General features: G+C 38.7%; 46 protein-coding genes, 10 tRNA genes and 2 rRNA genes (1 of these 58 running past the window's edge). 46 read left to right on the forward strand and 12 right to left on the reverse strand.

All coding sequences use genetic code 11. The features are described 5' to 3' along the window. From QL995_RS16695 to ihfA, 7 genes are all read left to right on the forward strand, one after another. Positions 1–105, forward strand: a 23S ribosomal RNA gene (locus tag QL995_RS16695); the annotation flags it as partial. 206 nt (positions 106–311) lie between these two features. Further along, positions 312–426 (forward strand): 5S ribosomal RNA (gene rrf, locus QL995_RS16700). 587 nt (positions 427–1,013) lie between these two features. After that, on the forward strand, positions 1,014–2,069 hold the full coding sequence (locus tag QL995_RS16705) for a DUF2066 domain-containing protein (RefSeq protein WP_010554011.1): 1,056 nt from the start codon (positions 1,014–1,016) through the stop codon (positions 2,067–2,069). Then, a complete protein-coding gene (gene hda, locus QL995_RS16710; RefSeq protein WP_007580342.1) occupies positions 2,069–2,779 on the forward strand; it encodes a DnaA regulatory inactivator Hda in 711 nt (236 codons plus the stop codon). The genes QL995_RS16705 and hda overlap by 1 nt, the downstream gene beginning before the upstream one ends. A gap of 345 nt (positions 2,780–3,124) precedes the next feature. Then, entirely contained in the window at positions 3,125–4,105 is a 981-nt protein-coding gene (gene pheS, locus QL995_RS16715; RefSeq protein WP_002960692.1) for a phenylalanine--tRNA ligase subunit alpha, read from the forward strand. A 15-nt stretch (positions 4,106–4,120) separates the two neighbouring features. Continuing rightward, positions 4,121–6,508 carry a phenylalanine--tRNA ligase subunit beta gene (gene pheT / locus QL995_RS16720; protein WP_290294649.1) on the forward strand — a complete coding sequence of 796 codons (2,388 nt, stop codon included), beginning with the start codon at positions 4,121–4,123 and terminating at the stop codon, positions 6,506–6,508. A 2-nt stretch (positions 6,509–6,510) separates the two neighbouring features. Then, complete coding sequence (ihfA, locus tag QL995_RS16725; RefSeq protein ID WP_002960690.1) at positions 6,511–6,810, forward strand: integration host factor subunit alpha; 300 nt, start codon at positions 6,511–6,513, stop codon at positions 6,808–6,810. Between the two features lie 239 nt (positions 6,811–7,049). Here the strand turns inward: ihfA and QL995_RS16730 are convergent, their stop codons facing one another. Then, positions 7,050–7,850: a DUF2989 domain-containing protein gene (locus QL995_RS16730; RefSeq protein WP_197173364.1), complete on the reverse strand. Its 801-nt coding sequence runs from the start codon at positions 7,848–7,850 to the stop codon at positions 7,050–7,052. A 174-nt stretch (positions 7,851–8,024) separates the two neighbouring features. Here QL995_RS16730 and QL995_RS16735 point away from each other — a divergent pair, with 174 nt between their 5' ends. The 10 genes from QL995_RS16735 (at position 8,025) to ccoG (ending at position 21,412) form a co-directional block, all read left to right on the forward strand. After that, positions 8,025–9,467: a glyceraldehyde-3-phosphate dehydrogenase gene (locus QL995_RS16735; RefSeq protein WP_010554014.1), complete on the forward strand. Its 1,443-nt coding sequence runs from the start codon at positions 8,025–8,027 to the stop codon at positions 9,465–9,467. Between the two features lie 183 nt (positions 9,468–9,650). Continuing rightward, a complete protein-coding gene (locus tag QL995_RS16740) occupies positions 9,651–10,778 on the forward strand; it encodes a M14-type cytosolic carboxypeptidase (RefSeq protein WP_010554015.1) in 1,128 nt (375 codons plus the stop codon). Positions 10,779–11,154: 376 nt separating this feature from the next. Continuing rightward, positions 11,155–12,657 carry an alanine/glycine:cation symporter family protein gene (locus QL995_RS16745; protein ID WP_010554016.1) on the forward strand — a complete coding sequence of 501 codons (1,503 nt, stop codon included), beginning with the start codon at positions 11,155–11,157 and terminating at the stop codon, positions 12,655–12,657. 139 nt (positions 12,658–12,796) lie between these two features. Further along, the gene (locus tag QL995_RS16750) at positions 12,797–13,123 is read left to right on the forward strand and encodes a hypothetical protein (RefSeq protein ID WP_007580349.1); all 327 of its coding nucleotides are present in this window, start codon (positions 12,797–12,799) and stop codon (positions 13,121–13,123) included. Between the two features lies 1 nt (position 13,124). After that, entirely contained in the window at positions 13,125–13,406 is a 282-nt protein-coding gene (locus QL995_RS16755) for a DUF1315 family protein (RefSeq protein WP_007378333.1), read from the forward strand. Continuing rightward, on the forward strand, positions 13,396–16,077 hold the full coding sequence (locus QL995_RS16760) for a DUF349 domain-containing protein (protein WP_290294650.1): 2,682 nt from the start codon (positions 13,396–13,398) through the stop codon (positions 16,075–16,077). Before QL995_RS16755 ends, QL995_RS16760 begins: the two co-directional genes overlap by 11 nt. A 366-nt stretch (positions 16,078–16,443) precedes the next feature. After that, a complete protein-coding gene (locus QL995_RS16765) occupies positions 16,444–16,998 on the forward strand; it encodes a DUF1439 domain-containing protein (protein ID WP_002960677.1) in 555 nt (184 codons plus the stop codon). 68 nt (positions 16,999–17,066) lie between these two features. Continuing rightward, positions 17,067–18,371: an AarF/ABC1/UbiB kinase family protein gene (locus tag QL995_RS16770; RefSeq protein ID WP_169060055.1), complete on the forward strand. Its 1,305-nt coding sequence runs from the start codon at positions 17,067–17,069 to the stop codon at positions 18,369–18,371. A gap of 94 nt (positions 18,372–18,465) precedes the next feature. Beyond that, entirely contained in the window at positions 18,466–19,884 is a 1,419-nt protein-coding gene (locus QL995_RS16775) for a sigma 54-interacting transcriptional regulator (RefSeq protein ID WP_290294651.1), read from the forward strand. Between the two features lie 145 nt (positions 19,885–20,029). After that, on the forward strand, positions 20,030–21,412 hold the full coding sequence (gene ccoG, locus QL995_RS16780; RefSeq protein ID WP_290294652.1) for a cytochrome c oxidase accessory protein CcoG: 1,383 nt from the start codon (positions 20,030–20,032) through the stop codon (positions 21,410–21,412). 42 nt (positions 21,413–21,454) lie between these two features. Here the strand turns inward: ccoG and QL995_RS16785 are convergent, their stop codons facing one another. The 3 genes from QL995_RS16785 to QL995_RS16795 form a co-directional block, all read right to left on the reverse strand. Further along, complete coding sequence (locus QL995_RS16785) at positions 21,455–21,865, reverse strand: hypothetical protein (protein WP_149592659.1); 411 nt, start codon at positions 21,863–21,865, stop codon at positions 21,455–21,457. A 74-nt stretch (positions 21,866–21,939) separates the two neighbouring features. After that, positions 21,940–22,854, reverse strand: coding sequence for a M14 family metallocarboxypeptidase (locus QL995_RS16790; RefSeq protein WP_290294653.1), 915 nt, complete (start codon positions 22,852–22,854; stop codon positions 21,940–21,942). A gap of 114 nt (positions 22,855–22,968) precedes the next feature. Next, entirely contained in the window at positions 22,969–23,706 is a 738-nt protein-coding gene (locus tag QL995_RS16795) for a hypothetical protein (protein ID WP_290294654.1), read from the reverse strand. Between the two features lie 282 nt (positions 23,707–23,988). Between QL995_RS16795 and QL995_RS16800 the strand changes: the two genes are divergently transcribed. Both QL995_RS16800 and QL995_RS16805 read left to right on the forward strand, forming a co-directional pair. Next, entirely contained in the window at positions 23,989–26,838 is a 2,850-nt protein-coding gene (locus QL995_RS16800; protein ID WP_290294655.1) for a UvrD-helicase domain-containing protein, read from the forward strand. Positions 26,839–26,964: 126 nt separating this feature from the next. Beyond that, complete coding sequence (locus tag QL995_RS16805) at positions 26,965–29,235, forward strand: EAL domain-containing protein (protein ID WP_010554025.1); 2,271 nt, start codon at positions 26,965–26,967, stop codon at positions 29,233–29,235. A gap of 77 nt (positions 29,236–29,312) precedes the next feature. Here QL995_RS16805 and QL995_RS16810 read toward each other — a convergent pair whose 3' ends face one another. From QL995_RS16810 to QL995_RS16820, 3 genes are all read right to left on the reverse strand, one after another. Beyond that, positions 29,313–29,711 (reverse strand): hypothetical protein, encoded by a 399-nt coding sequence (locus QL995_RS16810; RefSeq protein ID WP_024590534.1) that lies wholly within the window; start codon positions 29,709–29,711, stop codon positions 29,313–29,315. Between the two features lies 1 nt (position 29,712). After that, a complete protein-coding gene (locus QL995_RS16815; protein WP_290294656.1) occupies positions 29,713–30,627 on the reverse strand; it encodes a zinc dependent phospholipase C family protein in 915 nt (304 codons plus the stop codon). Between the two features lie 96 nt (positions 30,628–30,723). Then, a complete protein-coding gene (locus QL995_RS16820) occupies positions 30,724–31,311 on the reverse strand; it encodes a hypothetical protein (RefSeq protein WP_290294657.1) in 588 nt (195 codons plus the stop codon). Positions 31,312–31,573: 262 nt separating this feature from the next. On the opposite strand from QL995_RS16820, the gene QL995_RS16825 reads away from it, so the two are divergent. Both QL995_RS16825 and QL995_RS16830 read left to right on the forward strand, forming a co-directional pair. Continuing rightward, positions 31,574–33,211 (forward strand): cyanophycinase, encoded by a 1,638-nt coding sequence (locus QL995_RS16825; RefSeq protein WP_290294658.1) that lies wholly within the window; start codon positions 31,574–31,576, stop codon positions 33,209–33,211. A gap of 103 nt (positions 33,212–33,314) precedes the next feature. Beyond that, the gene (locus tag QL995_RS16830) at positions 33,315–33,563 is read left to right on the forward strand and encodes a hypothetical protein (protein WP_007580368.1); all 249 of its coding nucleotides are present in this window, start codon (positions 33,315–33,317) and stop codon (positions 33,561–33,563) included. Positions 33,564–33,636: 73 nt separating this feature from the next. On the opposite strand, the gene QL995_RS16835 is transcribed toward QL995_RS16830, so the two are convergent. The 5 genes from QL995_RS16835 to QL995_RS16855 all read right to left on the reverse strand — a co-directional run bounded on the left by QL995_RS16835 (position 33,637) and on the right by QL995_RS16855 (position 39,390). Beyond that, on the reverse strand, positions 33,637–34,392 hold the full coding sequence (locus QL995_RS16835) for a DUF1266 domain-containing protein (protein WP_290294659.1): 756 nt from the start codon (positions 34,390–34,392) through the stop codon (positions 33,637–33,639). Further along, positions 34,376–36,487, reverse strand: a complete 2,112-nt coding sequence (locus QL995_RS16840) for a CDC27 family protein (protein WP_290294660.1) — start codon at positions 36,485–36,487, stop codon at positions 34,376–34,378. Before QL995_RS16840 ends, QL995_RS16835 begins: the two co-directional genes overlap by 17 nt. A gap of 75 nt (positions 36,488–36,562) precedes the next feature. After that, entirely contained in the window at positions 36,563–38,221 is a 1,659-nt protein-coding gene (locus QL995_RS16845; protein ID WP_290294661.1) for an Hsp70 family protein, read from the reverse strand. A 358-nt stretch (positions 38,222–38,579) separates the two neighbouring features. Further along, positions 38,580–38,656, reverse strand: a tRNA-Pro gene (locus tag QL995_RS16850). A gap of 110 nt (positions 38,657–38,766) precedes the next feature. Beyond that, positions 38,767–39,390: an arylesterase gene (locus tag QL995_RS16855; RefSeq protein WP_290294662.1), complete on the reverse strand. Its 624-nt coding sequence runs from the start codon at positions 39,388–39,390 to the stop codon at positions 38,767–38,769. Between QL995_RS16855 and QL995_RS16860 the strand changes: the two genes are divergently transcribed. The 25 genes from QL995_RS16860 to QL995_RS16980 all read left to right on the forward strand — a co-directional run. Next, complete coding sequence (locus tag QL995_RS16860; protein ID WP_008137049.1) at positions 39,391–40,104, forward strand: ABC transporter ATP-binding protein; 714 nt, start codon at positions 39,391–39,393, stop codon at positions 40,102–40,104. It abuts the gene before it with no gap. Continuing rightward, on the forward strand, positions 40,094–42,595 hold the full coding sequence (locus QL995_RS16865; RefSeq protein WP_290294663.1) for an FtsX-like permease family protein: 2,502 nt from the start codon (positions 40,094–40,096) through the stop codon (positions 42,593–42,595). Before QL995_RS16860 ends, QL995_RS16865 begins: the two co-directional genes overlap by 11 nt. Positions 42,596–42,725: 130 nt before the next feature. Next, positions 42,726–43,250 carry a crossover junction endodeoxyribonuclease RuvC gene (gene ruvC, locus QL995_RS16870; RefSeq protein ID WP_002960649.1) on the forward strand — a complete coding sequence of 175 codons (525 nt, stop codon included), beginning with the start codon at positions 42,726–42,728 and terminating at the stop codon, positions 43,248–43,250. A gap of 2 nt (positions 43,251–43,252) precedes the next feature. Beyond that, positions 43,253–43,870 carry a Holliday junction branch migration protein RuvA gene (gene ruvA / locus QL995_RS16875; protein ID WP_290294664.1) on the forward strand — a complete coding sequence of 206 codons (618 nt, stop codon included), beginning with the start codon at positions 43,253–43,255 and terminating at the stop codon, positions 43,868–43,870. Between the two features lie 7 nt (positions 43,871–43,877). Then, positions 43,878–44,885, forward strand: coding sequence for a Holliday junction branch migration DNA helicase RuvB (gene ruvB / locus QL995_RS16880; protein WP_007580382.1), 1,008 nt, complete (start codon positions 43,878–43,880; stop codon positions 44,883–44,885). Positions 44,886–45,865: 980 nt separating this feature from the next. Further along, positions 45,866–46,570: a protein TolQ gene (gene tolQ / locus QL995_RS16885; RefSeq protein ID WP_007580384.1), complete on the forward strand. Its 705-nt coding sequence runs from the start codon at positions 45,866–45,868 to the stop codon at positions 46,568–46,570. Beyond that, positions 46,557–46,985 carry a protein TolR gene (gene tolR / locus QL995_RS16890; RefSeq protein WP_007580386.1) on the forward strand — a complete coding sequence of 143 codons (429 nt, stop codon included), beginning with the start codon at positions 46,557–46,559 and terminating at the stop codon, positions 46,983–46,985. Before tolQ ends, tolR begins: the two co-directional genes overlap by 14 nt. A 4-nt stretch (positions 46,986–46,989) precedes the next feature. Then, on the forward strand, positions 46,990–47,916 hold the full coding sequence (tolA, locus tag QL995_RS16895) for a cell envelope integrity protein TolA (RefSeq protein WP_290294665.1): 927 nt from the start codon (positions 46,990–46,992) through the stop codon (positions 47,914–47,916). Positions 47,917–47,925: 9 nt separating this feature from the next. Next, on the forward strand, positions 47,926–49,284 hold the full coding sequence (gene tolB / locus QL995_RS16900) for a Tol-Pal system beta propeller repeat protein TolB (protein ID WP_165728849.1): 1,359 nt from the start codon (positions 47,926–47,928) through the stop codon (positions 49,282–49,284). A 34-nt stretch (positions 49,285–49,318) separates the two neighbouring features. Continuing rightward, on the forward strand, positions 49,319–49,861 hold the full coding sequence (pal, locus tag QL995_RS16905) for a peptidoglycan-associated lipoprotein Pal (RefSeq protein WP_290294666.1): 543 nt from the start codon (positions 49,319–49,321) through the stop codon (positions 49,859–49,861). A 13-nt stretch (positions 49,862–49,874) separates the two neighbouring features. Further along, complete coding sequence (ybgF, locus tag QL995_RS16910; protein WP_024590479.1) at positions 49,875–50,624, forward strand: tol-pal system protein YbgF; 750 nt, start codon at positions 49,875–49,877, stop codon at positions 50,622–50,624. A gap of 226 nt (positions 50,625–50,850) precedes the next feature. After that, a tRNA-Lys gene (locus QL995_RS16915) sits at positions 50,851–50,926 on the forward strand. Positions 50,927–50,996: 70 nt separating this feature from the next. Then, positions 50,997–51,072 (forward strand) — tRNA-Lys (locus QL995_RS16920). Between the two features lie 84 nt (positions 51,073–51,156). Continuing rightward, positions 51,157–51,232: transfer RNA gene (locus tag QL995_RS16925), tRNA-Lys, on the forward strand. A gap of 85 nt (positions 51,233–51,317) precedes the next feature. Then, a tRNA-Lys gene (locus tag QL995_RS16930) sits at positions 51,318–51,393 on the forward strand. A gap of 83 nt (positions 51,394–51,476) precedes the next feature. Further along, positions 51,477–51,552 (forward strand) — tRNA-Lys (locus QL995_RS16935). Between the two features lie 24 nt (positions 51,553–51,576). After that, positions 51,577–51,652: transfer RNA gene (locus QL995_RS16940), tRNA-Lys, on the forward strand. An 82-nt stretch (positions 51,653–51,734) separates the two neighbouring features. Beyond that, positions 51,735–51,810 (forward strand) — tRNA-Lys (locus tag QL995_RS16945). Positions 51,811–51,873: 63 nt separating this feature from the next. Beyond that, a tRNA-Lys gene (locus tag QL995_RS16950) sits at positions 51,874–51,949 on the forward strand. A gap of 141 nt (positions 51,950–52,090) precedes the next feature. Continuing rightward, entirely contained in the window at positions 52,091–53,131 is a 1,041-nt protein-coding gene (gene nadA / locus QL995_RS16955; protein ID WP_290294667.1) for a quinolinate synthase NadA, read from the forward strand. Positions 53,132–53,306: 175 nt separating this feature from the next. Next, positions 53,307–53,396 (forward strand) — tRNA-Ser (locus QL995_RS16960). Between the two features lie 186 nt (positions 53,397–53,582). Next, positions 53,583–54,824, forward strand: coding sequence for an integrase domain-containing protein (locus QL995_RS16965; protein ID WP_290294668.1), 1,242 nt, complete (start codon positions 53,583–53,585; stop codon positions 54,822–54,824). 21 nt (positions 54,825–54,845) lie between these two features. Beyond that, on the forward strand, positions 54,846–55,511 hold the full coding sequence (locus QL995_RS16970; RefSeq protein ID WP_290294669.1) for a hypothetical protein: 666 nt from the start codon (positions 54,846–54,848) through the stop codon (positions 55,509–55,511). Between the two features lie 77 nt (positions 55,512–55,588). Beyond that, positions 55,589–55,840, forward strand: coding sequence for a hypothetical protein (locus QL995_RS16975; protein WP_121954309.1), 252 nt, complete (start codon positions 55,589–55,591; stop codon positions 55,838–55,840). Between the two features lie 373 nt (positions 55,841–56,213). Then, positions 56,214–57,671, forward strand: the 5' portion of a protein-coding gene (locus tag QL995_RS16980) for a glutathione synthase (RefSeq protein WP_121955029.1). The gene runs 522 nt beyond the window's last position; only the first 1,458 of its 1,980 coding nucleotides appear in the window; it begins with the start codon at positions 56,214–56,216; its stop codon lies beyond the right edge, outside the window.

Genomic DNA, 57,671 nt, shown 5'->3' on the forward strand with positions numbered 1-57,671 from the left:
AAGTCTCTGAAGGGCCGTTGAAGACTACAACGTTGATAGGCAAGATGTGGAAGTGGTGTGAGCCATTAAGCTAACTTGTACTAATTACCCGTGAGGCTTAACCATACAACGCCAAACGCGTTTTATGCGACAGTTTAGACAGAAGTTAATATAACTAAAGTAGATATTACTTAGAAAGACTTAAAAAATATTATCAGATATTTTCCAAATTCAAGAGGTGACTCTTAGCGCGTAGCGTTAACATTGAGGCACCTTGCGCAAAGAAAATGGTAGCACTACGTGCTTGTCATTGATTCTTTGCACCTAATTTGCTTGGTGACAATAGCGTTTTGGACCCACCTGATCCCATGCCGAACTCAGTAGTGAAACGAAACAGCGCCGATGATAGTGTAGCATTTGCTATGTGAAAGTAGGACATTACCAGGCTTCAAATTGTAGAAAGCCCGAATCTAACGATTCGGGCTTTTTTACGTCTGCAGAAAAGTGAAATGTGCGCAATTAACACACTCACATCAATACCTAGCACGTAAGTCGGGCGAGCGCAGCGACTCCCGACGCTAGAATCACAACAAAAATCCTCAATACCCCAGTCGGCCAATACAGCAGCATTTGCTACGTGACTTTCTACTGCTGTGGGCACTACGACATTCTACTGCGTAGCGCACCGACTTCACATTGTAGAGAGCCCGAATCTAACAATTTGGTTTTTTACGTCTGCAGAAAGTAAAATGTGAGCCAATAACGAAAAATCTAAACCATAACATCATCAAGTACTTACATTAAATACCTTCATCATCTAACTAAACCCGAAAGGTTCGCGTTTTGAAAAGTGTAGTAAAGTTAAATGTAGGTGAATAGCGTACAACTCACTCAACTATCTTATTCATATTTAATCTTTTTTACTTTCTATAAAAGCTAATTACTTTCATTTCCTTAGATAACAAATTTAATTTTGCTTTGTTACTGTCTTTGATTTAGGATCAAATCAGTTTAAAACCAAGAACTAACAGCCTGTGTATAGATTATTAATTAGCGCCATATCCATTTTATTTTGTTTTTCTGCGTCGGCAGTTGAAGTAACTGATCTATATCAAGATATTTTAAAAGTGGATGACAAAACACGAGACACTCGATTAGCTGCGAGTCGTAAAGCTTTGCTCAATGTTTTAGTGAAAGTAAGCGGTGATGAAACTGCGGATCAAAATAAATTAGCACAGCAACGCACTAAAGATATTTCTGATTATATGCTTAAGTTTGAATATGACGAGAGAGCAAATGGACAATTGAAACTTGTTGTAAAATTTGAAGCTCGAAAGATCAATGCGTTAATCAAAGAGTTAAACTTACCTTTATGGGGAGTACAACGCCCGTTAGTCGCAATATGGTTAGGTATTGAAGACAATTGGCGCAGAGAATTAGTAACACAAGAAAGTTACCCGCAATTAGAGCAGTTAATTTATGACAAAGCAGGACGCCGTGGTCTGCCTGTCGTTGTGCCATTACTTGATTTGCAAGATCGACGTCTAGTAGGTATTCCTGAGGTATGGGGTAACTTTTCAGAACCAGTAGAAGAGGCCTCTAGACGCTACAGTGCTGAGCGAAGTATTACAGCAAGAATGTATAAAGAAGCGGATAGCGAAAATTGGATTTTAGATTGGCGTTTTACTAATGATGATCAATTTGATTCAAATAGATTAACGGGCGATAAGCAGCAAATAGTGAGTCAAATGATTGATACCTTAGCTCGAGGCCTTGCAAGTGAGTACGCTATTGATCCAAATGCTTATTATGAACAAGCCGCGGCCACGCTAACATTAAAAGGCACGCAAAGTTTTGTTGATGTTGAATTAGCAAAACAAAGATTATTGAACTTAAGCGTTGTTACGCAAGTTAAAATTGTTCGTAAAACACCAGAATTTGTAGAATTTAAACTAAACCACACTGGTAATCTAAGTGATCTTAAAAAAGGGCTAGGGTTAGACTCCTCATTTAAAGATTATGAGGATCCACGCGCTTTTTATCATGTTGTTGATAAAAATAGCTTAGAGTATCAATGGATAACGCCATAATGCTAACTTCTGAGCCGATGCAAATGGCATTACCGGTTACCTTGCCGGATGACGAAACATTTGCATCGTACTTTGGTGGGGAAGATTCGTTAGAGGTTAACCATTTAAAAGATAGCTTTTCGAAGTTAGCTAAAAAGTTTCAGTATACTTATTTATGTGGGTTAGGTGATTCGGGTAAGTCTCACCTTTTGTATGCAACCTGCATTAAAGCACAAGAGCGTGGCCTATCTAATATGCTGCTGTCTATGCGCGAAGTAATTGACTTTGGACCTATGGTATTAGACGGTTTAGAAGCACTTGATGTTCTATGTATTGATGACGTGCATTTAGTTGCAGGCAATGATGCATGGGAAAAAGCACTATTCAACTTTTTTAACCGGTTTAACGAACCCGGAAAAATGTTAGTAGTAACTGCCGATTTACTTCCTAGCATGCTTAATATCTCGCTGCCTGACTTAGAGTCTCGCTTAACGTGGGGAACAACCTTTCAAATTCGTTCTATGAGTGACGACGATAAAGCACAAGCACTTGTTAAGCGCGCTCATATGCGCGGCCTTGAATTAAGTGATGAGTGTGCACGCTTTTTACTAACCCGTTTAAGCCGTGATATGCGTGCTTTATTAGATGTACTCGACAAATTAGATCATGCATCTATGGCAGCACAGCGAAAATTAACTATTCCTTTTATAAAATCAACGTTAAAGCTGTAGTAGGTCTAGAATCTAGACCCTTCTTTCAGTTATCATAAGCTATTATCAGAGCGTGTTTACCTTTCCTGATTGGAATTTGTTTAACTTAAGAGTGCTTTAATCGCGTCGTGAGGGCTTTAGCGTAGTATTTATATGCGAAACCCGAACAACAAAGAACGTAGCCTCCGAGATAAACACTTCAAACTGCATGTGTTTGGTCTTTATTTAGCGTTATTGCATCACTTATGTAGGAAACTACAGTCCAATGCTTAACCTTATTTAATAACCAACCACACTGTTGTAAAGCAATCTTGAAAGGCCAACACGCTCTTAAGCAATCACCTTCTGTGAAAGATCAGGTATCGAATGAACTTAGAAAACATATTAGCGCAAGCACTTGAGGCGGTAGCCAGTGCCAGTGAAATAGCGCAGTTAGAAGATATCAGGGTTAATTACCTTGGTAAAAAAGGCGAAATCACTAGCTTACTTAAAACGTTAGGTAAAATAGCACCTGAAGAACGTAAAGAAGCAGGCCAAGTTATAAACCAAGCTAAACAAGATGTACAAGCTGCTATCAACGAAAAGCGTGAGTTGCTAGCAAGTAAAGCACTTGAAGAAAAACTAGCTGCTGAAACTATAGATGTAACTCTACCAGGGCGTGTTATGCCTACTGGCGGTTTACACCCAGTTACGCGCACTATTGAGCGCATAGAAAGCTTTTTCGGTGAGTTAGGTTTTGAAGTTAAATCTGGTCCAGAAATCGAAGACGATTTTCATAACTTTGATGCGCTAAATATTCCAGAGCACCATCCAGCACGTGCTGATCATGATACCTTTTATTTCAATCCTAAATTAGTACTACGTACACAAACAAGTGGCGTGCAAATTCGTACTATGGAAACTGAGCAGCCGCCACTGCGCATTATTTCACCTGGACGCGTATACCGTAACGATTACGACCAAACACATACACCTATGTTCCATCAGGTTGAAGGTTTAATGGTTGATACCGATGTTAGCTTTACTGAGCTAAAAGGTATTTTGCATGATTTTTTACGTAACTTTTTTGAAGAAGATATGGAAATTCGTTTCCGTCCTTCATTCTTCCCATTTACAGAACCTTCGGCTGAAGTGGATGTTATGGGTAAAGACGGTAAGTGGTTAGAAGTACTAGGCTGCGGCATGGTACATCCAAATGTACTTAAGTCTGTGGGCATTGACCCAGAAAAATACACCGGCTTTGCTTTTGGTATGGGTGTAGAGCGTTTAACTATGTTGCGCTATGGCGTAAACGATTTGCGTGCATTTTTCGAAAATGACTTAAAATTCCTGAACCAGTTCCGTTAAGAGTGAAACAATAAAATGAAATTTAGTGAAAAGTGGTTAAGAGAGTGGGTTAATCCTGCTATTGATACGCAAGCTCTTTCGGAACAGCTTTCAATGGCTGGTCTAGAAGTTGATGGCGTTGAGCCTGCTGCTGCCAAATTTAATGGCGTAGTTGTAGGTGAAGTTGTTGAATGTGGACAACACCCAGATGCAGATAAACTGCGTGTTACCAAAATTAACGTAGGTGGCGATGAGCTACTTGATATCGTGTGTGGTGCACCAAATTGTCGTTTAGGTATTAAAGTTGCTGTTGCAACTGTGGGCGCTGTACTGCCTGGTGACTTTAAAATTAAAAAAGCCAAACTACGCGGCCAACCTTCAAACGGAATGCTATGTGCTTTTGTTGAGCTAGGTATTAGCGAAGAAGGCGACGGCATTATGGAATTGCCAAGCGATGCACCAGTAGGCACTGATTTACGTGATTACCTAGGTCTTGATGATAATATTATAGATGTTGATTTAACACCAAACCGTGGTGACTGCTTAGGTATAAAAGGTCTAGCACGCGAAGTAGGCGTTTTAAATAGTATTGACGTAAACGTATTAGATATTCCAGCTGTTACTCCAACAATTGATGACAAAGTATCAATTGAGCTAGTTAATGAAGATGCATGTCCTCGTTACCTTGGTCGTGTGATAAAGGGCATTAACCTTGATGCAGAAACACCGCTTTGGATGGTTGAAAAGCTACGTCGCAGTGGCGTACGTTCAATCGACCCAGTAGTTGATGTTACTAACTATGTATTACTTGAACTTGGTCACCCAATGCACGCGTTTGATTTAAATGCGATTGAAGGTGGTATTAAAGTACGTAGTGCAAACGCAGGTGAAGAACTTGTTTTATTAGACGGTAACACCGCTAAATTAAACGACACAACACTTGTGATAGCCGATCATAACAAAGCACTTGCAATTGCAGGTATTTTTGGTGGTGAGCAATCAGGTGTTACAGATAAAACATCTGATATATTACTTGAAAGCGCATTTTTTAATCCTGTAGCAATTGCAGGGCAAGCACGTAGCTACGGTTTACACACTGATGCTTCACACCGTTATGAACGTGGTGTTGATTTTGCTCTACAACATGATGCAATGGAACGTGCAACAGCACTTCTTCTTGAGATTGTAGGTGGTCAAGCAGGCCCTGTAGTTGAAGCTGTTGCGGCTGACAAACTACCAAAAGTGACTGAAGTACGTCTTCGTCGTGCACGTTTAGACCGTGTTATTGGTCATCATATTGAAGATGCTAAAGTAACCGATATTCTTACGCGTTTAGGTCTTGATGTTAAAGTAGAAAATGAAAGCTGGAGTGCGGACGTACCAAGCTACCGTTTTGATATTCGCATCGAAGAAGATTTAATTGAAGAAGTAGCACGTGTTTACGGTTACAACAGCATTCCAAATGTTGCACCAACTGCAAAACTTAAAATGACGACACATAACGAAGCAACTATTGCGCTTAGCAAGTTCCGCAATACGTTAGTGACTCGTGGTTACCAAGAAGCAATTACATATAGCTTTGTAGACCCTAAAGCACAAGCTATTTTACACCCAGAGTGTAAAGCAATGGTATTACCGCATCCTATTTCAATTGAAATGTCAGCGATGCGTGTAAGTTTAATGCCGGGTTTATTAGCGTCTGTAGCGTATAACCAAAATCGCCAACAGCCTCGTATTCGTTTATTCGAACATGGTCTTAAATTTATAAGCGACGAAAGTGCAGAAAATGGTGTTTACCAAGTACCGGTTATTGGCGGCGTTATTACGGGTCTTGTAAATGGTGAACATTGGGTTGAAGAAAAACGTAACGTTGATTTTTACGACCTAAAAGGTGATGTTGAAGCCTTACTTGCAATTACTAATGACGTTACTCGCTTTGAAATTAAAGCCGAGCAGTCAGATGGACTTCACCCTGGTCAATCAGCTGTAATATATGTTGGTGGCAAAAAGGTTGGTTTTTTTGGTGCTTTACATCCTCAAGCTCAAAAGTCGTTAGATATCAACAACGCAACTTTTGTTTTTGAAATTGAAATGTCAGCAATAGAAAAAAGAAATTTACCGCAAGCAGAAGGGGTGTCTAAATTCCCTTCAAATCGCCGCGACATCGCGATTTTAGTGGCAGACAGCGTTAAATCTGGCGACATTTTAAGCGTGATCGAAAAAGTTGGCGGAAATCAATTGGTTGACCTAAACTTATTCGATGTGTATAAGGGCAAAGGTATTGAGCCAAATTATAAGAGTTTGGCGATTGCTCTAACACTGCAAGCGGTTGATAGAACACTCGAAGAGAAAGATATCAATCTAGTAGTTGATAACGTGGTGGCCGAATTGGCCGAACAGTTTAATGCATCGTTGAGGGACTAGATATGGCGCTTACTAAAGCCGACATAGCTGAACACCTATTTGAAAAGCTCGGGATCAATAAAAAAGATGCCAAAGATTTAGTTGAAGCGTTTTTTGAAGAAATCCGCTCAGCGCTAGAAAAAGGCGAGCAGGTTAAGCTCTCTGGATTTGGTAACTTTGATCTTCGAGACAAAAAAGAAAGACCAGGCCGCAACCCGAAAACAGGCGAAGATATTCCTATTTCGGCACGTCGCGTGGTGACTTTTCGACCAGGTCAAAAGCTTAAAACCCGCGTAGAAGTGGGCACAAGCAAAGCAAAATAAAAAAAGGCAGCGTAAGCTGCCTTTTTATTTGCCTGAATAACCTAGTTATTAAATTATACCAACCTGCATAAATCTTTGATCAATTTAACGAATTAAATTGCACTATAACGTCGTTAAAAACGTTTTATTTAGAACAACTAGATACAAAAATTTTTGCCTAGTTCTAGCGTAATTTCCTTAACGTTAAATAGACCCCATATATAAACAGATTGGTATTAGGTTATTTTTGCGATTATAAATTAAAACTCTCGAGGAGATACAAAATCACCTGCCATTATTTGCTGAAATGTTTGCTCTGCAAGTACATCTAGGCTGTCTAAGCTTTTACCATTCGTTATTAATTGCTGCTCAATTTCAAACACGTCAATATTTTCAATCCCCGACATTTGCGCTACTTTAGAAAATATATATGCATGCTTAAATTTATCATGTTTATAAAAAAGACTAATAAGTGATGTATACACTTCAGGATTCGGTACGTTGTCTTTTTTATTGAGCTCTAAAGTTTTATAAAGCAAATCGATGGTTTTTTCATCGTCGAACTTAATATAGTACGATGCTAAAAAAAATTGCATTTCGGCACTTTGCGTTACACTTTTGTCATTCTCTATCGCCAATAATTTAGTCAGTGCGTTTTGGTTATTATTTCGTGACCATTGGTAGTAGAGCAAACCTGGATGGTTCGTATTTTGGGTATCTTGGTATAACCGAGTCATTTCTTTAATGCTCGTTAATTGACCGTCAATACGTGACGTTTTTTTAGCTTTTAACTTAATATGTTCAATTTTGGCAGCCACAGTTATACATTGGTTATAAGATTCAAAGTCTTTGAGTAATTGGTATTTATTTTCATCAGTAGGGTCTTTGTATTCTATGTAACGTTTGATAATTACATCAGAACGCTCATCCTTGCAGTGGCTGTCTTTGTTTAAGTCGCTACAAAAGCCAGGTGTTTCTTTGCACACTTGTGCGAGTGTTAACGCCTCTTCACACCCTGTCAACGTTAGCAAACCCAATAGTACACTTGCTTTTTTAAGCATCCCTTAACCCCAAATGAATATCTACCTTGTTATTCTAACGCAATCATTTAACGCCTAACAGTAGAGAATAACTTCAGATTAAATTAGAATAGCCCTGCCTGAAGTGCATTACTCTCAAAATATAGTGCATTTTTAAAGGCTATCCGTTCAAAATGATAAACTTAGGTAAATAAAATGACCTCATCTCACGAGTTAGAATACACAAATAGTTGGCAAGAGCGCCAAGATTACGCAGAAAGCATGCAACCAATCATTGGTAAACTTTACCGTAATCGTGGTATCGAAATCGCTGTATATGGCCGTCCTCTCGTAAATGCCAGTACTATCGATATTATCAAATCTCACAAAACCGTTGCTCAGTTTGAAGGCACTAAATTACGTTTGCGTGAAAGCTTCCCATTTTTAGAAGCTATCAGCAAAATGGAATTAAACTCTGCACGTATTGATATTGGTAAGCTTGCATATAGTTATTTGTTCACTGAAGCTGCAAAAGGCCGCTCAGTAGAAGAATTTGTAAAAGATGAACTTGCAGAAATAGCTGACTTACCAGCGAAAGAACCACGCGATGTTGTATTGTATGGTTTTGGTCGTATTGGTCGTTTACTAGCGCGTTTATTAATTGAAAAATCAGGTCCATATTCAGATTTACGTTTGCGCGCTATTGTTGTGCGTGGCGGTAAAGAGGGTGATCTTGAAAAGCGTGCAAGCTTACTGCGTCGTGATTCAATTCACGGTCCATTCAATGGCTCAATCACTATTGATAAAGAACGTAACGCAATTAAAGCCAACGGTAGCTACATTCAGGTTATTTACGCTAACTCTCCTAGCGAAATTGATTACACTCAATACGGTATCGACAATGCATTAATTGTTGATAACACCGGTATTTGGAAAGACGAAGCGGGCCTTGGCCAGCATCTAGAGTGTAAGGGCGCTGCAAAAGTATTATTAACAGCTCCTGCAAAAGGTAATATCAAAAACATCGTATATGGTGTTAATAACAAAGATATTTTACCTGAAGATAAAATTGTTTGTGCAGCAAGCTGTACAACCAATGCAATTACACCAACGCTTAAAGCACTAAACGATAAGTTTGGTATTAATAATGGCCATGTTGAAACTGTACACTCGTACACGAACGATCAAAACCTTATTGATAACTACCACAAAGCAGAGCGCCGTGGCCGTGCCGCAGCACTTAACATGGTAATTACTGAGACAGGGGCTGCAAAAGCGGTTTCAAAAGCATTACCAGAGCTTGAAGGCAAATTAACAGGTAACGCAATCCGCGTACCTACACCTAATGTGTCGCTAGCTATTTTGAACCTTAACTTAGCAACAAGCACATCAGTTGAAGAGCTAAACGCATTTTTACGCGATACTGCACTTCATTCAGACTTACGTGACCAAATTGATTACACAGCATCAACGGAAATTGTTTCTACCGATTTAGTCGGTAGCCGTTACGCAGGTGTTGTTGATTCACAAGCAACGATTGTTGAAGATAACCGTATTGTTTTATATGTATGGTACGACAATGAGTTTGGTTACAGTTGCCAAGTAGTTCGTTGTATGCGCGATATGGCCGAAGTGTCATTCCCAAGCTTACCTCGCTAATTTATTTGCAGTGACTTAAAAGCCAGCATATTGCTGGCTTTTTTGGTCGTGTATTATTTTTAAAGCGTATGCCTTGTGATAGGCTTTAATTAAGAAAATGCACATTCGTTTTACTATTTACAAAATAATGTCAGTTCTGTGAATTAATAAGCAGATAAACTTATTCAACCTAAAGGTTTTTTCATGAAAATCAGCAGCAATTTCGACAGTGGTAATATCAAAGTTATTGAAGCCACCGATCCTTTAAATATTCAATTAGAAATTAATAAAGATCACCAGTCTGAATTTTATCAGTGGTTTCACTTTCGTCTTGAAACAACGCCTTACCAATTGCATAAGTTAAATATTAATGAGCTTGATAAATCAGCTTACCCAGATGGTTGGGAAGGGTATCAAGCCGTTGCATCATATGACCGCCAAACATGGTTTCGTGTACCATCAAGCTATGAAAATGGCACATTAAGCTTTGAAATTGAACCAGAGTGCGGCAGCGTGTATTTTGCTTACTTTGCGCCATACAGTTACGACCGCCATTTAGATTTATTATCTTGGGCACAAAGCCAAGGTGCTTGCCAATTAATAACACTTGGTGAAACACTCGATGGCCGCGATATGAGTGTGCTTAAAATTGGTGAGCCAAGTGAAGATAAGAAAAATATCTGGATCACAGCACGTCAACATCCAGGTGAAACAATGGCGCAGTGGTATGTTGAAGGTCTACTGCACAAACTTCTTGATGACGAAGACCCACATGCAGCTGCGCTTCTATCAAAAGCAGTGTTTTACGTTGTGCCAAATATGAATCCAGATGGCAGCGCACGGGGACATCTCCGTACTAATGCTAAAGGCGTTAACTTAAACCGTGAATGGCAGACACCAAGCATGGAGAATAGCCCTGAGGTTTACCTAGTACTAAATAAAATGCGCGAAGCTGGCTTAGATATGCACTTAGATATACACGGCGATGAAGCTATTCCGTATAACTTTGTGGCAGGCAGCGAAGGTATTCCAAGTTACGATGCTCGTCTTAAAGGCCTTGAAGATAGCTTTAAAGCTGCGCTTTTAACTATTACTCCAGAGTTTCAAGATGAGCATGGCTATCCAAAAGATGAGCCCGGCCAAGCTAACCTTACGGTAGGTTCATCAGCTACTGCTGAAGAATTCAAAGCATTAACGTACACAATTGAAATGCCATTTAAAGACAACAACGATTTACCTGATCCAGACTATGGCTGGTCAGACCGTCGTTCGTATCAATTTGGTCAAGATACGTTAGCGGCAATTGTTAATGTTGTTGATAATTTAAGATAAAACGTTTATTTGAAGGGTATCAATAGTTTTGATGCCCTTTTTGCTTTTAGTAAAACCCCTTTTACAAAAAATAATAATCATATAGCAACTTCACTCCAAAACGTTTTTAACGTTTCTTCGCCGCGTATCATCACCGTATCGGTACAAATCAATCTACTTTCCTTTAAATACTGCTGATGTAGTGCCTTGCAATAGCTACGTAATTAGATATTTTGAAAATTAAGTGTTAACAAAGTTGGGGTACTTAAGTTAAGATTAATTAAATAATGAGTCTGGACGGGAGAGGTAAAACCTTATTTCGTGAAACTTATGTTGCGTAGTAGCTAAAGCAGAGTCTCGTAATTAAAAATAATAAATATAACTATAGAGGATATCCATGGAAGCTTTTGTAAGCGCTGTTAATGATGTTGTTTGGAGTAATGCACTCATCTATTTATGCCTAGGCGCAGGCTTGTTTTATTCAGTATTAACTCGATTTGCTCAAGTTCGACATTTCAAAGAAATGTGTAAGTTATTATTTAGTCCTAACACGTCTGATAAAGGTATCTCATCTTTTCAAGCCCTTGCAGTATCGTTGTCTGGACGAGTTGGCGTAGGTAATATTGCAGGTGTTGCAGCAGCTATCGGTTTTGGTGGACCAGGTGCTATTTTTTGGATGTGGGTTGTTGCTTTTCTAGGTGCAAGTACCGCATATGCAGAATCTACTTTAGGCCAAATTTATAAAACAGAAGAAAACGGGCAATATCGTGGCGGCCCAGCGTATTATTTTGACCGTTGTTTAGGGCAAAAATGGCTAGCTGTTTTATTTGCTGTTTCGGCAATTATTGCATGTGGTGTTTTTCTGCCAGGCGTACAAGCAAATGCGGTAGGTAATGCGTTTACTCAAGTGTTTGGCGATGGCAATATGGTTTCTACTAGCTTTGGTGACGTAGGCAGCTTTAAATTGGTCGCTTTGGCAATTATCCTTATTGTTTTGGCGTTTATTATTTTCGGCGGAATAAAGCGTATTGCGAACTTTACGCAAATAGTAGTGCCATTTATGGCGCTTGGTTACATAGTATTGGCACTAATCGTAGTATTTTTAAATTTAGATAAAGTGGGTGATATATTTTATTTAATTATTAGTGATGCGTTTACTGCGCAGGCCGGTTTTGGTGCTGCTATTGGTTGGGGCGTTAAACGCGGTATATATTCTAATGAAGCAGGCCAAGGTACTGGGCCTCATGCAGCAGCCGCTGCAGAAGTTGATCACCCTGCTCAACAGGGGTTAGTACAAGCTTTCTCTGTTTACGTTGATACCATCTTTGTGTGTACTGCAACAGCATTAATGATTTTAATAACGCAGCAATACAACATTGTGGGTGAGTTACCAGCAGGGCAATTTATTGTTCAAAATGTTGATGCAGCCACTGAAGTGGGTTCAGCAGCCTTTACGCAAATGGCTCTATTTAGTGTATTTGGTAGTTTTGGGCAGGCATTTGTTGGCATTGCATTGTTCTTCTTTGCTTTTACCACAATACTTGCTTATTACTTTATTGCAGAGACTAATATTGCTTATTTAAATCGTTATTTTAAAGGCAGTATTCCGCTTGTTATCGTGAAGTTTGTGATTATGTTTATGGTTGCATACGGCATGGTAAACAATTCAGGTTATATCTGGACTATTGGTGATATTGGCGTTGGCTTAATGGCCTGGATCAACATATTAGGTATTTTAGCTATTTTCTTCGTAGCTAAGCCTGCTTTGTTATGTTTGAGCGATTATGAAGAACAGAAGAAAAAAGGCGGAAAGATCATATTTGATCCAGTTAAATTAGGCATTAAAAACGCCACGTTCTGGGAAAAACGCTTAGAGAAGCAGTCAAAAGACGCAGAGTAATTAAACTTAGTGGGCAACTTAGAAAATTATCGCCCCAAAATTAGTTATTGGTTTGAATTCAAAAAAGACAACGAGAAATAAAACAAGTACAATAAAGGCGCCGAAAGGCGCTTTTTTTATGCGTAGTATGGAGAGAAGTATGGCGATTATTCGTTGCCCAAAATGTGCAAAATCAATTTCAGATAAACATAAGCAATGTCCGCATTGCGAAAGCAACATTGCAGAGCTAAACGACGAGCAAGTTTTGCAACTTCAGCGCGAACAGCGAATTAAAAAAAAGCAGATGTTTATAAATCACTCCTTTTTGGCGCTTATCTTATTTTTAGGTGGTTTTTTCTGTTTGTACTTTTTACAACCGCAAGAAAAAACGCTTCAGTGGTATGCTTATACTGCGGCTATTGGCGTAGGGTGTATTTGGTATCTTATAAACCGAATTGTTTTAGTGACTCTAAAAAAGAAAAAATGACATGAATATCGACAATCTTGTACAAAATATTACTCCCGAATTATTCGAACGCTTACAATACGGTGCATCAACTGGCAAATGGCCAGACGGTACCGTTTTATCAGACGAGCAAAAGCAACAAACAGTGCAGTTGGTTATGTTGTATCAAGCAAAAGTGGCTCAATCAAACGAGCAATTTACGATTGGTGCTAATGGTGAAATGATCCAAAAGACAAAAGCTCAACTACAAAAAGAATTTAAATCAGACAACGAAATAGCTAGGTTTAGTGAACATGATCTTTAAGCACCTTTTTACACCGAAATGGAAACACCCTAAGCAACAAGTACGTCTTGATGCTATCGAAAAATTAGACATTGAACGTGATGCAACCATATTAAACACGTTAGCACTTGAAGACAGCTCAGCTGAAATACGCCGCAAAGCACTACAAAAAGTAAACGAGTTACCACTTTGGTGGAAAGCGTATAAACACGATCAAGCATTAAAAGATATAGCAGAGCTTCAAATATCTAATGCTGTTTTAAATAGCGAAAGTGCACTAACACCGCAAATTAAAAACGAATACATAGAGCGTTTTGCACCCGTTAAAACACTCGAAAAGTTAGCGTTTGCAGAAAAAGAACTGCAAGTACGCGTTAAATTATTAAAACGTTTAGCAAATCCAAAACTAGTAGAAAAAGCATTTAAAGAAGGTAGCGAAGAGCTACAAACCCAATTAGTTGAACTTGTTATTACCCATCAATTAATTAAGCCATTAGTAAAGCATGCAAAGGATGGTGCAAAAGCAGCACTTGAAACGCATATTGAAAATGAGCGTTTAGCAATTGAAATGCCACTGCAGGTTGAAAGTGCAACACGTGTTATTTTAGCTAAGTTAAATGCTTTACGTGAAAAAACAGATTTTGGTGTTGTAAATCCACAAGCCGGTGAATTAATGGCCCAGTGGCAAGCACTTGAGCTCAAATGGCTAAGTGATGAGCGTGTTAAGCTTCTTGACGAAAAATATATTTCGATTACCACTAAGTTAGATGCACACATTGAACAGCTAAAAGCGATACACGACAAAGAGCAGCAAAAATTAGCGCTACAACAGCGTCAATTGCTAGCGCTTGCAACTGTAGAAGCGTTAAGTGAAGAAATTGAAAACGCCTTACAGCTAGGCCTTGAAACACCAGAGCAAATTCAACAAGATTGGCTTGATGCAAAAGTAGCGCAAGCTAAGCAAGCTATTAGCGAAACAGAACTTGCTGATAATACGCAATCTAAACTGGCTGTAAGCAAGTTAGAAAAACTATTTACTCAAGTTGCTAAATTACCTGAGCTAACAACGGCTATTAAAGAGTACAAACTCGCTTTTGCAGCATTATGCGAAATTAAGCCAGCAGAAGATTTAGCGCAATACGATGCAACTCTAACTGAATTTAATAATGGTTTTAAAGCAGCGCGTAGTCATTTAAATATTTTAGATGGTGCACTGCAAAGTACGTTTAAAACACAGTTAAATACGCATAAAAAGCAATTTTTAGCACCAATGAGTGAGCTAGTTAAGCCACTTGAAAAAAACCAAAGCCAAGCAAAACGCAAAGCTCGTGATGTTAAACGCCTAATTGAAGAAGGTCGTTTTAATGTTGCCTTTGGCGTGTTTAAAGGGTTTGAAGAGTTATTTAATACACTCACTGAGCAATATCAACAGCCGCTTGTAAATATAAAAGCGGAACTTGAAGCGCAACTTGCAGATGCTAAAGATTGGCAAAAATACGCTGCAGCACCAAAGCGTGAAGCTTTATTAGAAGAAGTAAGTGCATTAGTAAGTGAAGAGTGTACTGACCCACAACAACGCGCAGAGCAAGTAAAAGTGCTACGTAAGCGTTGGAATGAGTTAGGTCGTTTAGATACAGATGAAGAAAAGCAACAAGGCGTGCAGTTTGATGAAAAAATCGAGCTGTTATTTGCACCTTGTCGTAGTTACTTTGCAGAGCAAGAAGTACAACGCGAAGCGTCAAAAGCACAACGCGAAAGTATTATTAGCGACATGCACGCGCTTCATTTACAGCCTACGGCTGAGGATGACTTTGATTGGAAGCAATATGAAAGCCAATACAATCGTTTAAACAAAGCGTGGCGCAGTGTAGGTAAAGTTGACCCTAAAACATACCGTACACTAAACGATCGTTATAAAAGCGAGCAACAACAAGTACTGGCTTTATTAAACGCATTTCATAAAAGTAATGCCGTACTTAAAAATGAATTAGTAGAAAAAGCGCAGCAATTATCACAAAGCGATGATTTAGCCGCTGCGTGCCAAGAGTTGAAGCAAATGCAGCAGCAATGGCAAACAATTGGTTTTGCAGGTTTAAAAGCTGAAAATGCGTTATGGCAAAAATTTCGTCAATTTAACGATGAAACATTTACTAAACGTAGTAGTGAATTTGAGCAGCAAAAACTTGATCAAAATGAGTCAGATAAACAAGCAGTTGCAGAACTTGCTGAGCTTGAAGCTGCACTTAGCGATGTAAATCAAAGAGCACAGTTGCACGACCTAGAAACAAAAGTGAAAGGGTACACGCAATTTAGATCGTTAGCGCCAAAAGTTACTAAGCTACTAGCAGCTATTGACGATAAACTTGCATTGCTTACAAGCAAATCAGAGCAAGCTAATCTAGATGCGTTAATTACAGCACTTGAAAACAATGAAGCGTTACCAAGTCAGTATCAAGCACCGCTTAAAACAGCATTAAATACAGAGCAACTTATTACGCGCATGGAAATATTAGCGAATGTAAGTTCAACCGATAAGTCACTTAGAATGGCAGAGCAAGTAGCCATGTTAGATGACAAACATCGTGGCGAACATGCTGATTTAAACTATTATTTAAAACAGTTATTAGCGCTCAGTGCTGGTTCAGTTGAACCTGACACACTAACGCGACTTAAAGCGACACTTGCAGCTTAATACACTAGGGCGTGTTGACCTTTCGTGGTTGAATTTGCAGCAGACTGTTTGGTATTTAGGCAAGGCAGAGTCTATGTAGTGTGGTTATTCCCCATAAATAGGCGATAACGCAGCATAAATGCCAAACATGCGCTGCCCTTTGGGTTCTTTCTAGGGACGATTAACTCTTTGTTGCTCGGTTTTGACTTAGCCCGCTAGGTTACAAACCTCACGCCGCGATTAAATCGACCCTAGATTGAACAAATTTCAATCCACAAAGGTCAACACGCCCTAGAACTAGCGTAATATATGCTGGTTACTATTTTAATAAGCCGCTTTAATAGCGGCTTTTTTATGTATCACTAATTTATAAACAAAAGGGTTCTCATGAGAATTTTAGTTATTATTGCAGCGTTATTTTTAACTGCCTGTAATACCACGCAAGGCATATCAGTATATTCATTTACTAACTCTGAGGTTGAGTCTGTACTGGGTAAGCAATTACCAAAGTTAAGTGAAAAAGTAAGCTTAATGGGTTTGCCAGTTCAGTTTGATGTAAACGACTTAAGTGTAAATATTGGGCCTGATAACCGCGATGTTGTTGTTCTTGGTGCCGATTCAAGCGCTGAAATTAATGCATTCGCACTTAAATACCCAGTGCGTTTAAAGCTACAAATTGAAGGTAGCCCATTTTACGACAGTGAGAAAAAAGCAGTGTTTTTACGTAATATTAAATTACTTGATTCGAGTGTTGATGCCGGTGGTTTCAAAGGTAATTTAGGTGCACTTGATAGCCAAGCAATGGATGTTATTAATGCTTTTTTAGCGGTTAACCCTGTTTATACTCTAAATATGGATGACCCTAAAATGATGCTACTTAGTAAGCTTCCACTTGATATGAAAGTGGTTGAAGGTGCAATTAAGCTAGTACCTCGTCTGTAAGTAGATCTACCTACTTACAATATACGTATTAATTAGCCTGACTTTCAGGCTAATTAGGTTTTAATATTATGGCGGCTCCTCGTACTGTTCCCACTTCTCGGCTTTCTCGCTTTGCAAAATTAGGCTCACTTGCCACAGGTGTTGCTACCAATATGTTAGTTGATGGCGCTAAGAGCGCGCTAACCGGTAAAGGTTGGGACAATAAAAGCTTGCTACTACAACCTAAAAATATTGAAAAGCTAGCCATACAGTTATCACATTTACGTGGTGCGGCAATGAAGCTTGGGCAATTACTCTCAATGGATGCCGGTGACTTACTCAGTCCTGAATTAGCTCAATTACTTGCTTTACTGCGCTCGGACGCGAATCCAATGCCTCATAAGCAACTTGTAGCGGTATTAAAAGAGCAATGGGGAGATGACTGGCTAGCGCGTTTTTCTCATATTGAATTAAGGCCTTTTGCAGCGGCTTCTATAGGGCAAGTTCATTTAGCTTATAAAGAAAATGGCGATCAGCTTGCTGTTAAAATTCAATATCCTGGTATTGCAAAAAGTGTAGTAAGTGATGTCGATAACGTTATTTCTTTATTAACGATTTCTCGATTATTGCCAAAAGATCTTAATATTAAACCACTTATTAGTGAGGCTAAAGCGCAGTTATTAGCTGAGGCTGATTATAAACGTGAGGCTCAGTACTTAATACGTTATAAAAATGCATTAGCAACTAATCCCCACTTTAAAGTGCCTAACGTATATCCAGAGCACAGCACACAACAAGTGCTAACTATGGAGTATATAAAAGCAGAACCTATTGAGAGCATTACAGAGCTACCTGATAGTCAAAAAAGCTTTGTTGCAGAGCAACTGATTGATTTGTTTTTCAAAGAAATGTTTGAATTTAAATTAATTCAAACCGACCCTAACTTTGCCAACTTTCATTATCAGCTTGATACCCAAAAAATTGTTTTATTTGATTTTGGTGCAACGCGAGAAATATCAACCGAGCTTAGCCGCGCTTATTTAGCTTTATTTAAAGCGGGTAGTGAAAACAACAGAGAAGGTGTACTTAGAGCGGCTTCACACATTGGTTATTTTAAAAATGACTTAGTTGATGAGTATAAAAATAACGTCATTGATTTATTCTTAATGGCGTGCGAGCCACTGAGAGCAGAAGGGGAGTTTGATTTTAAAAATAGCGAACTAGCGCTCAAAATTAAAAATGCAGGGCTTGCTCTTAGTGGGCAATCTCAGCAATGGCATACACCGCCCGTTGATGCGCTATTTATTCACCGAAAACTTGCAGGACTTTACTTAATAGCCGCAAGGCTAGGTGCAAAAATAGATGTAAAAACGCTATTTCAGCACTATTTATAGCGTTTTAATTTACACGTAAGCGCATTTTAAGTAATGAGTGCACTTAATGTATAAAATTGCCATAATACTCGCGATATTTCGCGAGGGTACATTTATGATAAAACAATTTTTAAACGATCCTAAATTATTGCTAAACGCAGTAGGTGAGGGCATATACGGTTTTGACCTGTCGGGTAATGCGGTGTTTGTTAATCCTGCCGCTGAGCGCATGACAGGTTGGCGAGCAGACGAGTTATTAGGTAAAAAAATACACCAATATCATCACCATACTCATGCTGATGGCACGCCCTATCCCGCTGATGAATGCCAAATATATTGCACCATGTTTGACGGAAAACGTCGTGAAGTTAAAAATGAAGTTTTTTGGCGTAAAGACGGTAGCTCATTTGCAGTGGAATACACCTCAACACCGGTTTATCAAAATGATGAGTTAATTGGTGCTGTAGCGGTATTTCGCGACATATCACTGCAACAGCAAACACAAAATGCATTGCAAGAGGCACTTGAGCAAGTAAAGCATTTAAGTGAGCAGCTCAAAGATGAAAACAATTACTTAATTGCAGAACTTAACGAAGATTGGCAAGACTCAGGGCTAGTTGGACAAAGTCATATATTTCAAACCATGTTAGATCAAATAAAACTGGTGAGTGAAACTGACAGCACAGTGCTTATACTTGGCGAAAATGGCACGGGTAAAGAATTAGTAGCCCGTAATTTGTATCGACTAAGCAAGCGTAGCGAACAAGCCTTTATAAAAGTAAATTGCGCCGCATTTACCCCAAGTTTGCTAGAGTCGGAATTGTTTGGCCATGAAAAAGGCGCGTTTACAGGTGCCAATGAACGCCGTAAAGGGCGTTTTGAACTTGCTGATAAAGGCACCTTGTTTTTAGATGAAATAGCAGAGCTTCCCCTTGAGGCGCAAAGTAAACTACTTAGAGTCCTGCAAGAACAAGAGTTTGAACGTGTAGGTGGCAGCAATACGCTAAAAGTAAATATTAGAGTGATTGCAGCGACTAACCGCGACCTGTGGGAAATGGTACAAAAAGGCACGTTTAGAATTGATTTGTACTATCGGCTTAATGTATTTCCTATAAAAGTACCCGCCCTTAAAGATCGAAAAGAAGATATTCCTTATTTATGCGCTAATTTAATTGCGCAGATAAATAAACGACTGGGTAAACACTTAAAAGGACTTAGTAAAAAAGCAATTACACAACTGCAAGCATACGATTGGCCGGGCAATATAAGAGAGCTGCAAAATGTACTTGAACGCGAAGCTATTTTATCTAATCAGGCGATACTTCAGCTAAGTCAGCCTTTACAAGCGGGTGGTGAAGTAGTTATTAACCCTTCACTTACGCTTGATGAGGCCCAAAAGCAGCATATAACCTCTGTTCTCGCGTTATCGCACTGGCAAATATCGGGTGATAAAGGGGCAGCAGTTAAATTGGGCTTACCTGAGAGTACACTACGCTCAAAAATGCGAAAGTTAGGGATTGCTAAAAATTCGTGATATATCGCGCAGCGCGTTTAATATCGCGAATTTTATTTTACTGCGTTGAAATAAACTGTTTAATATCAATGATGTAAATAAAGTTTCAGCTTGGTCTGAAAGTTGCAAATACTTGCATAATACCCGTCATTATTAAGCAAGTACTATGAAGTTTGATATTAAAGAAGAAGACATGATCATTAAGCCCTATAACACCGAAGGGCCAATTTATATCCGCGAGCAAAAAGGATTTTTTCAGCGCATACGCCGTAATTTAGGTTGGCTGTTAATGCTAACTTTTATTGCAATACCGTGGATCCAATATAACGGACAACAAGCTGTGCTGCTTGATGTGGCAACGCAAACTTTTACTATTTTTGGTCTAACACTCCTTCCTCAAGATTTTATGATTTTAGCCCTGCTATTTATGGTGGGGGCTTTTGCATTATTTTTTGTAACTAACTGGCTTGGTCGGGTTTGGTGTGGTTATACGTGCCCGCAAACTATATGGATGCTCATGTTTTCGTGGGTAGAGCAACGCATAGAAGGCACTCGAAATCAGCGAATTAAATTAGATAAATCACAGTGGACGCTAAGCACTTGGCGCAAAAAAATAACTAAGCACAGTGCGTGGATTATTATTTCAGTTTTAACCGCCACCTCGTTTATGGCGTATTTTATTCCGGCAAAAAGTTTGTATATGGAAATGCTTACGTTTGAGTGGTCAGGTATAACGAGCTTTTGGGTGTTTTTATTCGCTTTTTGTACTTATGGCAATGCAGGGTTTTTACGCGAAAAAATGTGCACAATTGCTTGCCCGTATTCTCGTTTTCAGGCTGTTATGTTTGATAAAGATACGTTGCTTGTTACATATGATAACGAGCGAGGTGAAAGCCGAGGACCACGTAAACGCAAAGCTGATCCAAAAGAGCTTAACTTAGGTGACTGTGTAGACTGTAACTTGTGTGTAGAGGTATGCCCTGCAGGAATAGACATTCGAAATGGGTTGCAATATGAATGTATAAACTGTGGCTTATGTATTGATGCCTGCGACGATACCATGGAGAAATTTGGTTACGAAAAAGGCTTAATTAAATACGCGAGTGAAAAACAAATGGAAGGTAAAAAAACCAATCCATTTAGATTAAAACTAGTAGGATACGGCGCATTAACGGCTTTGTTAATCATTTCGATGTTTGCATGGATGCTGCAACGTACACCAATAGAAGCCTCAGTACTACGAGATAGGAATGCGCTCTACAGAGTGAACTACGAGGGCCTTGTAGAAAACCCTTATACACTTACTATTATTAATAAAACGCAGCAAGCACTGCATTACAGTATTGCCATAGAGGGTTTACCAGGAGCAATGCTCTCAAGTCCGAGATCTACGCTTGTACAACCGGGTGCGATGAAAAGAGTCCCCGTTACTGTAACAGCCGATGGTTACGATATTGAGCGTAAAGTGAGTAAGTTACAATTTATTGTAACAGCGCAAGAAAACGCCAGCATTACGATAACCAAAGACAGCCAATTTTATAAAAATTAGTACAGTATATAAGCTCTATATAAACAATGATTTGAGCTTTACCTAGCTCAAGTCATTGTTTAATTCATTTAAAATAAAATGCTTTGCCGATTCTAGATTATCAAAAAGACAATCTTTGAAAGAAACGTCTCTTTTGGCGTTTTGCATTATTCGTTGCATTTGGCTTATAGCAATAGGTGATGTAAGCACAAACGCGCTAATTAAACAGTTGTTTTGCTGCATGCTGTGGCTTATGGCTACCATTTCTTGCTCGGCCTGTGGGGTTGCAGCTACAACGTTTGATGAGTCACTTATATAACCCCATTTCTCGCCTTTAAATGATTGAATGGTTTCAAAAAGCGCTGTTTTAAAATTACTTAAAAGCTCAAGTTCTAGGTTTCCGCTAAATTGTGCAATAACTATATTGCCTTCTAGTGATAAATTAACGTGTCCGTTTTTATTCTCGTATTCCATCAATACTTCCTAAATTAGCTTTTTTATTTAAATTTAGTTTAGCAGCCAGCAGGGTATAAGCGGCTGCAAACATACTAAAGTGCTTTAATATAGTTAAGTGCGCTTTTAATAACCTCTACCTGAGCCAATATACATTCTTCATCTGTGGCTGTAGGGCTATCAGGGTATACCTCTGTAGTGGTTACATAGGGGGCATCAGTAAAGCCCATACATAAACCAAGGTCGCGTGCTGCGTAATTAATAACGCCAAATTGCTCTTGAGGCACACCTATTAGCTGGTTGTTTTCATCGCTCGGTGCAATGTGCGTGACCTTTGCTACATCTTCGATAATTACTTTTTGAAATTCAGGCTCAGGCTTATTGGTATCGGCCACTAAATAAAACCCATCAGGTATGTTCCAGTTAGTATTTGTAGTGCCTTCACGCGCAGCGAGTGCGGGTCTAAATTCACTGTTATCGCTATCTGTTGTTTCGTGTAAATCAATATGAGCGATTAAGTCAGTACCTAATGATTTTACAAACGCCATAATAGCGGCTGATTCTTGAGCTGGGCTGCCCTCGTAAAATGAGCGATTAGGATCAATAGCGTCTGGGTTCCAGCGGTTTATAGTCTCATATCCCCAAGGGCTAATGCAGGGGGCAACAATAATATTAAACTGTTCGCAATATTGCATAGCCGATGTTTTAGCAAACCTAAGTGCGCCATGTACGCCACTGGTTTCGTAGCCATGTACACCACCGGTGATTAAAACAGTTGGTTTATTAGCATTAAAGTTAGGCGTTTTTAATATATATAATGGGTAAGTGCCAGCGGTGTAATTAAGCTCGCCGTATTGCTCTATATCTAAGGTGCTCTTAAGGTCATTAATTAGCGTTACGACTTCGTTTTGGTAACTGCGTTTAATGTTTTGGCGTGTTAACCACTGGGCTTTATCGTTGTTATTCCATTTTTTGCCAGGTGTGCCAATAGGGTATGTGCTGTTAGTCATAATAAACCTTTATATCAATTGTTATTAGCTCTCCTATAAATAAGGAGGGCAATTACAATTGGTAGAGTTACTTAATAAAGGCGTAGCTTAACGCTGAGTAAATTAGCGTGCAAATTAAAACGTTAAAGTCATATTTTTTATAGCGCGCGATTGCTGGGATTTAATATAGCTTTGGTTTGCGTATTCACCCGAAATACTACCGAATCGATCGCGTTTCACACTAATTGTTAAATCACACGTTTTACTTTGATCTACTTGCGAGCTGCTAAACATATCTAAACTTTGCAGATTTATTTCAAGGCGCGAAGTGTTAAGCGCAAAAAGCGTTGATTGTAAAAGTGTTTCATTATTATTGTTAGTGCAGCTACTGCTAAGTTCTACTTGGCTAGTACTATTAGGATCAGTGCCATCTAGCTGAACTGTAAGGGGACTATTAATATCAAAATTTTGATTGTTACTCGGGGTTAAAATAATAAAATTTAAAGGCAACTCCACGCTCGAATTAGCATTTATGCCATCATCCCGTTTAAATTTTATATCAAACTGTTGGTTATCGTCAGTGGCATTTATATACGCTTGGTAATCAACGTCTAAAAAGTCGGTATCTTTTGTAAGTACAATAGCAGTGCTATTAACAACAGCTTGTAATGAGTCGCTATCGCTTAAAACAATGTTTGAGCCATTAGCATCTCCCGCATTTAGCTCTGCGTTAACACGCGTGCGGTTACCGTCAGAAACCAGTTCAAAGCCTGCCCAAATTCCTTTTGTTTTTACTAAATTCGACTCTGTTTCTGACGTGCAAGCACATAATGCTAAAATTAAAGCCGTTGTGGTAATGCATTTTTTAAGCATGTTAGTTCCTTTAAACCACTAAATTAGGCTGTAAATAATTGTTTAATTGGGGATATATCTAACAATTATATGAAGTATAAGTTTGTATGTGTGCATTGTTACACAACAAGCTATCTATAAATGTTTGAATTTGTTAATGGTTGTAAATAAAATATTAATCACCAGGTTTAAAAACTAACTTACCAATTGAATTGTTTACTAAGTAAGCACCGATTTAGCGCTAAATGTATTACAAAAGAGTATGTTACAATTAAGGTAAAGCATATCTTCATATTGAGTATTATGGCGCAGTATATTGCTACTCCAAGTTGGCTAGGCCGTTTTTTTACCCGTATTAAACACGTAACTATTGAACAAGAGCGCCTTGTTGTGCATTTTAGAAGCGCTCCCGCACGGACATTTTTAATTAAAGACTTTTATAATTACTCAATACTTAAAAACCGTTTATTTAGCGCCAAAATTAATTTGTGCGACAGTAGCAATACATCAATTAGCTTTTTAAATAAATCACAAGCGAACGCTTTAAATACGGCCCTTAACACGCGGTTTTCAACCCTGCTTGAGCAAAAGGTAAATAACGCAAAGATTTCGCTTAAGCGCTATGCTTTAGATGAGTTTTTACGTGATAGTTCCATAAAAACACTTAATAATGATGTGTTTTTGCTTACCAAGCAGTACGCTAAAAGTACAAGTGTGTGGCAACAACACTTATCGCCAAGTAGTATTAAATTTTTAAATATATTGAGCACTACGCCCAATACTCACGATGCAATTGCACAGTTGCGCCATAAATATGAAAAAAAACAACTAACTCTTAAAAATGACTTTTTTAATCAAGTAGAGTCAAATCCATTAACAACAGAGCAGCGCTTAGCGGTAATACGCGATAACGATAAAAATTTAGTATTAGCGGCAGCAGGCACAGGTAAAACATCTGTGATGCTAGCAAAGTCTTTAGATTTAATAGCATGCAATATTGCCAAGCCTGAGCAAATTTTGGTGCTGGCCTATAATAAAACAGCAGCAAATGAGCTTAAAGAGCGCTTTATTAAACGCGCCACACATGCAAAATTGCATACCAAAGCACCCACTATTTTAACATTTCATGCGCTTGGGCTTAAATTACTACAAAGTGCTAAAAAGCCAATCGAGTTGTCAAAATTTGCAACTGACCCAGTTCAATTAAATAGTTGGTTAACTGGGTGGGTAAGTAAAAAAATACAAACCGAGCCACAGTTCTTAAAAGCATTTGTAGATTTACTCCATGAGCCGATTGATATATTTAGCTTTAAAGATAATGCACAGTACGAGCGGTACGTACGCGATAACGAATACCGTAGCCTTGCGGGTCATAAAGTAAAAAGTTATCAGGAAGTGCTTATTTCAAACTGGCTGCATTTGAATTGCGTACCGCACAGTTATGAGGTGAATTATCACTTTAGCCAAGGCGCAGAGCTAAGTGGGCAATACCAACCAGACTTTTATATACCTCAATATGATATTTACCTAGAGCACTTTGGCATTGATAGGCAAGGGAATACACGTGCCGATATAGATAAAAAACACTATAACGAGCAAATTGCATTTAAGCGCAAACTGCATAAACAAAATGGCACCACCTTACTCGAAACCTTTCATTACAACTGGGTAGAAGGAAAGCTAGAGCAAACCCTCGCAAAGCAATTAAAGCAGCATAATGTTGAATTAACACCTTTAAGTAACGACGAAATATTTCATACTTTAAATAACTCAGGGCAGTTACAGCAAGGCATTGATAAGTACATAAAATGTTTACAAGCTATTCGAGTGGAGCAACTAAATAATAAGCAAATAGCACAGCGCATTAAGCAAAGTGGTATTAAAAATTACCAGCAATATACAAACTTGTTAGTGCAAATTCATGATGCTTATATAAATGAACTAAACGCGCAAAGTACCATTGATTTTGACGACATGATTATTCAAGCAACAAAGGCGATAGTAAGCGGAGATTTTAATGTTGTGTGGAGCCACATTTTAGTTGATGAGTTTCAAGATATATCAAGCGCGCGTATGGCTTTCATAAATGCCATATTAAAACATGGTAACGGAATACGCTTTACTGCGGTTGGTGATGACTGGCAAGCAATTTATCGGTTCTCGGGTGGTAATTTAGCGCTTACTACACGCTTTAATGAATTAGTGGGCAGCCACTCACTTACTATGTTGCAAAAAACATTTAGATATAACAATAGTATTAGTGATGTAGCAGGGCGTTTTGTAATGCAAAACCCTGAGCAATATAAAAAGCAGATCAGCACACATACACAAGTAACCACACCACAAGTTATTTTATTAGACGATTTATACCAAGGTACTAAATCGATAGAAATGAAAGTACAACAGAGCATAAGCACTATTCAAAAAAATGATGCATCAGCGAGCATTGCCATACTTAGTCGATATAGATACATGTTAAATAGCGTGCAGCAGCATTTAAAAGATAAAAAGCATACAAACTCTCTTTATTTTTGGACATTGCATAGTGCCAAAGGGCTTGAAGCCGATTACTGTATTATTATTGGTTTTGAACAAGGTAAATTAGGGTTTCCTAGCGATAATCAAAATAATGTGCTGGTGGAGGCGTTATTACCAGAGCAAGATGAATTCACTCACTCAGAGGAAAGGCGTTTGCTTTATGTAGGTATTACTCGCGCTAAACATAAAGCGTATTTAATTGCAGACCCTTATGCATGCTCAGCGTTTGTAAAAGAATTAGTAAATGACAATTATCCCATTCAAATCGCTTCAACGTTGTTTAATAAGTCGCAACTAAAGCAAAGAGAGTGTAGTACGTGCAGCGACGGTTTAATAGTGCCAAAAACGGGTCAATATGGTGATTATTATAGTTGTACTAATACGCAAATTTGCGAAACTAAATTACGAGTGTGTAAAAGCTGTAGTGGCCCATCGATTGATAAAAACACGTACTCACAATGTGTGAATACAGAGTGTAAAATGCAGCACCCAATTTGTGAAAAGTGTGGTCGCGAAATGCGTAAACGCAAATCTAAGCACGGTGAATTTTTAGGGTGCAGTGGTTTCGCTCTTAAAGAAGATAACTGTAAAAACACTCGAAAAATGATTGTTTAACGACTAACAGGTAGGTTTACACTTGTCTATTTTATAGAACTATGTAAATAGAAATTACATTCATTAGATTGATTTTAACAAGCTATCAATGTCTAATAGAAGAATGAGCTTTAACTGTTGTTTATTATGCATTTTTTCAATAGATTCTTTTTATTAAATGACCATTATTCAGCCCCTGGTCAGGTTGCTAATTGGCGAATAAGTGCACTGCGCATTATTCTATCATTAGTAATGGTGTTATGTTTTGCTGTGGCGTGCCACACGTACACAAGCGCTATTGAATTTAACTTAATTTATATTGTTGTATTAACAAGCAGTTTTCTTGCTACTGCATGTGGTTTACTTATAGCAAGTAAGCGTTTTTATCACTTTAGCGCTCATGCACTTTTAATAGCCATTGTAGCTGCTAGCGTGTCAATGAACTTATTTTTAACAGACCTAGAGCTTGCTAAAGTGGGCTCTATGTATATGTATTCCTGCCCGATAATAGCACTTATGCTCCTTGGTTATAGAACAGCCCTTGCTTATGGCGTATTAAATATTGCGCCGTTTTATATGATCATCAATAACGTTGATGTCTCGGGTTTAACCGGCATAGCTCAACAACTTCCCGACGCTGACTTATACATTACAGGGCTTATATTTTTATTTTTTAACATTTGTATTCCCCTTGCTGTGGCGCGCACAATTGTGGCTGCTAAGCGTTTAAACAAAACAATGATAAGCGCTAATACACACCTTAAAGATAAAAATGAGCTTTATCGAAGCCTGTTCACCGAATCAAATAAAGCTAAAATTATTGTTGACGAAAATCTTGTCATTACTGATTTTAATCAACATGCTATTGATATGTTTGGTATAAAAAAAGAGTTAAAAGAAGGAAGCGTTAATCTTTCTCATTTATTTCCGGCCTTAGTTTTTGACGACTCTAATGCTCAAAATAAAATTGTGAAGTACAAAAAAAGTTATTTTAAAGCCAGTTATCAGCAAATAACAATGAGTACAAACTACCGTGTATATGACTTTTACGATTGCACGCAAGAGCAGCTCATTAAACAAAATTTATCGATGATGGAACAAGAAAATAAACGTTTACGCTTTAGAGACTCGCAAACAAAACTACCTAATAGAGAATGGTTTGAGCTGCAATGCGACAGATTAACAAGCAAATACCAAAAAGGTTTTTATATCGTTGTTACCCAAAGTGCAAATAGTGAATACTTAAATTTGAAGCTCACTAAAGCCGACTCTCAAGCATTACTTATTAACGCGTACAAGCGTTTAAAAGCGATGCCAGATGGGCCGCTGTTGTGTGCTCATATAGGAGTAGGAAAGCTTGCTTTTATAATTGGCGCAAACTCGCAAAACGAGCTAGAAGATAAGCTATTGATGCAAATAAAAAATACATTAGATAAAACATATAATGTATTTGGCACTAAGTGTCAGCAATCATTTTTATTTGGTTTTGCAAAGTATCCTGATCATGGAAAAAACAGCACAACAGTACTTAGTAATGCATGCGAAGCACTTAAACTAGCAAATTGTAATATGCCCCTTAGTGGTTATAACGAAAAACAATCACAAGCTTTTATTGAAAAATACGAAATTTCAATGTTATTAGATGAAGCGCTTCAGCAGGGCGATTTGTCGGTGCACTATCAACCTAAAGTAGATGCAACGGGTCAATGTATAGGGCTTGAAGCCTTAGCGCGTTGGAACAGTCCAATACTGGGTAATGTGTCGCCAGTGGTATTTATTCCTATTGCCGAAGAATACAGAATGGTTAGTCGGTTAACCGACCTGATTATTCAAAAGGTGTGCGCTCAAATTGCCGATTGGACCAAGGCGGGTTTACCGAGTGTGCCGGTGGCAATAAATATATCTCTAATTGATTTTAGCCAAACCGATTTTATGTCAAAACTGGTTAAATACCTTGCCGACTTTAACGTAAAGCCACCTCAAATAGAGTTAGAACTGACTGAAACCTCTCTTGAGGCAAACCAAGCGCATTCGCTAAAGCTTATGCAAACGCTGCAATCGTGGGGTTTTACTATTTCGGTCGATGATTTTGGGGTCGGTTATTCTAATATTGCACGCCTTGCCGATTACCCTATTAACAAGCTCAAGTTAGATCGCTCATTAATAAGCCAAGTAACGAGCTCCACGCGTCAAAAAAGTTTAGTTAAAGCGGTGCACGTTATGTGTGAAGAGCTTGATATTAAGTGTGTAGCCGAAGGAGTAGAAACCCAAGAGCAAGTAGCAATAATGACGCAAATGGGGTGTAAAGAATTTCAGGGCTTTTACTTTGCGAAACCAATGCCAGCCGAAAATTTTGCACAGCATGTTAGTCGCCATGGCTTAGTGTTTAACCCTAAAGAGATGACGGCTCAACTTTAAATGTATTTAGTGGGCACTATATAGAACATATACACCTAAGGTATGTATGTTCTATAAAACTAGCTGGGTTTTATTACCTAATTACAGAGCTGTTGGGCGTTTATGGTTATTTCGCACTGGTGAATAGCCTCAGCTCCCCAATGCTGTATATCTGATTGAGCAGTGCAGCCTGCATCTTCAATTAAAGCAGTATTGGCATCACATAAGAGTAGCACTGCGTTATCATCTTGTATGTTCACGATAAGCGTGTATTCCCCAAAGGGTGCAAGTTTGCTTAAATCGTTATTAACAGCAGCTTTTAATAACTCATCAGTTGTTGAATAGGGTGTTTCACTAAATTTTAATGTGCCATCAACGGCTGTAGCAATATCTTTTAATTGCGAGGCTAAGTCGGCCATCACTTCTGGATTGTTATTTTTTGAAGTGTAGCAACCGCTAAGTAATACTATGAGGCTTATACAAAGTAAGTGTTTCATTTTATTTGCTCCATACCGTCATCGTGTTGTGTTCATCGTAGCCTGTATCTAGGTTCCAATTTTTAATTGCACTGTAATCAGTATCTAAAAATACGGCATTGGCAATAATGGTTATGTAGTGCTTAATATTGCTAACGGCAAAGTCAAAAATATCGTTGTAATGCATAGGCTCGTGCGGCGTTTTTAGTTGTTCAATAAAAGTGGAGTCAACTTCGTTTGGGCGAGGATAAAACAAACCTAAATCAGCAGCAACATGGCGTGCGCAGGCAAATAATCGATAGCTTTCTTCAACATTATTTACTACAAGCTGAAAACCGTTATGCCATGAATTAAAGTTAGGAGCGTGTTGTGCAGCGTAGCTTGGGTGAACCGTTAATAAAGCATGTTGCCAAATTTTTGCAATATCGGTATCAAAATTATCGTCTTTGTTAGTACAAGATCCAATATTTTGTTGCACGCGGTCAGCATAACCTAACTCACCTAAATTTAAACGCTGCCAAATAAATGCATCTTGGTTCATTTCGCAGGTACGGTGCGCCGTTTGATTTTGCTCATACGGGCCTACTTTTAATTCAACAACCGGATGCACCGTTATATCCGCAGCAACATGGGCCATATAACCGCATAACCAAGCAAAACACTTTTCAAATGCTTCACTTTCAAGTGTTTTGCAGTATTCAATCATGGCTTTAAGTAAATCGCCTGTGTGCTCATAGTGCATTAGGTCGGCCCACGCATTTTGGCTAGGCTGCGCTACTGCTAAGTAAGGATAATCGGGGGCTACACAGCCTAGTTCAAGGTATGCTTGGCGTTGGCTCAAAATAAGTTTTGCCTTTTTAGGCATATCCATTTTAGCGAGTGATTTGGTTTGCGTTGCAATATTAACGGCTGTGATGTGCGCAAAAGCACCTGGCATTGTCATATCCTTATGATTTATTAATAGGGGGACAGATTAACATTGAGAGGGGGTTAAATAAAGCCAAGTGAAGTGCTTGTGAGTGTTTAAAAGGGACTAAATTAACTGTTCAATTAGTTGTCCATCTTCGTACAGCTTAGCATATTGGCGTTTATGTTCTTCAAACAGATAGGCGCGTAATTGCTCTTGTCCGCTATGAATCTGAGTGATTTTTGCTGCAATCCCTAGGCTACTTTGCCTAACGGGTTCTACATCTATCGATATACTTTCTTTGTTGGGTAAGGTAAAGCTCATGTGCTGTAATTTTTTTAAGCTCTCTCCACTTTTTAATGGTTTTAAAAATATTCCAGTACTGGAAATCGATTCAATATTAAAACCTTGGCTTTTAATATTTAGCTCACTCCAGCGCCAACTACGTTGAGTGCCCTTTGTATCAATTACTTCTGGTGCGCTCAAAGTGGGGTTAATTATACCTAACTCATCAATTTTTAATTGCAAGGGAAACCAAAGTTGGTAATTAGCAACTTCAGCAAGCAAAGTTAGATTAGCGTGGGTAAAAAGGTGAGCAATACTCGCGGGTATAGAGCTTTTCATTGTAAGCATATGGTCGCGAGGGGAACGTTGTTTTGTATTTGGTTTGAATAACTCAGCTAAAAAATTTACCTCTTCATTAGAAAAGTCCATATTTCACCCTAGTTACATAAAACAATGCACCACCGTAATTTAAACAATGAATTTGATCAATAAATGCTCTGTTTAAATTTGTTTAGTTAATATTTACAGGGGCAACTATGTAAGCTAAACAATTTATTTAAATGAAGTGCTTAACGCTATCGCTTTTAAGGGGCTTGAATTATTTAACATTTATAAAAATATATTTAGGCTCAAGTGGCTAGCTGTTAAACTACAACATATTAGTTTTATAATTTATATTAGAGTTTACATTATGATATGTGCATTTTTACGTGATCAACAGCCGAAGTTACTAGGTATGTTAGTGGCATTGTTTGGTGTTGGATATTCAATAAATGCAGTGGCTCAAGAGCAAAACCAAACTTTAATTTTAGTGGGGTCAGAGCTTACTACCTGTACTAGCGCAAAGCTTAACAATTGCCAAAAAGAGACTGCTATTGATGGTAAGTCACATAATTTATATGCTGTTAGCAACGCTCAAATAAAAAACATCACGCAGCACTGGCCTAATAATAACGTTGAGGCAAAAACGGCTGTATTAAAAACACTTAAAACCTTGCTAGGTAAATCGTCAAATAGCGTATCTAAAACAGATTTATTATGGCTATGGCGCGATATAAATAACCAGCAATTAGAAAGCCTGACTCAGCAAGAATACAACTTTGTATTTGATATGCTAGAAGTGCCGCTACTTGATAAAAACGCTGAGCGCTTAAAAGAGCAAGTAAATACCGATTTTAATATTGAGGTCGCGACTAATAGTATTTTACAATTTGTGTCGGGCAGTTTAAAAGTTAATAACGCAAAACCCACCATGCTTGCTATTACGGCATCGAGCCGCGACCCTTATGAGTCGGCAGATGTAGCGCAGAGTCTTTTAGCACAATCAAATATAAACACTCAATGGTTAGCACTAACGCCAGCACTTGCTAAAGCGATTACGAGTAACTCGTGCGATGAATTACCCGCTCTCAGAAATACATTAATGAATGTGTATAACCGGGAAGCAATTTATCCAGAGTACACAAAGGCCGAATACGCTTTATGCAAAAGTGGCACTAATGCACTTGTATCACTTATTAAAAATAGTACCGGTGTGATGTTTAATAGCGGTAATGCAGCATTAACTCACAAGGTATTATTTGATCAAAACAATAACCCATACCCGTGGACGCAAGCATTGCAAACTCGCCCAGTAATTGTAGGTGAAGGCGCGGGCGCAGCAATCCAAAGTAAAGTGACGGGCATGCTTACAAATACGACAAGCCTTGAGGCACTTCGCAAAAATGAAAATAACACTAATGCTGGTGGACTTGGCAGCTTTAATTTTGGTGTACTAGATACTCAGTTTAGCGAACAAAACCGTACATTTAGGCTCGCAGCGGCGTTAAATAAAAATGAAGTAAAAAAGACTAAAACAGAGATTCAACATGGTTTTGGTATTGACGAAAATACGGCTTTGGTTGTTATTAAATCGCCAGAAGGTAGTTTAATAACCGTAATAGGCAAAAGTGGTGTAGTGCATTTAGCTAACCAAGGTAAAGCACAATCTGAGAGTAAGAGCTATAGCTACTCGTATTGGCCTACAAGCAGTGTAATTGAAATTACCAATAACATGTTTACTCTAAGCGCACGCACAATAGATGAAACGTTACCCGCTATAAAAATACCTCCACTGCCAGTGCAGCGCTTTGGCTCAATTTTAACAAATTCAAAACTGCGATCACTTACTCAAGCGATGTGCCTAAGCCAAGAGCAAAGTGCGGTAGCTCAACAAGATGAGTTTATAATTAGCCTTACAGCAACGAGTGACACACAGTATCATCGCGTTAATGCAAAAGAGTTTGGTTGTGCGCTAAGCAATTTAGAGTTAGCTATAAAGTCTATTTAGTTACTAACCTGAGCCAAGGGTTTAAGTTTTTGGCTCTTCTCTATAAAATAGCCACCATAATGATTTAAAAGCCTAGCCAAGGCCTTACTAAAAGAGTTTTAAAATGAATAATGAAAATGACGTAATTGATACTTTAGCCGAACTAGAAAGCTTTTTAATAGATGTCGAAAACGGTGGTTTTGGACTTAAAGGTGTTGCCGGTGTTGGCATGGCTACTAATAACAAAGATGGCAGCCGTTTTGTTGCTGTGTTTGACGATAATCAAAAGCTACTTTTAGCACGCATGATTACAGAAGACGTATTCCAAACAGGGCAAGACATGGTACGAAATGGTGTAGGGCGCAAGCACTAATATTAACTTTACTGAATAACGCCACTGTAAAATGCGTTATTCAGTAAGTATTTATAAAATCAAAGTATTGAAATTAAAAGTCCATTTCCCAATCTAGTTGGCACCATGGGTGCTCGTCATCAGCTAATATACTTTGTAATGTAGCAGCCGTATCATTTATTTTTTCAAATAAATCATGGCTAAAATTAAAGTCAGGGTTTGGCTCGCTGTACGTTTCTTGAGTTGTAATCTTTTGCCATATACACCGACCAACTACATAACTAGTTGCATATTCTTGCCAGCTAATAAATAAGGTTTGTGCCAGTTTTCCAATAGGCTTAAGGTAATGCCATGCTTCTTCTTCGGTTAAAAAATTAACGCTAACACCACAACGACATAAAAAAGCATAGCGGCCAATATCAAAAGCTCTAATACCACAACGAGCCAGTGAGAATTTATGTATTCCTGCCCAGTCCGACATAATACCTATAGGCGTATTTTGATAGGCAGTAGATTTATTCTCAATGTAGTATCTTGCTAATAAATCATTTCTGGTGAGTTCAGCCATACAACTCATGAAAACTTGGCTATTTGATGTGTTATAAAAAACATTTAAAGTTTCAATTAATTCTTCTTTTGTTGTAACGCCATAAGCATTATCTAAAATACTTAAATTACCGTTAGCAACTGACTCATCAGTGTAGTTTTTATTGTGATGCTTTAAGGTATTCAATGAATAGCCATTTTGCATTGAAAGGTGCCCTGAGAGGCTAATAAGCCATAATTTTTGCTCAGAACTTAAAGCCGCATCATCCGTAATTACACAAGGTACTTCACTTTGATTGTGCATCTACAATCTCCTTTGTTGTTTGCAGTTTTAGGCATATCTCATTGTAATTAGGATGCATTGGTTGTCCATGTTCAACGAGCTTTTCACAACACTCCACTGCAAATTCAAGTGAGTATATCCCAAGCCTCTGATGTCCGTATTTATCTGCGGCTAATATTAATATGGGTATTGCTGCATCATATTGATCTAAGGCAGCTAGCGATCGCCCTTTGTAATAGTAGGTTTGTGGTAAATTAGAAAACTCGCTAATCGTGATGTTTGCGAGCTTAATACAGGTATCAAAATCATCTATATCAAAAGCTATGTGAATAAACTTTAAGCTCCAATTTGGTTGGTGTGTGATTTTTGGCATAGCTTGCTTAATCGCATAAATAGCGGCTTGTTTTATTTGCTTCACAATCGTTTTATCTTCGAAGTTTGCCAATTTAGCCATTAACGCATGTAGCATCGCCCAAGCATATTTCTGTTTATAGTCTAAATCAGCATAGAGGGCGTAACCCTTAGGTTTATTGGGTTCTCCATCATGATCAGTCGCTGGAAGATCTAATGTTTTGAGTTCTAATTGTGAGTATACATTCTCTTGTACAGAGCCTAGCATGCGAGGGGTTTTATAAAACTTATTAGGAGATGGTTGTATTTTTTTTGCGATAGTTTCCATTATCAAATTGAAATCAATTGAGTCTGGGCAATATATAAATAAATCAACCAGTAGTGGCCAAGGATCTATCTGTTTTTGTAAATGTAGATTTATAAAGGTGATAAAAACGTCAAATGCTTCATCTAAGCGTTCTAGCTTAGCAAGGCATAAAGCCTGTAAATAATTGCAATCAGCGTGAAAAATTAGAGGGTATGTTTGAGTCGTTATTAAGGCATCTTGGTAGCGACCATTTTCAAATTGTAACGTCGCTATTTTAAGAGCGTTACTTTCCTCATTTTTTTTAAGATCTTTTATGTAGTATCGACGGGCGATAATCAAAGCAGAGCGAAGGTCTATATCCTCAGGGCTAGTATAAAAATAAGAGTTTAAATACGTATATGCTTTTTCATAATTTTTAAGGTGCAAATAACACAGACCAATCTCTTTAGTCATATTCATCGCATAAAAACTTTTCATAAGTTCTCGCTGCGCTAGATAAATAGTGAGTGCTATATCATAGTTTTTAAGCTTAAATTCTGCGTGTGCTTGTAAATCTCGCAGCTGATCTATGCTTGCATCTGTAGGCTCTGGCAATGAGGCAAGTAACTTACTAATTTCTGTGTATGCACCCAATGTCCATAAATAGTTAGCAACATAAAGATAAAGTGACTCGTCATTATAAAATACCAAATTGATTCGCTGCATTAGCGTAATTAGCTGCTCAGCTGTAAGCTTAGAATATATACATTGCTCTTCTATTAAGTTACGTAACTGAAGATGCTGCTGCAGTTGTTCAAAGCTGATATTGTGATCAATGTTAGATAGGGCATCGATTCGCAGTGGTAGGCTCTGAATATAATGATGCAGTGCAATAGCCAGTTCACGGTAGTGATTATTTTTATTGGTTACTAACTCACTAGAGATTTTCATACTCTCATCTAAAAATTTAGATACCGTGGCAGATAAAAAGTAATTCTCTGAAAAGAAATCAATTAAAGTAAATGAGACTTGCTGACTTTGATCGACATCCCAAAATAATGGCGACGAAAATAATAACTTCCATTGTTCAACATCGCTGCGAGATAACACATTACAATATAATTCATTGAGTGCTACTTGCAGCTCTGAAATAGAGCGAATACAATTTAACTCGATAGGTTGAGGCTTAACTATTTCAGCATCTGTAGGTGCGGGAGAGGGCTCTTCTTCATCAAAAAATGACTCGTTAATAACGCCTTTTTTTTCGTGCTCATCTTCAAATACTTGATTGGGTGCTTTGTCTTCATTTTTAGCAGGTCGTTTAGCCTCTTTAATAGCTAACTCATATGCTTTTCGTAAATCTTTAAACTCTTCGGGAAACTCTGTTGGCGATGTTTTTTTTAGAATCTCTGTATAAGCGAGTTTAATAAGGCGTTTATCTGTTGTGGCTTCAATGCCTAATATTTTCCAATGGTTCATTACTTCACTCTTTATTTAATGCATGTAATTTTTTAACTGAAACTATTTTTTATTAGTTAACTTTAATAGCTAATTCTAATAACTAAGATAGCGCTTTATATTTTCGATCATACGCTCTATTTTGTGGTTATCGTGTGTTTCTAACACTTCCATAAATTGACCAATCGCCTCGCCAATCTCTCGCCTTTTATCGCCTAGATTTTCTTGGAATAAACGCTCTAACTTTGCTTTAAATGCAGTATTTACAAGTTTGTCTTTAGGCAAAACCTTAAGTGCGTTAAGTCGTGAAAAACGTTCACGTAACTCACTTTCACTCAAGCTTTCTTCATTTTCGCCTACATAAGTGCGGTATTTTTTGTCACTTGCAACATTAGTCACTTCAACCTCAAGTACACCATTAAGATCGTAGGTATATGTTAAATATAACTCTTGTATTATATTTAACGGCTCAAGATTTATTTCTAAATCGCCTAAAAACACATTATCTTTAGGGAGATAATGTTCACCCTGATAAATTTTAATGAGTACTTTTTCTTGTTCAGGGTGAGCTGAATAAACAGAACGAGTTTCGCTTACAGGAATCGTCGCGTTACGTTCTATAATAGGCAAAAACTCAGACTGACCATGTTTGTTGTTTACCTCCACGCCTAAAGTGAATGGGCAAACATCAGTCATTATTACGTCTTTCAATTCTTTAGCACGTGCGCTCATACCTGCCTGAATTGCAGCACCAGTAGCGATAGCATGGTCAGGGTTATATTGAGTTTGCGGTATACGTGAAAACACACGGCTAATTTGCTGTTGAAAAATAGGCATACGCGTAGCGCCGCCAACAAGAATAAGTCCATCAACGTCTTCAAGTGTTAAGTCAGCGTCAGACATCGCACGGTTAATAGGAAACTTAATTCGCTCAATTAACTCGCTACACAATGTACGATAATCTTCCAGAGTGAGGGTATATGAATACGTTTTTTCTTTATATTCAAAATTAAAGCTGGCTGTTGACTCGTTAGTTAATTGGCACTTTAAACGCTCGCACAACGACCAAATATTACGTAGTTCACTATCTGAGAAAAAACCTTTGTACAAATCGTTTTTCTTATAAAGATCTTCTTCAATAACGTTCGTAAAGTCGTTACCGCCTAAGTAGTTATCACCCGATGAGGCGTGTATTTCAAATATGTCGTTAAATACCTCAATAACCGACACATCAAATGTACCGCCACCAAGGTCCAGTACTAAGTAAGTTTGCTCACAGTCTTTATTATCGAGCCCATAAGCGAGTGCTGCGGCTGTGGGTTCATTAAGTAATCTCTCAACTTTTAAACCTGCAAGTAAAGCCGCTTGTTGCGTTGCTTGGCGTTGTTTATTATTAAAATAGGCGGGTACCGAAATAACGGCCTCAGTAATAGGCTCTTGTAAATAATGTTCGGCTTGCTCTTTAAGGCTTTTTAATAAAATGGATGATAGTTCAGTTGCGCTATAATCTTGCGCGCCCAATGAAAAGGTTTTATCAGTGCCCATAAAACGTTTAAATTCACAAATTGTGTGTGCGGGGTGGGTTGCTAATCGATCCCTAGCGGCTTGACCTACAAGAATATAATTATCTTCCGACAAGCCAACAATTGAAGGAACGAGCACATTACCCTCCATATCCGGAATTAACTTAACCGCGTTATCTTGCCAAATACCCACTACGCTGTGGGTTGTACCGAGATCTATCCCTATTTTCATTTTATTTCCTTTACAGAATGACTTAAATCATCGCTATGCTAAGTTACTTAATACAGAGCCTTAAATTCAACTTAGTTTTGCACCAATGCCATTGTACAGTTTAATTAAAAACCTATTATTAATATCTGATTGAAAATTATACGCTTAACTTTATTTTATTAAAATAGGTAGCGGTTCTTGATGAGAGCAAAGAGGTCTTTAAAAGAATACATATTGGAGAGGTGCAAGCAGATTAGTATTAAGGTTGATAACAAAAAAATATGGATCTAGATATAGAGTATTATCGAATTGCTGGAAGTAAAGTTTACTGATGGTTAGGTTTAGATTAACGAAAATTGTTATTTTTAAAGGAATTAATTGGTCGGTATGGAGAGATTCGAACTCTCGACCCCTGCCACCCCATGACAGTGCGCTACCAAGCTGCGCCACATACCGATTTGTATGCAATAGTACGTGTATTTTTTTAAAAATCAATAAGCGATTGTTTGTTTGGGTGTTTATTACGCAAGAGACCTAAAAAGGCACTCTTGCGGTGTATTAATTGGCTAGTCTTTATTTAACCACTTTTTGATCGAGTCATACATCTCATCTCGTATTAATGACTGAGCTTTTTTGTTAGGGTGTAAACTATCGTTTTGCATTAGCTCAGGTTGACCAGCAACATCGAGCATAAAAAAGTTCATTAAATGCGCATTTGTTTCTTCGCTAACGCGCGAGAAAGTGTCTGTAAACATTTTGCTGTAACGCGGACCGTAATTAGGGGGAATGTAAATCTCCATTAAGGCGGTCATCGCATTAGCTGCTTGGCTTTTTTGAATAAGAGACGTTAAGTTAGTTTGCATTTTTTTGACTGGAAAACCACGTAAACCGTCATTAGCACCTAGCTCAATAAGTACATGAGTGGGTTCGTATTGCTCAAGCAATGCATCTAAACGGCGTAGGGCTCCACCAGATGTTTCGCCACTAATACTGGCGTTGATAAGTTCAATGTCGGCTTGTTCGTCATCGTATTTATCTTGTAACAATTTTACCCAGCCTTCTTCTTGTTGAAGTCCGTAGGCTGCGCTTAAACTGTCACCGAGTATTAAAATCGTGTTGTCGGCTGCTGCGCTCAGCGGTTTGATAACTAAAAATAAAATGAATACTAAACGAAGGATTGAATGAGTCATATGTCAGCGCTTTCTCAATTAAATATAATTCAGGTTAATGGTTTGTCTAAAGTAGTCTCTACCTTTGAAGGTGAGCTGCCCATCCTCAGCGACATCAGCTTTAATGTCAAGCATGGCGAGTCTGTTGCTATTGTTGGCACGTCGGGCTCTGGTAAATCAACGTTACTCAGTTTATTAGCAGGGCTGGATACCGCAAGCAGCGGCGAAATATTTTTAGATGGCGAGCCATTACACAATTTAGATGAAGAAGAGCGTGCTGCACTGCGCGCGGCTAAAATTGGATTTGTGTTTCAATCGTTCATGTTAGTACAAAGCTTAACGGCACTAGAAAACGTTATGCTACCAGCAGAACTTGCTGGCGAAAGTGATGCAAAAGAGCAAGCAATTGCTTTGCTTGAAAAAGTAGGCTTGAGCCATCGAATTGACCATTACCCGTCGCAACTCTCTGGCGGTGAACAGCAACGTGTTGCTATTGCGCGAGCATTTATTGGTACACCTAAAATACTGTTTGCTGATGAGCCTTCGGCTAACTTAGACAGCAAAAACGGTAAAATGATTGAGTCGTTATTATTTGATTTAAACACGCAACACGGCACTACGCTTATTTTGGTTACTCACGATGAAGGACTTGCACAAAAATGTGAGCACATTATTCAAATAGAAGCGGGTTTACTGGTAAAAAGCCAAGTAGAGGACGTTGCTAATGTGGGTTAAGTTAGCGCTTAAGTTATTTTCGCGAGAATTTCGCCGTGGTGAGCTAACAGTTATAAGCGCAGCTATCGCCCTTGCTGTTTTAACCGTGCTTACACTGTCTATGGTTACTGAGCGAATAGGGCAAAGTATTGCGCAAAAAAGCAGTGCTTTTATTGCAGCAGACCGTGTACTTGCAAGCGATCATGTTCTCGACACTGCTTTTATTACTAAAGCACAGAGCCAAAATTTAAAAACGGCGCAAATGGTGTACTTCGACACTATGTTGTTTGCCGATGATGAAATGCAGTTTAGCTCAGTAAAAGCGGCATCTAATGCGTACCCGTTAAAAGGGCAGTTAAAAGTTAAGGATACCTTAACAGGTGAAGCTAAGGTTGCTAATAGCGGACCAACGCCTGGTAATGTGTGGCTAAGTGAATCAGTATTTTACAGTTTAAATATTGATATAGGCGCGCAAGTAGAGCTTGGCGCTGCATTATTTAATGTTTCAAAAGTTATTGTAGAAGAGCCCGATGCGCCATTTAATGTATTTTCGAGCAGCCGTCGCGTGCTTATTAATATTGACGATGTGGCAAAAACCGAAGTTGTGCAGCCAGGTAGTCGTGTTTATTATCGCCAACTTTATGCAGGTAGTGAGGCCGATATAAATAGCTTTTACGAGTGGCTTAAACCACAAATGAAAGAAAACCAACAATGGTACGGCGTTAAAGACCGTCAATCACCTATTTCAAATAGTTTAAACCGTGCAGAGAGCTTTTTATTACTTGCCGGCCTATTAGGTATTATTTTAGCCGCAGTGGCTATAGCCGTTTCAGCAAAACGTTATTGTGAACGACAATACGACCCAGTAGCGATGATGAAAACACTAGGCGGTAGCCGTTCAATGATCCGCAAAATATACATGCTCCATTTATTGCTTGTATGTGCAATGGCGGTAAGTATTGGGCTGTTAATTGGTTATGGCTTGCAAGAAATAGCAACAAGTTACTTATCGAAAAGTATGGGCACAGAGCTACCTTTAGGTGGTTTTAAACCTTGGCTGGTGGCTATAAGCACTGGCGTAATTTGTGCTGTTATGTTTTCTATTAAACCGTTATTTGATTTATTTGATATTCCACCGCTTAGAGTGCTGCGCCGTAACTTAGGTGACAAGTTGGCAGTAAGTCGTGTGCATTTAGGCATGAGTGCGCTAACTGTTTTTTTATTAATGTGGTTATTTAGTAACAACATAAAAATAACGCTTATTTTGTTTGCCTCAACGCTTGCGCTAATTGGTGTGTTGTTTTTGATATCTAAATTAATATTTGGTGGCGGTCGAAAGCTTGGCTTAAAACCTGGTAACAGTTGGTCGCTTGCAATTGCGTCTATTCAAAAGCGTGCAAATGTGAACGCGGTACAGTTAATTAGTTTTTCGTTAGCGATTAAATTACTGCTGTTTTTAGTGGTACTTAAAAACGACATGATATCTGATTGGCAGTCGCAACTTCCAAGCGACGCGCCTAATGCGTTTTTAGTTAATATTACGCAAAATGAGCTTGAGCCAATTAATGAGTATTTAGCACAAAAAGATATTCAGGTATCAGAGTTTTATCCCACTATTCGTGGACGCATAAATGCGGTAAACGGCGAGTTGGTAGCACGTTCTGTATCGCTGCAAGACAACGAGAAAAAAGACGAAGAAGCACGTGCAGGTATTGGCCGCGAGCTAAATCTTACATGGCTTAAAGATGTGCCTGACCAAAATGAAGTAACACAAGGTACGTGGTTTGGTGAAAATGCGATGGCTGAAGCCTCAGTAGAGGAGTCGATGCTTGAGCGTTTAGATGTTGAGATAGGCGATACGCTTACATTTTTAATTGGTTCGCAGTCGTTCGACGCTAAAATTACCAGTGTGCGCAAAGTTAATTGGGCCACGCTTAAACCTAACTTTTTTATTATTTTAAGCCCAGATGTACTTGCAGATTTTCCAGCAACGTATATTTCGTCGGTACGTATAAACCCAGATCAAAAGCGTGACTTTAGCCAGTTATTGCGCACTTACCCTACTATTACAGCGATTGATATTGATAACTTTGTTAAGCAAATACAAACAACTATTTCGCAAGTATCACTCGCCATTGGCTTTGTACTTGCAATTGTTGTGCTGTGTGGCGCGCTTGTACTTATATCGCAAGTGCAAGCTAGTTTAGGTGAGCGTATGCAAGAAATTGTCATACTGCGAACGCTTGGCGCTAAAAGCCGATTAATTAAAAACGCGACCTTGTACGAGTTTTTATTACTAGGGGGTTTAGCTGGCTTAGTTGCTGCATTTTTTAGTGATATAGCGCTTTTAATTGTGCAGCAACAAATGTTTGATTTAGCAGGTAAGTTACATCCGCATATATGGATTATTGGTCCGGTAGCTGGCGGTGTATTTGTGGCTGGTTTAGGCTATTTAATGATTGCCCGAACACTTAAACAAAATACCCAAGGATTAGTGCGTGCCCTAGGGTAAGCTTAAACTAACATGCTCCTTCAAATGCCCACCTAACACGTGGGCATTTTTGTTTTTCTTTGTACTGGTAATTTATACAGTGCTCTGGCATTATTAGCGTAATTTAAAAATAATAACAATGGAGTGCTGTTTGGCCATTATTTTAGGGATCGATCCTGGTTCACGTTTGACCGGATATGGCGTTGTTGCCCACCAAGGTTCTAAATTTACATACTTAGGCAGTGGTTGTATTAAGTTAGCCGATCATCCTTTTCCGGTTAGGCTTAAAATGATCTATCAAGGCATTACACAGCTTATTGAGCAGTTTTCGCCAGAAACCTTTGCCATTGAAAAAGTATTTATGGCGCATAACCCCGATTCTGCTTTAAAGCTTGGCCAAGCTAGAGGCGCTGCTATTGTAGGTGCTGCAATGGCCGACTTGCCCGTATTTGAATATTCAGCTAGGCAAATTAAGCAAGCAGTAGTAGGTAACGGTGGCGCTGATAAAACTCAAGTGCAACACATGGTAAAAAATATTTTAAAACTACCAGGTACGCCACAGGCCGATGCAGCTGATGCACTCGCTATTGCGATTTGCCACGCTCACTCAGAACAAAATTTAATTAAACTAGCGGGTAGCGCAAGCAAAACCGTTAGAGGACGTTTAAGGAAATAACTATGATAGGCCGCTTAAATGGTATTTTAGTCGAAAAACAGCCACCAGAAATATTACTCGAAGTAAGTGGTGTCGGTTACGAAGTACAAATGCCAATGACCTGTTTTTACGATTTACCAAAAATTGGTGAAAACGCGATTGTTTACACCCACTTTGTAGTGCGTGAAGATGCTCAGTTATTATTTGGTTTTAATAATAAAGTAGAACGCGCTTTGTTTAGAGAGCTATTAAAAGCAAACGGCGTTGGGCCAAAACTTGGCTTAGCTATTTTATCGGGCATGTCGGCAAAGCAATTTGTAAGCTGTGTAAATAACGAAGACTCAACGTCGCTAGTTAAATTACCCGGTGTAGGTAAAAAAACAGCCGAGCGTTTAGTACTCGAAATGAAAGACAGATTAAATGATTGGGGTAATGATTTATTTACGCCATTTAGCGACAGCGCAGTAATAGAGCCAATGAGCGATGCGACAATAGCTAATAACGCAGCCGATGATGCCGTATCGGCACTGCTTGCATTAGGTTATAAATTGCCACAAGCTCAAAAAGCAGTAAAATCGATAAGCAAACCCGATATGTCTACTGAGGTTCTTATTAGAGAATCTTTAAAATCAATGTTGTGAGTAACCCATGATTGAAGCGGATCGCTTAATTGATGCGACTGAAAAAACAAATGAAGACTCTATAGATCGTGCAATAAGACCAAAACTTTTAGCCGACTACAGAGGCCAGCCTCATGTTAAGCAGCAAATGGAAATTTTTATTGAAGCTGCCCGAACCCGTGGTGAAGCGCTCGATCATTTATTAATATTTGGCCCACCAGGGCTTGGTAAAACCACGCTTGCAAATATCGTTGCCAACGAATTACACGTAAGTATTAAAACAACATCCGGCCCTGTACTTGAAAAAGCAGGCGATTTAGCTGCGTTACTTACTAATTTAGAAGAAGGCGATGTACTGTTTATTGATGAAATACACAGGCTAAGCCCGCAAGTTGAAGAAATACTGTATCCAGCAATGGAAGACTACCAGCTTGATATAATGATTGGTGAAGGCCCAGCTGCGCGTTCTATTAAATTAGACTTACCTGCATTTACACTTATTGGTGCCACTACGCGAGCAGGCTCGCTAACATCGCCACTACGTGACCGTTTTGGTATTGTGCAGCGATTAGAGTTTTATTCTGTAGAAGATTTGTCGCACATAGTAGGGCGCTCTGCACATTATCTTGGTTTAGAAATGTGTGATGATGGCGCAACCGAAATTGCACAACGTTCACGTGGTACACCACGTATTGCAAACCGTTTATTACGCCGTGTACGCGATTACACACAGGTAAAATCTGACGGTACAGTAAATGCCGAAGTAGCTAAGCAAGCGCTTGATATGATTGATGTAGATAAAAGTGGTTTTGATTATATGGATCGCAAATATTTACTCGCCATAATTGAAAAATTCATGGGCGGCCCAGTAGGACTCGACAATGTAGCTGCAGCTATTGGTGAAGAGCGTGAAACAATAGAAGATGTAATAGAGCCGTTTTTAATTCAGCAAGGATTTATTCAGCGTACTCCGCGTGGTCGAATAGTGTCTGACAGTGCATATCATCACTTTGGTTTACTTCCTAAAAAAGACTAGCCTCATCATATACATTACTTGCTGTGGTTTTTTGCGCAGCAGGTAATTGACTCAGTATCTCTTTCTTTCAAATATTTATACGGCTGGTATTTTACCCAAAACCTCAGCACACTGTTGCAAATGTTATTTCAAAATACTTATACGCTTTATAGTTAACTGTTAATTCACAGGGCGTTAAGACTCGCGAAGCTATCCTGCGTACCATTCAAACTAGTAACCGAATTACTTATTGTAAAATAGGTAGGGCAATTATTAGTTTATAAATAAAATATGTAGCGCACTAAATTGTAGGCAAAAAAAAGCCCGCAAAAAATGCGGGCAAACAACAAGTTGAAGGAAGTAATCCAGGGAACTACGTTTTACTGAATTTGGTTTTATCCAGAAAGAGTAAAACAATGTAATACGATAAAATATCCTATTACTAAGAACTTGGCTTAATGAAACTATCTCATTCGGTGCGCTAGTTCGGTATGGGAGAATAATACGTAAGATCATCTTTTTGTTCAAACTAGAAAATTTGTATTTTCAGATTAGAAAAACTAATTCGGCGAATTTTATTGTTGTTTGAATCTTGCGCGTTAATTAATCGTTAAATTTATAAGTTAATGAAATTTCTAGCTTAAGTAATTTCTTTTGATGTGGCTCGGTATTAGTTTTACTGTTACGTGAAGGTAAGGCTTATAGGTTTTGAGTGTTTATGCTCTTATTTTGAATAAACGGCGCATTTTATGACGTTTTACTTATATATTTACGCATATTTATAGTTAGCGAGTTTATTTAAAAGATTAAATAAAATACTGAGGCAAATGGAAATGCCAACTAAAGCTGTTTTTTAACGTTTTTTGTTGCCTATTCATAGCAATACCGTTGTCAGCTTGAAATGGACTAGATACACTAGATGCAACTTTTGACCGTATAAACGGTCATATTTACACAAATTAACCAATTTGCCGTATTTTGAAATTACTTAGGAGTTTAACGTGGGATCAGGGCTTAATTTTTTAGACCTAATTTTAGAAGCAAGCTTGCTTGTTCAGTTAGTGATGTTAGGGCTAGTTGCCATGTCTGTAATGTCGTGGACAATTATATTTCAGCGTAAAAAAGCAATATCAGATGCACTATCAAATGCTAAGAAATTTGAGCAAAAATTTTGGTCTGGTATTGATCTAAGTAAATTGTATAACGAAATATCGTCACGCAGCGGTCAGTCTCAAGGTATTGAAGCCTTATTTACTTCAGGCTTTAAAGAGTTTGCTCGTCATAAAAAGAATACATTTCAAAGTGCGAGTATTGTTATGGAAGGGACGCATCGTTCTATGCGTGTTGCGCTTTCTCGTGAAATTGAAAAAATTGAATCTAGCTTATCGTTTTTAGCAACGGTAGGTTCTATTAGTCCGTACATCGGTTTGTTTGGTACAGTGTGGGGTATTATGAATGCCTTTATTGCACTAGGTGAAGTTAAGCAAGCTACATTACAAATGGTAGCACCCGGTATAGCAGAGGCACTTATTGCGACTGCTATGGGTTTATTCGCGGCAATTCCGGCCGTTATTGCTTATAACCGCTTTTCAAACAGTGTTGAAAAGCTTGAGTCTCACTATATTAACTTTATGGAAGAGTTTGCTAATATTTTACACCGTCAAGCAGCTACACAAATAGAGGCACAAGCGAATGTATCAGCGTAAAAAGCGCCGTCCGGTCGCAGAAATTAATGTAGTACCTTACATTGATGTAATGTTGGTATTACTTATTATATTTATGGCAACAGCACCGCTTATTACACACGGTGTAAAAGTTGATTTACCTAAAATGGAAGAGTCTGATTTAGTTGATACTAAAGATACTCCGCCCATTATTGCTTCAATTGATGCAGAGGGTAAATATTATGTAAGCGTAGGTACTGATCCTGAAGAGCCTATGGAAGCACTTGATGTTGCTGCGGTTATAAAATTACAGTTAATGAAAAACCCTGACGTGCCAGTTATGATTAAAGGCTCGGGTAAAGTGTCGTATCAAGAAGTATTATTACTAATGGATTTTTTGAAAAATGCAGGCGTACCATCAGTAGGATTAATGACTGAATCCTTTGAGGGGAAGTAGCTGTATGAATAGTTCAGTAGTAAAATCGATAGTACTTCATTTAGGCATTGGTGGTTTTTTGTATGCGTCTGCAAACATTCATCCGCCAGCACCTAAAGTAATGGAAGTAACGCTTAATTCGGCTATACCTACGCCAGATAAAGCAGTATCAGCCGTTACAGTTGATCAAAAACAAGTTGAGCAAAAAATTGCTGAACTTCAAAAGAAAGAAAAAGATAAAAAAAATGCTGAAGACAAACGTATCCGCGATTTAGAACGCAGAGCGGCCAATGCACGTAAGCAACGCGAATCTGAATCTAGGCATATTAAAAAGCTAGAGCAAGAACGTAAAGCTAAAGAAAAAGAAACAGCCGAGGCGCAAGCACAAGCTAAAAAAGCACGTGCCATTGAGCAAAAAGAGCGCGCTAAAGCTAAGCAAGCTGAAAAGCAAAAGCAAGAAGCTGAAAGTGCAGCAAAAGCTGCTGCTGATAAGCGTAAAACCGAAGAAGACGCACTTAAAAAAGCAGAAGCTGAACGTAAAAAACGTGAAGAAGAAGCAAAAGAGCGTGCAGCCGAGGCAGAACGTAAACGCCAGCAAGCAATGCAAGAGCAAATGTTACAAGAGCAACTTGCCAAAGAGCAGGCTGCCCGTAGTAAAATACGTCAACAACAAGTGGTAAGCGAAGTTGATAAGTACCGTGCATTAATTATGGCGCGTATTCAGCAAAACTTATTGATTGATGAAAAAATGAAAAACCAACAGTGCCGAGTAAATATTCGTTTAGGTTTTAATGGTTTAGTAACGCAAGTTAAATCATTAGGTGGCGATAAGTTGGTATGTGAAGCTGCATTAAGAGCAGTGCGCATGGCCGACACATTACCGGTATCTAAAGATAAAGACGTATTCGAACAACTTAAGAATATTAATTTAACAATCAAGCCAGAATTTTAAAGGAATGATATGTTCAACAAAATAAAAATAGCCTGTTTAGTTTTACTGTTTGGGTTTGTGGGTGTTGCTAATGCAGCACTTGAAATTGTAATAACTGAGGGTGTAGACGGTGCAAGGCCCATTGCTATAGTACCTTTTAAGTACCAAGGTGTTGGCCCAATCCCTGAAAAATTAAGCAGTGTTATTGCTGCCGATTTAATGCGCAGTGGTAAATTTAAACCTGTAGATGTAGCGCAGATGCCACAACAGCCAACCAAAGATAGCGAAATTGATTACGCATCTTGGGTTAATAAAGGTGTGGAAGCGATATTAGTGGGCGAAGTTGAGCAGCAAACTGACGGGCGTTACTTAGTGCGTTATGAGTTAGTTGACGTGATCCGCGGCCAAATTACCGGTGGCAACACACAAATGATGAGTAATGGTAAGCTAGTTAAAAGCCAAGATCATATTTTGGAAGCGCGTGAAAGTGTTATTGGTGAAAGTGGTTTTCGCCGTTACTCTCATCGAATCAGTGACGTTATTTATGAAAGATTGACTGGTGAAAAAGGCGCATTTTTAACTAAAATTGCCTATGTAATAGTACGTGATAATGATGATAAGCCTTATCAGTTAGTTGTTGCAGATTATGACGGATTTAATGAGCAAGTATTACTTCGCTCAAAAGAGCCTTTAATGTCGCCAGCGTGGTCACCAGATGGTACTAAGTTAGCGTATGTAACGTTTGAAAACCGTCAAAGCCAAATTTACATTCAAGATATATACACAGGTAAACGTGAAATAATAGCAAGCTACCGTGGTATCAATGGTGCACCGCAGTTTTCGCCAGATGGTAAAAAACTATTATTAGTGCTTTCTAAGGACAAGACGGGTGCAACAGAAATTTACTTGCTTGACCTAGCTACACGTAAAGAAACACGCTTAACAAATCACCGTAGCATAGATACTGAGCCATCTTGGCACCCTAATGGTCAAGATATTGTGTTTACATCTGAAAGGGGTGGTAATGCTCAGATTTATAAGTTAAATTTAAAAACTGGTAGGTCACAGCGACTCACCTTTGATGGTGATATGAATCTTGCTGGTTCAATAACACCAGATGGAAAAGAATTAGTGATGGTTAACCGTACCAACGGGCAGTACCATCTTGCTAAGAAAGAGCTGGCTACAGGCGCGTTCCAAGTATTAACGAGAACACGCCTAGATGAATCACCGAGCATAGCGCCAAATGGTTCGATGATTATATATAGCACGCTTCATAATAATAAACAGGTACTTGCGCTAGTATCGATGGACGGCCGCTTCAAGGCACGGTTACCTGTGCTAGACGGACAAGTAAAGGCACCAGCTTGGTCGCCATACTTACAGTAATATTACTGGTTTACTCAAAATAGGAATCTACTCAATGAAACTTAACAAAATACTTAAAGGCCTGCTAATTGCTGTGCCAGTAATGACATTAGCAGCTTGTAGCTCATCTTCAGATATTGATGAAGGTGCTGCAAACAAATCAAATCAAGGCGTTGTTGAGCAATCAACTAACACTGATACGGTTGAAGTTGCTACAATTTCTCCTGAGCAACAAGCAGAAGAGCAACTTCGTCAAAAGTACGAAGCACTTCGTCAAGAGCAAGTAATTTACTTTGATTTTGATACTGCGACAGTTGAAAGCAAGTACGCAGACTTACTTCGTGCACATGCTGAGTTTTTAGTTCAAAACTCATCAGTTAAAGTACTAATTGAAGGCCATGCAGATGAGCGCGGTACTCCAGAGTACAATATTGCACTAGGTGAGCACCGTGGCCAAGCCGTTGAAAAATACTTATTAAGCCTAGGTGTTTCAGCTAGCCAAATGTCAGTGGTAAGCTACGGTGAAGAGAAGCCAATGGTTAAGTCTCGCACTGAATCAGCTTTCGCTAAAAACCGCCGTGCGGTACTAGTTTACTAAGATAAGAGATATTATGAAGCCGAAAATTATTTTGGCAGCCATGATATTGAGCGGGAGCACCCAGTTAATGGCTGCTCCCGCTCCTGTTTCAGAAGCTGCGAGTTCACAATCAAGTATTGAGAAGCGATTAGCGTCGCTTGAGAATATGATGCAACAGCGTAACTTTTTGCAAGTAGAGTTACAGCAACAGCTTAACTTGTTACAAGACGAAGTAAGCCAAATTCGAGGTGTAACCGAAGAGCAAAGCTACAAGCTTGAAAAAGTACTGCAGCGTCAGCGTGAGTTGTATCAAGAAATTGAAAACCGCGTGAGCCAGGCTTATACACAGCCAGCAGCAGCTCCCGCAACTGATTACACGCAACAAAGCAATGCACAGACCTATAGCAGTGACTTATCTGAAAACGAAGCCTATGAGCGCGCTGTTGCGTTAATAATGAAAGATAAACGCTATGACCAAGCGATTCCTGAATTTCAAACGTTTTTAACTACCTACCCAAACTCTGTCTATGCGTCTAATGCGCATTATTGGTTAGGGCAGTTGCTTACTATTAAAAATGATGGTGTAAAAGCAGTAGAGCACTTTAAAGTCGTTGTGAACGAATTTCCAAATTCTAATAAACGCCCAGATGCGATGCTAAAGTTAGGCACACTTTTACAAGATCAAGGTTCAGCGGCGCAAGCACAAAAAATATTGAGCGATCTTATCAATCAATACCCAAGTACAACCGCTGCAAAACTAGCAACTGATCGTTTAGGAAACTAAAGTTCACTAGCGATTAAATTTCTAGTTAGGGCGAGCAAACTACATGGAAACTCTCGAAGAATCTTGGATTTGCATGTAGTTTGAGCACAAACGGTTTAATTTTGTGCATCTAGACATAAAAACTTAAAAAAAGAGACAATTTCGGTTGCACTCATTTTATAAATAAGTATTATAAGCGCCCGCAGCAAACGAATGGTTACCCCACTCGAAATGCGACAAAAAGAGCGGGTTATTAGCTCAGTTGGTAGAGCAGTTGACTTTTAATCAATTGGTCGATGGTTCAAATCCATCATAACCCACCATTCTTTGAATGGTCTTTTATCGGCGGATTTACGTAGAATACTAAGTTGTTATAAAACGCAACGTCAGAGCGGGTCATTAGCTCAGTTGGTAGAGCAGTTGACTTTTAATCAATTGGTCGATGGTTCAAATCCATCATGACCCACCATTCTTTATTCTTTGTGAATAGTGTGTGGCATCAATCGGCGGATTTACGCAGGCTTTAACTTAGAAATAAGTTAGCAACTGGAACGGGTTATTAGCTCAGTTGGTAGAGCAGTTGACTTTTAATCAATTGGTCGATGGTTCAAATCCATCATAACCCACCATTCTTTATTCCTTTGAATAGTGATTGGTTCCAATCGACGGATTTACGTAAAGTAGTAAGTTGCATTTAAAACGCAACAATAGAGCGGGTTATTAGCTCAGTTGGTAGAGCAGTTGACTTTTAATCAATTGGTCGATGGTTCAAATCCATCATAACCCACCATTCTTTATTCCTTGTGAATAGTGTTTGGCATCAATCGGCGGATTTACGTAAGCTTCATTCATAATTGAATAAGTGCATAGAGCGGGTTATTAGCTCAGTTGGTAGAGCAGTTGACTTTTAATCAATTGGTCGATGGTTCAAATCCATCATAACCCACCATTCTATGAAAAGTTATATAAGAGCGGGTCATTAGCTCAGTTGGTAGAGCAGTTGACTTTTAATCAATTGGTCGATGGTTCAAATCCATCATGACCCACCATTCTTTATTCTTATGAATAATGTTTGGCATCAATCGGCGGATATACGTAAGCTTCATTCATAATTGAATAAGCGCATAGAGCGGGTTATTAGCTCAGTTGGTAGAGCAGTTGACTTTTAATCAATTGGTCGATGGTTCAAATCCATCATAACCCACCATTCTATGAAAGTTTTAATCGGCGGATTTACGCAGCTTTTTACAAAGCAGATTTATATTAGAGCGGGTCATTAGCTCAGTTGGTAGAGCAGTTGACTTTTAATCAATTGGTCGATGGTTCAAATCCATCATGACCCACCACTCTCTAATACTTTCCTTTATATTCTTTTTTAAATTCCCATTCTATTTTTTATAAACAGCTTAACTAGTTTGCTGTTATTTATGTTTATATTCTCGTATAATTCGCCGCAATTAATGCTCCGTAGATAAGTGGTCGAGAACATGAGTCTAGCTCAAACTATTATGCCTGAAGGTTATATTTTCCCCCCTAAGCCAGCACCGTTAACAAATGACGAGCAAGGCGAATATAAAGCGCGTATAAAACAATTACTAAAAGATAAAAATGCAGTACTTGTTGCACATTATTATACCGATCCTGAAATTCAAGCACTTGCAGAAGAAACCGGCGGCTGCGTTGCCGATTCGCTAGAAATGGCACGTTTTGGTGCACGTCACGATGCAGATATGATCATCGTCGCGGGCGTGAAATTTATGGGCGAAACAGCCAAAATTTTAACGCCAAATAAAACGGTTGTTATGCCAACGCTTGAAGCGACGTGTTCGCTAGATATTGGTTGCCCAATAGACGAGTTCTCAGCGTTTTGTGATGAGCACCCTGACCGTAAAGTGGTTGTGTATGCAAACACCTCTACCGCCGTTAAGGCGCGTGCAGATTGGATTGTAACCTCATCATGTGCACTTGAAATAGTAGAGCACCTTGATGAGCAAGGCGAAAAAATTATTTGGGGCCCAGACAAGCACCTTGGTAGTTATATTCAAAAAAATACCGGTGCTGATATGCTTATGTGGAATGGTGCATGTATCGTACATGACGAATTTAAAACTAAAGCCTTAAAAGATATGAAAGCACTGCACCCAGATGCAGGCGTATTAGTTCATCCTGAGTCACCAGCAGAAATTGTTGCACTTGCCGATTCCGTTGGATCTACGAGCCAATTAATTAAAGCAGCGCAAACAATGGACAATAAAAAGTTTATTGTAGCAACCGATCGCGGCATCTTTTATAAAATGCAGCAACTATGTCCAAATAAAGAGTTTTTTGCGGCTCCAACGGCAGGTGAGGGCGCTTCATGTAAAAGTTGTGCACACTGCCCTTGGATGGCAATGAATGGCTTAAAAGCGATTGAGGAAGCCCTCATAAGCCCTCAAGGTAAAGAAGTATTCGTTGATATGGATTTACGCGAAGGCGCACTTAAGTCACTTAATCGCATGCTTGAATTTACTGCGAGCATGGCTAAGTAATTTTAAAAGTATAAATTAAAACGGTTAGGTCTTAGATTTAGCCGTTTTTTGTGCCTATAGATAAGCTATTGCTTGATAAGTAAGCATTTAAAGGCTCATATTTAAAAATGCCTTGCACCTTAAGGGTCTATTTCATACTATAGCGCGCTGTTGCATTACACAATTGCAGCACTGTGGAGGGATGGCTGAGTGGCTGAAGGCGCACGCCTGGAAAGTGTGTTTAGGTTTATCCCTAACGAGGGTTCGAATCCCTCTCCCTCCACCATTATTCAATATCAGGACGTCTCAGGACGTCCTTTTTTGTGCCTGTAACAAAATAAAATCAATGACTTAGCGCGTTACCTCGTCCCATCCTGTTTCACCCAAGCTCAAAGCTTTAGTATCTAATATGGTATTCCCTTAATAAGCTGCCATAATAAAGGATACTAAATTGGAGTAGGGTTCATTTTTTATGGCAAGATCAGCGAAGCAGCTTACCGATACAGCGTTAAAGAAAGCAAAAGCAGAGGATAAAGATATAATTTTATCTGATGGGAAAGGCCTACAAGTAAAAGTTAGAAAGAGTGGTTCTAAGCTCTGGAACTTTAATTACTACCATCCAATTACAAAAAAGCGTATCAACATGGGGTTAGGTAAGTATCCCGATATATCAATTGTTAATGCTAGAAAGCTAGCGCAAGAAGCTAGGGAGTTGGTTGCTCTAGGGACTGACCCTAAAGAACATAGAGACGAAACTTTAGCTTTTAAAAGAGCACAAGAAGAGTTAACGCTAAATAAAATCGCTTTAGAATGGTTTGAGGTTAAAAAACAAAGTTTAACCAAAGACTATGGTGAAGATATTTGGCGATCGTTAAACAAGCATGTTTTATCGGTTATTGGCAAATACCCCATTGGTAAAATTAATGCACCACAAGTGATTAAGATTTTAAAACCTATAGAAGCAAAAGGAACTTTAGAGACGGTTAAGCGGCTATGCCTGTATTTAAGAAAGATCATGATACACGCAGTTAATAGTGGCTACATTAATGCCAATCCACTTGCAGGGATTAGTGAGGTTTTCAAAAAGCCGCGAAAACAAAACATGCCTTCGTTAAAACCAGAGGAGCTGCCTGAATTAATGCAAACACTTGCTATAGCATCAATTAAGCGCGTAACTCGTTTTTTAATTGAATGGCAGTTACATACACTTACGCGCCCAGGTGAAGCTGCTGGTACTCGATGGGATGAAATCGATTTTGGTAATAAACTTTGGACTATACCCCCTGAACGCATGAAAAAGCGCAGAGAGCATGTTATTCCTTTATCAAAACAGGCTTTAGAGTTATTGGAGGCAATAAAACCAATTTCAGGGCACAGAGAGTTTGTTTTTCCGTCAGACAGAAACCCTAGAAATCATATCAACAATGAAACAGCTAATATGGCTCTAAAACGTATGGGGTTTGAAGGTAGATTAGTAAGCCATGGCTTACGTTCGCTTGGGAGTACAACATTAAATGAGCATGAGTTTAACCCAGATGTAATAGAAGCCGCACTTGCGCATGTAGATAAAAATCAAGTTCGTTCTGCTTATAATAGAGCTGAGTACATAGAAAAACGCAGAGAGCTAATGAATTGGTGGAGCGACCATATAGGCCGAGCATCTCAGGGTACACTGTCGGTAACAGGGCATAAACACCTTTTAAAAGTTGGTTAGAAGATAAAATAAGGATATAAAATGGCTTTAACTCAAATGCAGATTATTCAATCACTAGGTGAAGCTATGAGCTGGTTAGAAAGGGAGTTAAGTTGGGATGTGCCTGCAACAGAGCTAAGACATTTAACTGGTAGAATTGGGGAGCTTTACGCTGCACTAATCACGAATGGACGTATGGCAACAGAGGTTAACCAGGCGGGCTATGATGTTGTATCAAGCAAAGGCGAGCGTATATCAGTTAAAACAACAGGTAGGATGCATACAGGCGGCCATATTAGCTTTAATACTAATACGTTAGAATTGGTCGATCGTATAATTATTTTAAGAATCAATACAGACGAAATGCAAGTTGAAACTTTGTTAGATATGCCAGTTGAGCAAGCTAGATTACTAATGAGTGATGCAGCAACGGGTAAAAGCTGTATTACAATGAGTAAGTTAATAAACCCACCTGTTAAGCCACGTGTATTACTAAACGTAAAAGAAGCAACATGGAATAACTACAAATTAGTAGAGCTTGAAAATGGCACCATTGAAGTGTTTTTAAATCACGAGCTTGTAACACCAAGTAAGCCTTACCTGCGTGATATTGCTAAAGAGTTAGGTGTTTCAATTTTAAATGGCAACGGGAATCCATTTAATACACGGCAGTTGGGTTCTGTGTTGATTAAAGAATTGCTCAATTAATTACTAATAACATGGCTTTACTGAATGTACTTAAAAAGGTACATTGATTTCTTAACTAATAAAATAAAGCAGGGAATATGAGCGATTTAGTAGAATGTAGCGAGTGTAAATTAAAATTCGATTTGGATGAATACGATAATTGTCCTGATTGTGAAGACGACTTAATTGAGTGTGAAGTGTGTGAGCACAAGTTTAATTATAAACTCAAAAGCTGCCCTAACTGTGATGAAAACACAGTGCCAGAAGGTACTGAATGCGAGTTTTGCGAAAAGCCTGCAGTGCGCTATATGCAAGATAACCCGGTTTGTGAAGACCATTTCCAGCAGTAATCAAGTTTACTTGGCTCATAATAAATTGTAATGAGCCATTTCCTCGACTCAAGAGCTCTAAGCTAGAGGCAATATGCCTTATTATTTTTATTATATAAGTATTAACCCTGAGCCATATTACCTCTACTACGAGCCTCTTTCTGTGAATAAATCCTATCGTTGATTTCAAACTTTAATGCCATATTTTACCTATGTTCAATGAGTTAACGAATGTTGAAGTTAATTATCTATTATCAATAGTTTACCGTATTTAGATTTGCTAAATATATAAAAAGTGGCAAAATAAGAAAAAGTCTATTGAATATAAGCAATAGTATTCGATTTAAATAGACTCACCCTCAAATCAGCATAATTTTAACAAGGAGTTAGTTTTATGAATAAAGCTGACGTACATCGCCAAAAAGTCCAAGAAATCCTCAGTAGTAACGTATTACATGGTCACCAAGTAAATGCCGCGACAAAAACATTTGATGCATTTTCTGCAGATGTTAGAGCCGTAGTTACAGCCGCAGAAATGCAAGCTGGTAAATCGGGTATTGCTTTAGCTTTATGTTGTCTACAACGTTTGAGCCTAGATGATGAAACCATTTGCCAAAAGCGCTCGCTTAAAGACACCTTATACCTTGTCACAATGCCAGATACAGCCTTAAGGGATCAAGCTGAAGATGACTTAAGGCTTGCTAAAAATGTAGTGGTCAGTAATTTTGTTAATTTTGAAAAATCTTTAGAAACTGATTTTAAGGGCAATCCTCCGAAACTCATCATCATTGATGAGTGCCATTATGGCTCTAACGTAACAGGTATACGTTACAGCACTGTATTTGACTACTTAGAACAAGAAAATGACTCTTGTAAAGTCGTGTTTATTTCTGCGACACCTTTTGGTGCTTTATATGGTGCAGAGACTGAATATGAAGAAGCTTTAGAAATTAGTTCAGAAGCAGAGGAGGATCATAACGATAAGCTACTAAAAGAGTCAGCTCAACTTGCAGATCAAGCTCTTAAAGATTCTATTTTACGGCGTGATTTTGGCACGCGATTAGTTTTTCATAAAACGAGTAACGAATATTACGGTGTTCGTGAAATGCTAAAAAATAACCGACTACATAATCTAAATGATGACGAAAGAAACTTTCTAGTTGATTCGTCTCATCGCAAAAGTTTTATGCAGCAATTTAATGCACATGAAGGTATGGGTTGGTCATTAGTTCGTGTTCCTGCCGGTACAGCAATGGATGCAAAGCAGTACTTCATTTCCCAAGGTGTAGATGAAGAAAACATTTACATACTAGGAAATTCGCTTTCAGGGGTGCCAGAAGATGAGTTATCTACAATTGATAGGTTTAAAAAAGCATTTGAAGACAGCGAATTGTTTGGTGAAAAGTTGGTCGCGATTACAGTTGCAGGGTGCCGTGCGGGAATAAACTTTGGTAATTTAATGAAGAATAATCTTATCTCTACCTGGGATAGCACAGTAGCTAGTGTTGCTGCTGTTGTACAAGCGAATGTAGGGCGTGCTTGTGGTTATCATGGCAATAATACCTCAATGCATTTTACTAATGGTAATGCAGCTGAAGCATATGGGGCAATATTGGATTATTTAGAACGTAATTGTTCAGATCATGCTGCATCTGATTTTGAAGGCCTGAAAGAGTTTTTTGAAGAAGTATGTCAAGAACATCAAGTAAATGGTTTAGATGTAGGGCTTACAATTAAATATAAAAAACGTAGACCTATTGGAGATGTTGAAACGTTCGCAACGGATCATTATGTAGCTGTCCCAGCAAGGCTATTAGACCAAGACTATGACTTTTCACAACATACACAAGAT

Origin of the sequence: Pseudoalteromonas sp. APC 3358, assembly GCF_030408075.1 — a bacterium.
Lineage (GTDB): Bacteria > Pseudomonadota > Gammaproteobacteria > Enterobacterales > Alteromonadaceae > Pseudoalteromonas > Pseudoalteromonas arctica.

Bases quoted from the DNA above. Each gene is read 5' to 3' on its own strand.
- ruvA (WP_290294664.1), top strand. From the start codon at position 43,253: ATGATAGGCCGCTTAAATGGTATTTTAGTCGAAAAACAGCCACCAGAA.
- QL995_RS16760 (WP_290294650.1), top strand. From the start codon at position 13,396: ATGATCTTTAAGCACCTTTTTACACCGAAATGGAAACACCCTAAGCAA.
- tolR (WP_007580386.1), top strand. From the start codon at position 46,557: ATGTATCAGCGTAAAAAGCGCCGTCCGGTCGCAGAAATTAATGTAGTA.
- QL995_RS16845 (WP_290294661.1), bottom strand. From the start codon at position 38,221: ATGAAAATAGGGATAGATCTCGGTACAACCCACAGCGTAGTGGGTATT.
- pal (WP_290294666.1), top strand. From the start codon at position 49,319: ATGAAACTTAACAAAATACTTAAAGGCCTGCTAATTGCTGTGCCAGTA.
- QL995_RS16735 (WP_010554014.1), top strand. From the start codon at position 8,025: ATGACCTCATCTCACGAGTTAGAATACACAAATAGTTGGCAAGAGCGC.
- ruvB (WP_007580382.1), top strand. From the start codon at position 43,878: ATGATTGAAGCGGATCGCTTAATTGATGCGACTGAAAAAACAAATGAA.
- QL995_RS16830 (WP_007580368.1), top strand. From the start codon at position 33,315: ATGAATAATGAAAATGACGTAATTGATACTTTAGCCGAACTAGAAAGC.
- QL995_RS16815 (WP_290294656.1), bottom strand. From the start codon at position 30,627: ATGCCAGGTGCTTTTGCGCACATCACAGCCGTTAATATTGCAACGCAA.
- QL995_RS16795 (WP_290294654.1), bottom strand. From the start codon at position 23,706: ATGCTTAAAAAATGCATTACCACAACGGCTTTAATTTTAGCATTATGT.
- QL995_RS16755 (WP_007378333.1), top strand. From the start codon at position 13,125: ATGAATATCGACAATCTTGTACAAAATATTACTCCCGAATTATTCGAA.
- tolB (WP_165728849.1), top strand. From the start codon at position 47,926: ATGTTCAACAAAATAAAAATAGCCTGTTTAGTTTTACTGTTTGGGTTT.
- QL995_RS16860 (WP_008137049.1), top strand. From the start codon at position 39,391: ATGTCAGCGCTTTCTCAATTAAATATAATTCAGGTTAATGGTTTGTCT.
- QL995_RS16730 (WP_197173364.1), bottom strand. From the start codon at position 7,850: ATGCTTAAAAAAGCAAGTGTACTATTGGGTTTGCTAACGTTGACAGGG.
- QL995_RS16805 (WP_010554025.1), top strand. From the start codon at position 26,965: ATGCATTTTTTCAATAGATTCTTTTTATTAAATGACCATTATTCAGCC.
- ccoG (WP_290294652.1), top strand. From the start codon at position 20,030: ATGAAGTTTGATATTAAAGAAGAAGACATGATCATTAAGCCCTATAAC.
- QL995_RS16790 (WP_290294653.1), bottom strand. From the start codon at position 22,854: ATGACTAACAGCACATACCCTATTGGCACACCTGGCAAAAAATGGAAT.
- QL995_RS16800 (WP_290294655.1), top strand. From the start codon at position 23,989: ATGGCGCAGTATATTGCTACTCCAAGTTGGCTAGGCCGTTTTTTTACC.
- pheT (WP_290294649.1), top strand. From the start codon at position 4,121: ATGAAATTTAGTGAAAAGTGGTTAAGAGAGTGGGTTAATCCTGCTATT.
- QL995_RS16810 (WP_024590534.1), bottom strand. From the start codon at position 29,711: ATGAAACACTTACTTTGTATAAGCCTCATAGTATTACTTAGCGGTTGC.
- QL995_RS16770 (WP_169060055.1), top strand. From the start codon at position 17,067: ATGGCGGCTCCTCGTACTGTTCCCACTTCTCGGCTTTCTCGCTTTGCA.
- QL995_RS16745 (WP_010554016.1), top strand. From the start codon at position 11,155: ATGGAAGCTTTTGTAAGCGCTGTTAATGATGTTGTTTGGAGTAATGCA.
- nadA (WP_290294667.1), top strand. From the start codon at position 52,091: ATGAGTCTAGCTCAAACTATTATGCCTGAAGGTTATATTTTCCCCCCT.
- QL995_RS16820 (WP_290294657.1), bottom strand. From the start codon at position 31,311: ATGGACTTTTCTAATGAAGAGGTAAATTTTTTAGCTGAGTTATTCAAA.
- ybgF (WP_024590479.1), top strand. From the start codon at position 49,875: ATGAAGCCGAAAATTATTTTGGCAGCCATGATATTGAGCGGGAGCACC.
- QL995_RS16865 (WP_290294663.1), top strand. From the start codon at position 40,094: ATGTGGGTTAAGTTAGCGCTTAAGTTATTTTCGCGAGAATTTCGCCGT.
- QL995_RS16975 (WP_121954309.1), top strand. From the start codon at position 55,589: ATGAGCGATTTAGTAGAATGTAGCGAGTGTAAATTAAAATTCGATTTG.
- QL995_RS16825 (WP_290294658.1), top strand. From the start codon at position 31,574: ATGATATGTGCATTTTTACGTGATCAACAGCCGAAGTTACTAGGTATG.
- QL995_RS16765 (WP_002960677.1), top strand. From the start codon at position 16,444: ATGAGAATTTTAGTTATTATTGCAGCGTTATTTTTAACTGCCTGTAAT.
- tolA (WP_290294665.1), top strand. From the start codon at position 46,990: ATGAATAGTTCAGTAGTAAAATCGATAGTACTTCATTTAGGCATTGGT.
- ihfA (WP_002960690.1), top strand. From the start codon at position 6,511: ATGGCGCTTACTAAAGCCGACATAGCTGAACACCTATTTGAAAAGCTC.
- QL995_RS16775 (WP_290294651.1), top strand. From the start codon at position 18,466: ATGATAAAACAATTTTTAAACGATCCTAAATTATTGCTAAACGCAGTA.
- QL995_RS16855 (WP_290294662.1), bottom strand. From the start codon at position 39,390: ATGACTCATTCAATCCTTCGTTTAGTATTCATTTTATTTTTAGTTATC.
- QL995_RS16965 (WP_290294668.1), top strand. From the start codon at position 53,583: ATGGCAAGATCAGCGAAGCAGCTTACCGATACAGCGTTAAAGAAAGCA.
- hda (WP_007580342.1), top strand. From the start codon at position 2,069: ATGCTAACTTCTGAGCCGATGCAAATGGCATTACCGGTTACCTTGCCG.
- QL995_RS16840 (WP_290294660.1), bottom strand. From the start codon at position 36,487: ATGAACCATTGGAAAATATTAGGCATTGAAGCCACAACAGATAAACGC.
- QL995_RS16750 (WP_007580349.1), top strand. From the start codon at position 12,797: ATGGCGATTATTCGTTGCCCAAAATGTGCAAAATCAATTTCAGATAAA.
- QL995_RS16785 (WP_149592659.1), bottom strand. From the start codon at position 21,865: ATGGAATACGAGAATAAAAACGGACACGTTAATTTATCACTAGAAGGC.
- QL995_RS16970 (WP_290294669.1), top strand. From the start codon at position 54,846: ATGGCTTTAACTCAAATGCAGATTATTCAATCACTAGGTGAAGCTATG.
- QL995_RS16740 (WP_010554015.1), top strand. From the start codon at position 9,651: ATGAAAATCAGCAGCAATTTCGACAGTGGTAATATCAAAGTTATTGAA.
- pheS (WP_002960692.1), top strand. From the start codon at position 3,125: ATGAACTTAGAAAACATATTAGCGCAAGCACTTGAGGCGGTAGCCAGT.
- QL995_RS16835 (WP_290294659.1), bottom strand. From the start codon at position 34,392: ATGCACAATCAAAGTGAAGTACCTTGTGTAATTACGGATGATGCGGCT.